Source organism: Lapillicoccus sp., assembly GCF_036559105.1.
Classification (GTDB): domain Bacteria; phylum Actinomycetota; class Actinomycetes; order Actinomycetales; family Dermatophilaceae; genus Lapillicoccus.
In genome coordinates, this window is sequence record NZ_DATBTV010000034.1 from 1 (window position 1) to 57,479 (window position 57,479).

At 71.8% G+C, this 57,479-nt stretch carries 52 protein-coding genes and 1 pseudogene (1 of these 53 running past the window's edge); 21 read left to right on the top strand and 32 right to left on the bottom strand.

Annotation, left to right across the window (positions count from 1 at the left end; all coding sequences use genetic code 11):
• A partial coding sequence (locus tag VIG79_RS04740) for a PhzF family phenazine biosynthesis protein (RefSeq protein ID WP_331882780.1) occupies positions 1-664 on the bottom strand: 664 nt, incomplete at its 3' end.
• A 39-nt stretch (positions 665-703) separates the two neighbouring features.
• Here VIG79_RS04740 and VIG79_RS04745 point away from each other — a divergent pair.
• Positions 704-1,330 (top strand): histidine phosphatase family protein, encoded by a 627-nt coding sequence (locus VIG79_RS04745; RefSeq protein WP_331882782.1) that lies wholly within the window; start codon positions 704-706, stop codon positions 1,328-1,330.
• A gap of 60 nt (positions 1,331-1,390) precedes the next feature.
• Here the strand turns inward: VIG79_RS04745 and VIG79_RS04750 are convergent, their stop codons facing one another.
• The 4 genes from VIG79_RS04750 to VIG79_RS04765 all read right to left on the bottom strand — a co-directional run bounded on the left by VIG79_RS04750 (position 1,391) and on the right by VIG79_RS04765 (position 4,747).
• Positions 1,391-2,017, bottom strand: a complete 627-nt coding sequence (locus VIG79_RS04750; RefSeq protein WP_331882784.1) for an RES family NAD+ phosphorylase — start codon at positions 2,015-2,017, stop codon at positions 1,391-1,393.
• The gene (locus tag VIG79_RS04755; RefSeq protein WP_331882787.1) at positions 2,014-2,577 is read right to left on the bottom strand and encodes a hypothetical protein; all 564 of its coding nucleotides are present in this window, start codon (positions 2,575-2,577) and stop codon (positions 2,014-2,016) included. The genes VIG79_RS04750 and VIG79_RS04755 overlap by 4 nt, the downstream gene beginning before the upstream one ends.
• A 142-nt stretch (positions 2,578-2,719) precedes the next feature.
• Positions 2,720-3,211 (bottom strand): carbonic anhydrase, encoded by a 492-nt coding sequence (locus VIG79_RS04760; RefSeq protein ID WP_331882789.1) that lies wholly within the window; start codon positions 3,209-3,211, stop codon positions 2,720-2,722.
• Between the two features lie 54 nt (positions 3,212-3,265).
• Positions 3,266-4,747 (bottom strand): glutamate--cysteine ligase, encoded by a 1,482-nt coding sequence (locus VIG79_RS04765; protein WP_331882792.1) that lies wholly within the window; start codon positions 4,745-4,747, stop codon positions 3,266-3,268.
• 115 nt (positions 4,748-4,862) lie between these two features.
• On the opposite strand from VIG79_RS04765, the gene VIG79_RS04770 reads away from it, so the two are divergent.
• The 3 genes from VIG79_RS04770 to VIG79_RS04780 all read left to right on the top strand — a co-directional run bounded on the left by VIG79_RS04770 (position 4,863) and on the right by VIG79_RS04780 (position 10,924).
• The gene (locus tag VIG79_RS04770) at positions 4,863-6,584 is read left to right on the top strand and encodes an FAD-dependent oxidoreductase (RefSeq protein WP_331882795.1); all 1,722 of its coding nucleotides are present in this window, start codon (positions 4,863-4,865) and stop codon (positions 6,582-6,584) included.
• A gap of 78 nt (positions 6,585-6,662) precedes the next feature.
• A complete protein-coding gene (locus tag VIG79_RS04775; RefSeq protein WP_331882798.1) occupies positions 6,663-7,868 on the top strand; it encodes an exonuclease SbcCD subunit D in 1,206 nt (401 codons plus the stop codon).
• Entirely contained in the window at positions 7,865-10,924 is a 3,060-nt protein-coding gene (locus VIG79_RS04780; protein ID WP_331882801.1) for an AAA family ATPase, read from the top strand. The genes VIG79_RS04775 and VIG79_RS04780 overlap by 4 nt, the downstream gene beginning before the upstream one ends.
• A 69-nt stretch (positions 10,925-10,993) precedes the next feature.
• Here VIG79_RS04780 and mmuM read toward each other — a convergent pair whose 3' ends face one another.
• The gene (gene mmuM / locus VIG79_RS04785; protein ID WP_331882804.1) at positions 10,994-11,887 is read right to left on the bottom strand and encodes a homocysteine S-methyltransferase; all 894 of its coding nucleotides are present in this window, start codon (positions 11,885-11,887) and stop codon (positions 10,994-10,996) included.
• Positions 11,888-12,058: 171 nt separating this feature from the next.
• On the opposite strand from mmuM, the pseudogene VIG79_RS19725 reads away from it, so the two are divergent.
• Positions 12,059-12,133 (top strand): annotated as a pseudogene (locus tag VIG79_RS19725) (hypothetical protein); the annotation flags it as partial.
• Between the two features lie 27 nt (positions 12,134-12,160).
• Here VIG79_RS19725 and VIG79_RS04790 read toward each other — a convergent pair.
• The 3 genes from VIG79_RS04790 to VIG79_RS04800 all read right to left on the bottom strand — a co-directional run bounded on the left by VIG79_RS04790 (position 12,161) and on the right by VIG79_RS04800 (position 14,102).
• Positions 12,161-12,589, bottom strand: a complete 429-nt coding sequence (locus VIG79_RS04790) for a hypothetical protein (RefSeq protein ID WP_331882807.1) — start codon at positions 12,587-12,589, stop codon at positions 12,161-12,163.
• A 483-nt stretch (positions 12,590-13,072) separates the two neighbouring features.
• Positions 13,073-13,606, bottom strand: a complete 534-nt coding sequence (locus VIG79_RS04795) for a YbhB/YbcL family Raf kinase inhibitor-like protein (protein WP_331882810.1) — start codon at positions 13,604-13,606, stop codon at positions 13,073-13,075.
• A 28-nt stretch (positions 13,607-13,634) separates the two neighbouring features.
• Positions 13,635-14,102 (bottom strand): peroxiredoxin, encoded by a 468-nt coding sequence (locus tag VIG79_RS04800; RefSeq protein WP_331882813.1) that lies wholly within the window; start codon positions 14,100-14,102, stop codon positions 13,635-13,637.
• 100 nt (positions 14,103-14,202) lie between these two features.
• Between VIG79_RS04800 and VIG79_RS04805 the strand changes: the two genes are divergently transcribed.
• The 4 genes from VIG79_RS04805 (at position 14,203) to VIG79_RS04820 (ending at position 18,418) form a co-directional block, all read left to right on the top strand.
• Complete coding sequence (locus VIG79_RS04805; protein WP_331882815.1) at positions 14,203-15,480, top strand: MFS transporter; 1,278 nt, start codon at positions 14,203-14,205, stop codon at positions 15,478-15,480.
• Between the two features lie 11 nt (positions 15,481-15,491).
• Positions 15,492-16,283, top strand: a complete 792-nt coding sequence (locus tag VIG79_RS04810; RefSeq protein WP_331882817.1) for a HipA family kinase — start codon at positions 15,492-15,494, stop codon at positions 16,281-16,283.
• Positions 16,284-16,312: 29 nt separating this feature from the next.
• On the top strand, positions 16,313-16,657 hold the full coding sequence (locus VIG79_RS04815) for a DUF3037 domain-containing protein (RefSeq protein ID WP_414672581.1): 345 nt from the start codon (positions 16,313-16,315) through the stop codon (positions 16,655-16,657).
• 264 nt (positions 16,658-16,921) lie between these two features.
• Positions 16,922-18,418, top strand: a complete 1,497-nt coding sequence (locus tag VIG79_RS04820) for a DHA2 family efflux MFS transporter permease subunit (RefSeq protein ID WP_414672586.1) — start codon at positions 16,922-16,924, stop codon at positions 18,416-18,418.
• Positions 18,419-18,573: 155 nt separating this feature from the next.
• Here the strand turns inward: VIG79_RS04820 and VIG79_RS04825 are convergent, their stop codons facing one another.
• The 5 genes from VIG79_RS04825 to VIG79_RS04845 form a co-directional block, all read right to left on the bottom strand.
• Positions 18,574-19,368, bottom strand: a complete 795-nt coding sequence (locus tag VIG79_RS04825; protein ID WP_331883000.1) for an RNA methyltransferase — start codon at positions 19,366-19,368, stop codon at positions 18,574-18,576.
• A gap of 92 nt (positions 19,369-19,460) precedes the next feature.
• A complete protein-coding gene (locus VIG79_RS04830; protein WP_331882824.1) occupies positions 19,461-20,231 on the bottom strand; it encodes a sulfite exporter TauE/SafE family protein in 771 nt (256 codons plus the stop codon).
• 75 nt (positions 20,232-20,306) lie between these two features.
• Positions 20,307-21,563 (bottom strand): SPFH domain-containing protein, encoded by a 1,257-nt coding sequence (locus VIG79_RS04835; protein WP_331882827.1) that lies wholly within the window; start codon positions 21,561-21,563, stop codon positions 20,307-20,309.
• 104 nt (positions 21,564-21,667) lie between these two features.
• Positions 21,668-22,132 carry an NfeD family protein gene (locus VIG79_RS04840; protein WP_331882829.1) on the bottom strand — a complete coding sequence of 155 codons (465 nt, stop codon included), beginning with the start codon at positions 22,130-22,132 and terminating at the stop codon, positions 21,668-21,670.
• A gap of 141 nt (positions 22,133-22,273) precedes the next feature.
• Positions 22,274-23,116: an ABC transporter ATP-binding protein gene (locus VIG79_RS04845; RefSeq protein ID WP_331882832.1), complete on the bottom strand. Its 843-nt coding sequence runs from the start codon at positions 23,114-23,116 to the stop codon at positions 22,274-22,276.
• A 69-nt stretch (positions 23,117-23,185) separates the two neighbouring features.
• Between VIG79_RS04845 and VIG79_RS04850 the strand changes: the two genes are divergently transcribed.
• Positions 23,186-23,947: a hypothetical protein gene (locus VIG79_RS04850; RefSeq protein WP_331882835.1), complete on the top strand. Its 762-nt coding sequence runs from the start codon at positions 23,186-23,188 to the stop codon at positions 23,945-23,947.
• Positions 23,948-23,960: 13 nt separating this feature from the next.
• On the opposite strand, the gene glgA is transcribed toward VIG79_RS04850, so the two are convergent.
• Positions 23,961-25,154 (bottom strand): glycogen synthase, encoded by a 1,194-nt coding sequence (gene glgA / locus VIG79_RS04855; protein WP_331882838.1) that lies wholly within the window; start codon positions 25,152-25,154, stop codon positions 23,961-23,963.
• A gap of 181 nt (positions 25,155-25,335) precedes the next feature.
• On the opposite strand from glgA, the gene glgC reads away from it, so the two are divergent.
• The 5 genes from glgC to cphA all read left to right on the top strand — a co-directional run bounded on the left by glgC (position 25,336) and on the right by cphA (position 32,878).
• The gene (gene glgC / locus VIG79_RS04860) at positions 25,336-26,589 is read left to right on the top strand and encodes a glucose-1-phosphate adenylyltransferase (protein ID WP_331882841.1); all 1,254 of its coding nucleotides are present in this window, start codon (positions 25,336-25,338) and stop codon (positions 26,587-26,589) included.
• Between the two features lie 43 nt (positions 26,590-26,632).
• Positions 26,633-27,457, top strand: coding sequence for an LLM class F420-dependent oxidoreductase (locus VIG79_RS04865; protein WP_331882844.1), 825 nt, complete (start codon positions 26,633-26,635; stop codon positions 27,455-27,457).
• 224 nt (positions 27,458-27,681) lie between these two features.
• Complete coding sequence (gene serB, locus VIG79_RS04870) at positions 27,682-28,953, top strand: phosphoserine phosphatase SerB (RefSeq protein ID WP_331882846.1); 1,272 nt, start codon at positions 27,682-27,684, stop codon at positions 28,951-28,953.
• Positions 28,954-28,963: 10 nt separating this feature from the next.
• Positions 28,964-29,887 (top strand): cyanophycinase, encoded by a 924-nt coding sequence (locus tag VIG79_RS04875; protein ID WP_331882848.1) that lies wholly within the window; start codon positions 28,964-28,966, stop codon positions 29,885-29,887.
• Between the two features lie 78 nt (positions 29,888-29,965).
• On the top strand, positions 29,966-32,878 hold the full coding sequence (cphA, locus tag VIG79_RS04880; protein WP_331882849.1) for a cyanophycin synthetase: 2,913 nt from the start codon (positions 29,966-29,968) through the stop codon (positions 32,876-32,878).
• A gap of 91 nt (positions 32,879-32,969) precedes the next feature.
• On the opposite strand, the gene VIG79_RS04885 is transcribed toward cphA, so the two are convergent.
• The 6 genes from VIG79_RS04885 to fabG form a co-directional block, all read right to left on the bottom strand.
• Entirely contained in the window at positions 32,970-35,459 is a 2,490-nt protein-coding gene (locus tag VIG79_RS04885; RefSeq protein WP_331882850.1) for an MMPL family transporter, read from the bottom strand.
• 27 nt (positions 35,460-35,486) lie between these two features.
• A complete protein-coding gene (locus tag VIG79_RS04890) occupies positions 35,487-36,128 on the bottom strand; it encodes a TetR/AcrR family transcriptional regulator (RefSeq protein ID WP_331883003.1) in 642 nt (213 codons plus the stop codon).
• Positions 36,129-36,277: 149 nt separating this feature from the next.
• Positions 36,278-36,778 carry a pyridoxamine 5'-phosphate oxidase family protein gene (locus VIG79_RS04895; protein WP_331882852.1) on the bottom strand — a complete coding sequence of 167 codons (501 nt, stop codon included), beginning with the start codon at positions 36,776-36,778 and terminating at the stop codon, positions 36,278-36,280.
• A gap of 11 nt (positions 36,779-36,789) precedes the next feature.
• Positions 36,790-39,009 (bottom strand): tetratricopeptide repeat protein, encoded by a 2,220-nt coding sequence (locus tag VIG79_RS04900; protein ID WP_331882854.1) that lies wholly within the window; start codon positions 39,007-39,009, stop codon positions 36,790-36,792.
• A gap of 36 nt (positions 39,010-39,045) precedes the next feature.
• The gene (gene fabI, locus VIG79_RS04905; RefSeq protein ID WP_331882856.1) at positions 39,046-39,807 is read right to left on the bottom strand and encodes an enoyl-ACP reductase FabI; all 762 of its coding nucleotides are present in this window, start codon (positions 39,805-39,807) and stop codon (positions 39,046-39,048) included.
• Positions 39,808-39,840: 33 nt separating this feature from the next.
• Positions 39,841-40,575: a 3-oxoacyl-ACP reductase FabG gene (fabG, locus tag VIG79_RS04910; RefSeq protein WP_331882858.1), complete on the bottom strand. Its 735-nt coding sequence runs from the start codon at positions 40,573-40,575 to the stop codon at positions 39,841-39,843.
• A gap of 114 nt (positions 40,576-40,689) precedes the next feature.
• On the opposite strand from fabG, the gene VIG79_RS04915 reads away from it, so the two are divergent.
• The 4 genes from VIG79_RS04915 to VIG79_RS04930 all read left to right on the top strand — a co-directional run bounded on the left by VIG79_RS04915 (position 40,690) and on the right by VIG79_RS04930 (position 44,222).
• Positions 40,690-42,792, top strand: coding sequence for an alkaline phosphatase family protein (locus tag VIG79_RS04915; RefSeq protein ID WP_331882860.1), 2,103 nt, complete (start codon positions 40,690-40,692; stop codon positions 42,790-42,792).
• Between the two features lie 11 nt (positions 42,793-42,803).
• Complete coding sequence (locus tag VIG79_RS04920) at positions 42,804-43,568, top strand: MBL fold metallo-hydrolase (RefSeq protein ID WP_331882862.1); 765 nt, start codon at positions 42,804-42,806, stop codon at positions 43,566-43,568.
• 88 nt (positions 43,569-43,656) lie between these two features.
• On the top strand, positions 43,657-43,998 hold the full coding sequence (locus VIG79_RS04925; protein WP_331882864.1) for a DUF3099 domain-containing protein: 342 nt from the start codon (positions 43,657-43,659) through the stop codon (positions 43,996-43,998).
• 11 nt (positions 43,999-44,009) lie between these two features.
• A complete protein-coding gene (locus tag VIG79_RS04930; protein ID WP_331882867.1) occupies positions 44,010-44,222 on the top strand; it encodes a hypothetical protein in 213 nt (70 codons plus the stop codon).
• Between the two features lie 117 nt (positions 44,223-44,339).
• Here VIG79_RS04930 and moaA read toward each other — a convergent pair whose 3' ends face one another.
• Positions 44,340-45,323: a GTP 3',8-cyclase MoaA gene (gene moaA, locus VIG79_RS04935; protein ID WP_331883005.1), complete on the bottom strand. Its 984-nt coding sequence runs from the start codon at positions 45,321-45,323 to the stop codon at positions 44,340-44,342.
• Positions 45,324-45,432: 109 nt separating this feature from the next.
• Between moaA and VIG79_RS04940 the strand changes: the two genes are divergently transcribed.
• A complete protein-coding gene (locus VIG79_RS04940) occupies positions 45,433-46,221 on the top strand; it encodes an SURF1 family protein (protein ID WP_331882869.1) in 789 nt (262 codons plus the stop codon).
• On the opposite strand, the gene VIG79_RS04945 is transcribed toward VIG79_RS04940, so the two are convergent.
• Entirely contained in the window at positions 46,218-46,562 is a 345-nt protein-coding gene (locus VIG79_RS04945; protein WP_331882872.1) for an iron chaperone, read from the bottom strand. The genes VIG79_RS04940 and VIG79_RS04945 overlap by 4 nt on opposite strands.
• 189 nt (positions 46,563-46,751) lie before the next feature.
• Between VIG79_RS04945 and VIG79_RS04950 the strand changes: the two genes are divergently transcribed.
• Positions 46,752-47,765: a glyoxalase superfamily protein gene (locus VIG79_RS04950; protein WP_331882875.1), complete on the top strand. Its 1,014-nt coding sequence runs from the start codon at positions 46,752-46,754 to the stop codon at positions 47,763-47,765.
• Positions 47,766-47,780: 15 nt separating this feature from the next.
• On the opposite strand, the gene VIG79_RS04955 is transcribed toward VIG79_RS04950, so the two are convergent.
• From VIG79_RS04955 to VIG79_RS04995, 9 genes are all read right to left on the bottom strand, one after another.
• Positions 47,781-49,664, bottom strand: a complete 1,884-nt coding sequence (locus tag VIG79_RS04955; protein WP_331883007.1) for an ABC transporter ATP-binding protein — start codon at positions 49,662-49,664, stop codon at positions 47,781-47,783.
• Between the two features lie 63 nt (positions 49,665-49,727).
• Complete coding sequence (locus VIG79_RS04960; protein WP_331882878.1) at positions 49,728-50,114, bottom strand: VOC family protein; 387 nt, start codon at positions 50,112-50,114, stop codon at positions 49,728-49,730.
• A gap of 11 nt (positions 50,115-50,125) precedes the next feature.
• Positions 50,126-50,899 carry an enoyl-CoA hydratase/isomerase family protein gene (locus VIG79_RS04965; protein WP_331882881.1) on the bottom strand — a complete coding sequence of 258 codons (774 nt, stop codon included), beginning with the start codon at positions 50,897-50,899 and terminating at the stop codon, positions 50,126-50,128.
• 9 nt (positions 50,900-50,908) lie between these two features.
• Positions 50,909-52,900, bottom strand: coding sequence for a uroporphyrinogen-III C-methyltransferase (gene cobA / locus VIG79_RS04970; RefSeq protein WP_331882883.1), 1,992 nt, complete (start codon positions 52,898-52,900; stop codon positions 50,909-50,911).
• A gap of 59 nt (positions 52,901-52,959) precedes the next feature.
• Positions 52,960-54,321, bottom strand: coding sequence for a sulfate adenylyltransferase subunit 1 (locus VIG79_RS04975; RefSeq protein WP_331882886.1), 1,362 nt, complete (start codon positions 54,319-54,321; stop codon positions 52,960-52,962).
• The gene (cysD, locus tag VIG79_RS04980; protein ID WP_414672587.1) at positions 54,321-55,286 is read right to left on the bottom strand and encodes a sulfate adenylyltransferase subunit CysD; all 966 of its coding nucleotides are present in this window, start codon (positions 55,284-55,286) and stop codon (positions 54,321-54,323) included. The genes VIG79_RS04975 and cysD overlap by 1 nt, the downstream gene beginning before the upstream one ends.
• Positions 55,286-56,044, bottom strand: coding sequence for a phosphoadenylyl-sulfate reductase (locus VIG79_RS04985; protein ID WP_331882891.1), 759 nt, complete (start codon positions 56,042-56,044; stop codon positions 55,286-55,288). Before VIG79_RS04985 ends, cysD begins: the two co-directional genes overlap by 1 nt.
• Positions 56,041-56,229: a hypothetical protein gene (locus VIG79_RS04990; RefSeq protein WP_331882893.1), complete on the bottom strand. Its 189-nt coding sequence runs from the start codon at positions 56,227-56,229 to the stop codon at positions 56,041-56,043. The genes VIG79_RS04985 and VIG79_RS04990 overlap by 4 nt, the downstream gene beginning before the upstream one ends.
• Positions 56,226-57,479: the 3' portion of a nitrite/sulfite reductase gene (locus VIG79_RS04995; RefSeq protein ID WP_414672582.1), read on the bottom strand. It continues 471 nt past the right edge of the window; 1,254 of the gene's 1,725 nt are visible here — the last part of the coding sequence; the start codon falls outside the window, past its right edge; its stop codon occupies positions 56,226-56,228. Before VIG79_RS04995 ends, VIG79_RS04990 begins: the two co-directional genes overlap by 4 nt.

Sequence of the window (57,479 nt, forward strand, 5' to 3'; positions counted from 1 at the left end):
TCGCCGGGTCCTCGATGGCGCCGGCCCCCTGGGTGAAGAACAGCCGCGCCTCGACGGTCTCGTCCCCGGTCGGTGCCCAAAGGTAGACCAGCGCCTCGCCCCGGTTGGACTCGCCGTGCCGGCGTAACAACCGGGCGTCGACGTGTGCACGGCGAACCGCCTCGACCGAGCGCAGCGGCAGGATCAGCTGTTCGACGCCGGTGTCGACCCAGAGCCGACCCTCCGCCAGGTCGTCGGCGTCCACCCCGATCATCGCCGCAAGATCCGCCGGCGTCGCGTCGACGGCGCGGGTGGTCGGCGCGACCGCAGTGGTCAGCACCCAGCGGGCACCGTTGATAGACACAGGAACCCGGCCGGCCGGCATACCGAGCACGACACTCTCGCGTCCCGACCGCAGGGACGAGACGACGTATGCGGTGCCGAGGGTCGGGTGGCCGGCGAACGGCAGCTCGTACTCCGGCGTGAAGATGCGCACGTCGGCGTCGACACCGTCACCGCCCGGCCCGGTGACGAACGTCGTCTCGGAGAGGTTGAGCTGACGTGCGATCGACTGCATCTGCACGTCGCTGACGTCGGCCGCATCCTCGAAGACGGCCAGCGGGTTGCCCGAGAACGGGTCGTCGCCAACGGTGAAGACGTTGACGATCCGGTAGGCGAGGTCCATGCGCCCACCCTGCCAGAGCGCCACCTCTACAGTGGCGACGTGACCAGCGTGCCGTCTCAGCCGCCCGAGCCCCAGGGCCACCTCGTCCTCCTGCGCCACGGTGAGACGGAGTGGTCGAAGTCCGGCCAGCACACGGGGTTGACCGACCTGCCGCTGCTGCCCGAGGGCGAGGAAGCGGCGCGGCGGGTGGCCCACCTCCTCTCGGGCTGGACCTTCGCGCGGGTCCTGGTGTCCCCGTTGCAGCGGGCCCGGCGCACCGCGGAGCTGGCCGGCGTGACCGAGTACGAGATCGACCCTCGCCTCAAGGAATGGGACTACGGCGGGTATGAAGGCCTGACCACTAAGGAGATTCGCTCGCGGGTCGGCTACATGTGGACGGTCTTCGAGAACGGCGTGGTGCCGGGCGACACCCCCGGCGAGACCGTCGAGTCGGTGGCTGCGCGGGCCGCGTCCGTGCTGTGGGACATCATGCCCACCCTCCAGGACAGCAACGTCGCGCTGGTCGCGCACGGGCACTACCTGCGGATCCTCGCCACGGTGTTCCTCCGCCAGGAGGTCCGGATGGGCGCCAAGCTGCTGCTCGACGCCGGGTCGATCAGCATCCTCGAATGGGAGCGTGAGCAGCCGGCGATCCGCACCTGGAACCAGCCCTCCCCCAAGGGCTGACGCGTCCTTCGGGGTCCCCGCGAAGTATCGGAGCGGAGCGGAGAACTTCGTGGGGTGGGTTCACCTCGTCCGGGTCCGCGGCGGTCGCACTACCGTGAGGTCCCACCGGCGCGGGGGCTCGACACTGACGGGGACGCCAGCAACAGCAGCAGCGGCAACGGGTTCGGGGTCGACGGGCCAGTCGATGGCCCCCGCCGGACCGAAGATCCCGTAGGACACGGCGTCCCCGGTGGTGAAGCGCGGGCCGTAGGCCACTCCCCCGCTACCCGCGGCGTCGAACGCCCGCGCCCAGGCCTGCGGCACCGCATACGGGACCATCGTCTCGAGCTCGCGAGTGACGCCGAACCTCGTGGCGGCCTGCGACTCGACGTCGGCGACGTCGCGCTCGTCGGGCAGGTGCAGCGTGGAGACGACGACGTCGTCGAGCAGCGACGCGGGGACGACCGGCTGCCCGCCGAGCACGGTGCCGAGCCGTTCGCGGACCGCGACGACGGCGGAGCTGGCGAGGTAGCAGGTCCCGCGCGGGTCCGGCAGGTCGAACCGGCCGCCTCCGTCACTGCCGAACCACCAGGGTCCGTATGCGGCGGTGTGGGCTCGCTGCAGCGCGTCACCGGGGGTGAGGTGTCGGGTCGGGAACCCGTCGAGCGGGACTGACGGCGGCAGCTGGGCGACGACCTCGCGGCTCATCGTGACCACCCGGACGCGTCGGCGGCGGCCACCGCGCGTACCCGGTCCACGGCATCCTTGGACGACCGGTGGACGACGAGGTAGTCGACGGCGCTGTCCCCGTCGAAGGCCGCGGTCGGCGTGGTGAGCCAGGTACCGATCGCCCAGCCGTCGGCGCCGGCACGCTTGAGGATGCCTACCGCGTCGACGACACCGGGGCGGACCTGCCCGTTGCGACCGAACTGGAGCACCGGGTACAGAAGGTGGCCGTCGGAGGTGCGGCAGGCCAGCAGCGTGCCGCGGCGCTCGCGGTCGGCCAACGCCTGGCGGGTCACACCGAGCCAGAGCATCAGGCCGGCCGTGTCGTAGAACGGCCCGATCGCGGTGTCCCAGGGGTGGACGCTCGGGAGTGCGGCAACCATCCGGGCGGCGAGGTCGTCGAGGGTGCCGAGCGAGCGGAGGCTGCGACCCTGCCGGGCGAGCTCGTCGGCCCGGTCGGCCAGCTGGAGCTCGACACGGTCCATCAGCTCGCCGATCGTGACGGCGTTCTTCTCGGTGATGGGGGCGACATGCTCGGTCATCGGTCGGACTCTCGGTCGAGGCATCTAACGTCAAGGGCGTCAAGGTGGACAGAGGTCCAGCGTATGCCCCGCTCCCGACACCGGGGCGCCACAGTGGTGCGGCGACGCTCGGAGACCGAGCGACGCCGCACCACTGTCGGGATCAGGCGACCTCGCGCAGGCTGCCGTCCTTGACGTCGTAGACGAACCCGCGGATGGCGTCCTTGGCCGGGATGAAGGGGTCGGCCTTGATCCGGGCGATGTTCTGGAGGACGTCCTCGTCGAGGTCGGTGAACGCCTCGGCGGCCCAGGTGGGCTTGATGCCGGTGTCCGCGTGGATCTGGGCGCGGAACCCGTCGTCGGTGAAGGTGAGCATCCCGCAGTCGGTGTGGTGGATGAGGATGATCCCGGTGGTGCCGAGCAGCCGCTGGCTGATGGCCAGGGACCGGAGCTCGTCGGGCGTCACGACTCCCCCGGCGTTGCGGATCACGTGGGCGTCGCCCTCGTGCAGGCCGAGCAGCCCGTAGACGTTGAGCCGTGCGTCCATGCACGCGACGACCGCGACGCCCTTGGCGGGCGGGAGGGGCAGGTCGCCCAGGGTGAACGTGGCGGCATACGCCTCGGCGTTGGACACGAGCTCGTCGGTGATGGTCATTCCATAACTCTATGTTCGGACCAACCTCACGCCAAGTTATGTATGACTAACGCCTCACGGGAACGGCCACGTGTGGACCGGCGCGTTGGCGTGCATGTTCTCGGCGTACGCCACAAGCATCTGCCGCAGCGCCTCGTGCCGGGTGAGGCCGCGCTCCTCCAGCCGCCGGGTGGTCTCGATCTGCCACGACGCGCCGTTGCGGCCGCTGAGGCAGCGCCCCTCGATGACCGACAGGTAGCGGTCGCGGACCTCCGGCGCCACGCCCCACTGGGTGAGGCCCTCGTGGGCCAGCGGCAGCAGGTGACGCAGGACGAGCTCGGTCACCGGAATCTCCCCGCGGCCGGGCCAGTAGAGCCGGGACTCGATCCCGTCGCGCGCGCCGCTGAAGAAGTTGTCCTCGGCCGCGACGAACGACATCCGGGTCCAGACCGGCCGCTCCTCCTGGGTCAGCATCCGCAGGGCCCCGTAGTAGAAGACCGCGTTGGCCATGACGTCGATGATGCTCGGGCCGGCCGGGAGGACGCGGTTCTCGACCCGCAGGTGCGGGCGGTCTCCGTGCGTGTCGTAGATGGGCCGGTTCCACCGGTAGACGGTCCCGTTGTGCAGCTTCAGCTCGGCGAGGGCCGGCACGCCCCCGGCCTCGAGGACCGCCTGCGGGTCCTCGTCGGACAGCTCCGGCAGCAGGGCCGGGAAGTAGCGGACGTTCTCCTCGAACAGGTCGAAGATCGAGGTCACCCAGCGCTCGCCGAAGAAGACGCGCGGGCGGACGCCCTGGTTCTTCAGCTCGACCGCCCGGGTGTCGGCGGCCTGGCTGAACAGCTCGATCCGGGTCTCGTGCCACAGCTGCTGCCCGAAGAAGTACGGGCTGTTCGCCCCGACGCCCAGCTGCGGACCCGCCAGCACCTGCGCCGCGTTCCAGTAGCTCGCAAAGTTGGACGGGTCGACCTGGAGGTGCAGCTGCATCGAGGTGCAGGCGGACTCGGGGGCGAGCGAGTCCGCATACCGGTCGAGCTTCTCGCCCGACGACCCCTCGATGTCGAGGTAGATGTCCTCGCCGCGGGCAGCAAGGACGGCGTCGTTGAGGGCCTGGTAGCGCGTGTTCGCGCTCATCCAGTCGCCCTCGAAGTGCTCGGGCATGACCGTCGGGAGGATCCCGATCATGAGGATGTGCGCGCCGACCTCGTTGGCCTTGCGCTCGGCCTCGTTGAGGGATGCGCGCAGGTCGTCCTCGAGGGACAGGGCGGTCGTGCCCTCCAACGTCGTGGGGGCGACGTTGAACTCGATGTTGTAGCGCGCCAGCTCGGTCTGGTAGTCGGCGTTCTCGATCGCCTCGAGGACTGTCGCGTTGTCGAGCTTGGGCTCGTACTCCTTGTCGACGAGGTTGAGCTCGATCTCCATACCGGTCATCTCACGGTCGGCGTCGAACTTGGCGTGTTGCAGCATCCGTTCGAACACGTCGAGGCTCAGGCGGACCTTCTCGCGGTACTTCTGGCGTTGTTCGCGGGAGAAGCTCGCGGCGCTGACCTCGGTTCCCATGCAGCGCAATGTATGCCCGCGGCCCGCCGCTCCGCGACGTCCGTCCACGACGTATCGCTCGGATCGGGAGGAAAGCCCTTAGGCCTCGCTTGACCGACGAACTAGGTTGGTAAGCATGGGCGACCACCGATTCGAGGGGATCCCGGCGATCCTCGTCGGGACCTGCAGAGAGCAGCGCGAGACTGTCGACGAGACGTTCCACGCGCGCTACGGGCACGACTACGACATCCACATCTTCGAGACGACCGAGGAGCTGCTGCTCTGTGCGGGCGAGCTGCGGCAGGACAACCACGGAATCGCCCTGGTGGCAACGGAGATGGTGCTGACCGACGGCGACGGCGTCGAGCTGCTGGACCGGGTCCACCAGATCGACGCCACCTCGCGACGGATCGTCCTGCTCTCTCCCGGCGCCTACTCCACCAACCTCCCCGCACTGCGCGGCATGCTGGCCGAGGGCCGACTGGACACCTGGCTGGGCATCCCCAGCGCGCCGCGGGACGAGGAGTTCCATGCGGCGATCGTCGAGATGCTCTCGGACTGGAGCTGGACGACCAACGCCATCGAGGTGGACGGCGTCCAGATCGTCGCGCCGATGAAGATGCCCGAGGTCGCGCGGATCGTCGACTACCTGCAGCGGATGGGCATCCCCCACCGGCGCTACCTCGTCGACTCGCCGCTCGGCCAGGAGGTCGTCGCGGCCGCCGGGCCTGACCCGCAGTTCCCGCTCGTCCGGACGCCGTCGAAGAAGGGCGCCGACTCGGACACCGTCGATCCCGCCGAGATCATGGGCAACCCGTCCCTGGCCGAGATGGCGGCCAAGATGTACGGCTCGGTCACCGACCTCGACCCGGACTTCGTCGCCGACCTCGTCGTCGTCGGCTCCGGACCGGCCGGGCTGGCGGCCGCGGTCTACGGCGCCTCCGAGGGGCTGGCCACGGTCGTCCTCGAGTCCGAGGCGATCGGCGGCCAGGCGGGGACCAGCTCGATGATCCGCAACTACCTGGGCTTCCCGCGCGGCATCTCGGGTATGCGGCTCGCCCAGCGGGCGCGGATGCAGGCGTTGCGGTTCGGGGCCCGCTTCTTCGTCGGTCTGCCGGTCCAGGCGCTGGAGCCCGGCCACGGCGACACTCCCCATACCCTCCGCCTGGAGGGTGGGAACAGCGTGCGCGGACGCACCGTCGTCATCGCGACCGGCGCCTCTTACCGGCGCATCGGGGTCGATGCCATCGAGGAGTTCGTCGGCCGGGGCGTGAACTACGGGGCCGCGACGAGCGTCGCCCGTGACCTGCGCGACCGCGAGGTCTACGTCGTCGGCGGCGGGAACTCGGCCGGCCAGGCGGCGGTCCACCTGGCCCGGTTCGCCAAGTCGGTCACGATGGTGATCCGTCGCGAGTCGCTGCTGTCCACGATGTCCTCCTACCTCGTGCGCGAGGTCGAGGCCAACCCGGTGATCAGCGTCCGGCCCTGCACCGAGGTCGTCGACGGTGGCGGCGAGCGTTGGCTTCAGTGGCTGACCCTGCGCAACCGCGAGGACGGCCACGAGGAGCGAGTCGAGGCGAGCGGGTTGATGCTGCTGCTCGGGGCCGACCCGTGCAGTGAGTGGCTGCCGGACGGGGTGGCGCGGGACGACAAGGACTTCGTCCTCACCGGGCGCGACGTACCGCCGGAGCTCTGGCAGGACGAGCTCCCGCCGGCCGCGCTCGCGACGACGATGCCCGGAGTCTTCGCCGTGGGCGACATCCGGCAGGCGTCGATGAAGCGGGTCGCGGCGGCGTCCGGCGAGGGTTCGGCCGTGGTCCCGCTGGTCCACGCCTACCTGGACCCGACCATCGCCTGACCCGGCGCTGCTGCGCGGGCGCCTGGGAACGCGCGTCGGTTCCGGGCCCTGTCGCCCGGCCGCCCTAGCCTCGGGAACGTGCGGCTGATCCACACCTCCGACTGGCACCTGGGACGCGCGTTCCACGGTGTGGGGATGCTGACCGCCCAGGCCCGCTACGTCGACCACCTCGTCGAGCTGGTCCGCACGGAGCGGGTCGACGCGGTCCTCGTCAGCGGCGACGTCTACGACCGCGCGCTGCCCAGTCCCGGGACCGTCGAGCTGCTCTCCGAGGCGGTGACCCGCATCGTGGACGTGGGGGCCCAGGTGGTGCTCTCGTCGGGCAACCACGACTCGGCCATCCGGCTGGGCTTCGCGGCCCGCCTCCTGGAGCGGGCCGGGTTGCACATCCGGACGTCCCTGGCCTTGGTCGGTTCGCCGGTGGTGGTCGACGGCACCGCGATCTACGCCCTCCCTTACCTCGAGCCGTCGACCTCGGCTGACCCCCTCGGCGCGACCGTCCGGAGCCATGCGGGCGTGCTGCGGGCCGCGATGGAGGGGGTGTCGGCCGACCTTCGGACCCGCCCTGGGCCGTCGGTGGTCATGGCTCACGCCTTCGTCACCGGTGGCGTCTCCTCCGACTCCGAGCGTGACATCTCGGTCGGCGGCGTCAGCGCGGTCCCGCCCAGCGTCTTCGACGGCGCGGACTACGTCGCGCTCGGGCACCTGCACGGGGCGCAGGCGGTCACCGAGCGGGTCCGCTACTCCGGGTCCCCCTACGCGATGTCGTTCGGCGAGCACGCGCATACCAAGGGCTCGTGGCTGGTGGAGCTCGACGAGAGCGGACTGGTCTCGTCCGAGCTCGTGGCGGCGCCGGTCGACCGGCCGTTGCGGGTGCTCCGCGGCGACCTCGACGACCTGCTCGCCGACCCGACGCTGGCCGCCGCAGAGGCCGCGTACTGCCAGGTCACCCTCACGGACTCGGTACGCCCGCTGGGCGCCATGGACCGGCTCCGGCAGCGCTTCCCGCACACCCTGGTGCTCGGGTTCGAACCGCGGGGCGGGGCGGTCTTGATCAGCTCGTACGCGGCGGCGCTCGGACGCCGGTCCGACGACCTCGACGTGTGCTGTGACTTCCTCGCCCACGTGCGGGGCGGGTACCCCGCGTCGACCGAGGAGCGGGCCTTGTTCGCTGAGGCCGTCGAGGCGTCGCGGGTCGAGCGTGCGGCTCGGCTGGACGAGCTCGGGGCGATGCTGCCCGGTCTGGGCGACGAGCTCTTCGCCCCGCGGACGGGGGTCGCGTGAGGCTGCACCGGCTCGACGTGACGGCGTTCGGGCCGTTCGCGGGCACGGTCACGGTCGACTTCGACGCGGTCGGGGCCAACGGGCTGTTCCTCATCCACGGTCCGACCGGGGCCGGCAAGACCAGCCTGCTCGATGCCGTGTGCTTCGCCCTGTATGCGGGGGTGCCCGGTGCGAGGCCGGGCGGCCGTGCGCTGCGCAGCGACCATGCGGGCCGCGACGCGGTCCCGGTGGTGCGGCTGGAGTTCGGCGTCGGGGTGCGGCGGTTCCGGGTGACGCGCTCGCCGGAGTTCCTGCGGCTGAAGAAGCGCGGCGACGGCTACACCAAGGCACCGGCAGCGGTGGTGCTCGAGGAGCACACCGGCGGCCGATGGCGTGGCGTCACGACCCGGGCCGACGAGGTCGGCGACATCGTCACCGAGGTTCTCGGGATGGGGCTGGCGCAGTTCAGCAAAGTGGTGCTGCTGCCGCAGGGCGAGTTCGCGGCCTTTCTGCGCGCCACGGCCGACGAGCGACGGACCCTGCTGGAGAAGTTGTTCGACATCTCGACCTACGCCGGCGTCGAGACCTGGCTGGTCGACCGGCGCCGCGAGCTGGCCGCCGCACTGACCGAGGAGGAGCAACGGCTGGCGACCGACCTCGCGCGGGCCGAGGACGTCCTGGGCGGCGTTCCCGGCGAGGTGCTGGGCGACGGTGTCGACTGGGGCTCGGTCTCGCCGGAGTCGCTATCCGCGCTGGTCGACGACGTCCAGGACCGGCTGGGCCGCCACGCCGTGACGTGCCTGGCCGCCTCCGGTGACGCCGAGAGCCAGGCGGCGGCGGCCCAGGCCGGCGCGGTACGCGCGACAGGAGTGGCCGACCGACAGCGACGCGGGCGGCTCGCGCGACAGACGATGGCGGCCTTCGAGGCGGACCCCGAGCGGTGGTCGACGCTGAACGCCACGGTGGATGGGGCGACGCGGGCCGCGGCGGTGTCAGGGGACCTGCGGGCGCTGGTCCGGGCCCGCTCCCGGGTGGACGGGGCGGCGGCTCGGGTCGTCGCGGCTCAGGAGCCGCTCGCTCGGTTCGGGGCAGCGGGCTGGACCCCGGCGACGGCGGCCGGCTGGTTGACGACCCTCGGCGAGCACGGTGTCGCCCTCGAGGAGGCGGCGGCGATCGAGCGACGGCTGGTGACCGACCGGGTCAGGCTGGGCGAGCTCGGCCGGTCGACGACGGCCGCTCGCACCGCCCTCGGTCAGCAGCGCGAGGCGCTGGCCCGGGCCACCACGACGGTCGAGCAGGCCGAGGCCGACGTTCGTGCCGGACAGGCGGCGACCGCTGCTCGCACGGCCGCGTCGGCTGACGCCGAGGCGTGGGCCGAGGTCCACCGCCTCGCCACCGACGTCGTCGCGGCGCGGGCCAGGTGCGCGACACTGCGGGAGCGCGCCCTGACGGTGCGCGAGGCCGAGCAGGACGCCCGGGAGGGCTTCCTCGCGGCCCAGCAGGCTCGGGTCGACGGGATGGCCGCCGAGCTCGCCGGACGGCTGACCGACGGCGAGCCGTGCGCGGTGTGCGGCTCCCGGGAGCACCCGGAGCCGACCGTTCCCGGAGCCGTGGAGACGACGGGCGCTGTGGTCGACGGCGCTGAAAGGCAGTGGCAGGCTGCGCGCTCGGTGACGACGGCAGTCCACGCGGAGCTGGCGGCGGCGGAGCAGCTCGTCACGACCCGGACCGCGGACCTGGAGAGCGCGATGGCGCGCCATCCGCAGGTGGTCCACACCGACCTCGACGCGCTGGCCAGGGGTGTGGCCGCCGCTCGGACAAGGTTGGACGAGACCGGGGCCGAGGTCGCCCGGCTCGGCGACGTGGATGCGCGGCTGGCGAGTGCGCATACCCTCCGGCAGTCATGCGTGCTCTCCGTCGACGAGCTGGAGCGGACCGCGGCGACAGCAGCCGGGACCGCGGCCGAGGTGCAGGAACGCGTCGACCAGCAGTCCGTGGCCCGGGCCACGCTGCTCGACGAGCACCAGCGGCTCTGTCCGTGCGCGACCGCGGCGGGCGAGGTGGCGGTCCCGGAGCACGAGCGGGTCCGGGTGGCGGCGATGGAGGTCCGCGACGCCTTGACGGCAGCGGCGGAGGTCCGGACCGACGCGGCTGCCGTCGAGGCCTCGGCGCGAGAAGCGCTGGAGCTCAACGGGTTCGAGTCGGTCGAGGCGGCGACCGCTGCGACGCTGGGCGGCCAGGACCTCGACGAGCTGCGGCGTCGGCTGCGCGACCTGGAGCAGCGGCGGGCGGCGGCGATGGCGACGCTGGCCGATACCGAGGTGGCGGCGTCGCTGGACGCGCCGGACGCCGACGTCGCGGCCGCGACTGCGACGGCCGACGCCGCGCGGGCGGCCTTGCGGCGGGCGCAGCACGCGCAGACCGGCGCGGAGGCCGCGGTGCGGACGTTCGGTCAGGTCCGCGAGTCGGTGCTGGCGCGTGTGGCCACGATCGGGCCGCTCGCGGCGCTGTCCGCCCAGGTGGGCGAGCTCGCCGACACGACGACGGGCATCGGCGGCCAGAACGCGCTGCGGATGAGGCTCACGGCGTTCGTCCTCGCGGCCCGGCTGGAGAAGGTCGCGGCGCTGGCCAACGAACGGCTGCGGGTGATGGGTGACGGTCGTTACCAGCTCGCCCACTCCGACGACCTGGCCGCGGGCGGACGGCGCAGCGGGCTGGGACTGGTCGTGCGCGACCAATGGACCGGTCAGGTGCGCGACACGGCGTCGCTCTCCGGCGGCGAGTCGTTCATGGCGTCGCTGGCGCTGGCCCTCGGGCTCGCCGACGCGGTCCGGGAGGAGGCGGGCGGGTTCGACCTCAACACGCTGTTCATCGATGAGGGGTTCGGCACCCTGGACGACGAGAGCCTGGAGCAGGTCATGGCAGTCCTCGACGGGCTGCGCGACGGTGGCCGGTGCGTGGGCGTGGTCAGCCACGTCAGCGACCTGCGGTCACGGGTGCCCGACCAGGTCCGCGTCGACAAGACCTCGACCGGGTCGAGCGTGACCATGCTCGGGCTCGACAACCCGGCGGCCTAGTCAGCCCACCACGGGCTCCCCTACTCACGGCGCGCAGGTTCTCGTCGCTCCGATGGTGAGGCAGACCGGTCAGGGCGCCCTCGGGTCGAGCGCCGCGACCAGTCGTTCGATGTCGGCCGGACCGACCCGGCAGCAGCCACCGAGGTAGGCCGCCCCCGCGTCGGCCCAGGACCTCGCCAGGTCGGCATCCACGCCGGGCGTACCAACCCACGCCCGCGCCCGGGCGTCCCACTCCCCGCCGCCGTTCGGATAGGCGACCGCCTTCTTCTTGCCGACCTCGACCGCCAGTCGGACGGCATCCAGGACCTGGTCGGCCGGGCAGCAGTTGACCCCGACGGCCACGACCGTCGTCGGCGCCGCGGCCGTGGCGAAGGCGTCGGTCAGCGGCTGGCCGGCGGCGGTACGACCGTCGCGGGCCGAGAACGAGAACCAGGTCGGCAGGTCGATGTCGTACAGCAGGTCGACGAGAACCTCGGCCTCGTCGATGTCCGGGATGGTCTCCACGGCGATCAGGTCCGGACCGGCCGAGGCCAGCAGCTCGAGGCGGGGCCCGTGGAAGTCGCGCAGCCGCGCGGCCGTGACGCCGTAGCGGCCGCGGTACTCCGAACCGTCCGCCAGGACCGCCCCGTAGGGCCCGATGGAGGCGGCGACCCAACGGTCCACCCCGTCGACGGCCAGCTCGTCCCGTACCTCGCGGGCTACCTCGATGCTGCGAATGAGCAGCGCCGACGCTTCGGCGGGAAGCAACCCCTGGTCGATGAACCCCGGGACGCTCGCCTGGTAGCTGGCGGCGGTCGCGACCTGGGCCCCCGCCCGGTAGTACCGCCGATGGACCTCGGCGACGGCCTCTGGAGCGTCCCTCAGCACTCGGGCGGTCCACAACGGGTCCGAGAGGTCGTGGCCCAGCCCCTCGAGGGCGTTGGACATCCCGCCGTCGAGGATCACCGGCTCCGGACCGCTCATCCCTCTAGTCTGCCGATCCGTGGGTTGCTTGACACCTGGTCGACCGCCATCCGGTCGGCTGCGCCAGCCGGCTGCTAGCGTCCCCCGCAATGGAGGGCAGGGACCTGGGACCTGGGTGAGTTCGCGGCTCGGCTGCGCGGCTTCCGGGACGGGGCGCTGACCCAGGAGGAGCTGGCCGAGCGGGCCGGGCTCACCACGAACGCCATCGGCGCGCTGGAGCGAGGGGAACGGCGCAGGCCGTACCCGCATACCTTCCGTGCTCTGGCCGATGCGCTAGACCTCGACGAGCCGCAGCGCGCCGACCTGGCCGCCGCCGACCTGGCCGCCGCCGCCCGGCCCGTACCCGACGGGAGGGACGGGCCGACCGGCGACCCCGGACCGCCGATGTTCGGACGCCGGCGCGAGCTCGGAGACGTCATCGCCCCGCTGACCCCGGGAGGTACTCGGCTGCTCACCCTCACCGGACCTGGTGGCGTCGGCAAGACGCGGCTGGCGATCGAGGCGGGCCGACGGGCGTCGACGGCGTTCGGCGGCGCGGTGACGGTGGTCGAGCTCGCCGCCGTGCGCGACCCGGCGCTGGTGCTGCCCACCGTCGCCCAGGTCCTGGGTGTTACCCAGGGCGGCGGCAGGCGACCCTGGCCGGTCGTCGCCGCCCACCTCGGCGGCCGCCCCCGTCTCCTGGTGCTCGACAACCTGGAACACCTGCTCCCCGCCTCCCCGGATGTCGCTCGGCTGGTGGATGCCTGCCCAGGCGTCGTCGTCCTCGCCACGAGCCGGGCGCCGCTGCGTCTCCGCGCGGAACGGGAGCTGCCGCTGGCGCCGCTCTCGCTGCCGGCGACGTCGGACGTGGCGTCGGACTCCGGCAGCGGTGCCGGCCAGATGCTGCTCGAACGGGCCCGGGCGGTGTCCCCGTCGTTCGCCCTCACCGAACGAACTGCCCCGGCCATCGCCGCCATCTGCCGTCAGCTCGACGGACTGCCGCTCGCCCACCCGGCAGCTACGACCGCGCCCTCCCCCGGGGGCCCTCACCCGGACCAGCACCGTGAACGAAAGGACGGCGCGTTGCGGCTCAGGGAAGGAGAGGCCGATCGCCCACGCGGTCAGCGGGCGCCGAGCCAGCGGCCTACTCGCCGGCGCGCGACGTTGATGTCCAACCAACACCGGCCCGCACGGAAGCGCTGTGCCTCAGCGCTGATACCAGGCGACCAGCCGAGCGCGCCCCAACGTGTGGGAGAAGAGGTTGAACCCCAGCACGGCCGGGCTCGCGTCCGCCACGTCCAGCGTCTCGACGTCGACCGCATGCACCACGACGAAGTAGCGGTGCGGGATGTGGCCCTCCGGCGGGGCCGCACCGACGAACCGGCGCTGCCCGGAGTCGTTGCGCAGCTGCGCGGCTCCGTCGGGCAGACCGGACCCCTCGTCGTCGCCAGCACCGCTCGACAGCGACGTCGTCGTCACGGGGATGTTCGCGACGGCCCAGTGCCAGAAACCCGACGCGGTGGGCGCGTCCGGGTCGTAGACCGTGACCGCGAAGCTCTTCGTCTCCTCGGGGAAGCCGGACCACTCGAGCTGCGGCGAGACATCGTCCCCACCGGCGCCCATGATCCCGCTGACCTGCGCGAGGGCCAGCTGCTCGCCGTCTCTGACGTCCGTCGAGCGGAGAGTGAAGGACGCTACCTGCGGCAGGTGGGCATACGGGTCATAGGTCTCCGAGGGCATGTTCGCACCGTAACCCGACCTCCCACGCTCACGCGAGGCGGGCGAGGCGGGCGAGGACCTCCAGCGCACGGTCCGCGTGGGCCGTCATGCTGGTCTCCGACTGGATAACCTCGGTGACCTGCTGGTGCTCGTCGATGACGAACGTCGCCCGCTTCACCGGGGTGACGAACCGGCGCCGCACCCCGTATGCCTCGGCCACCGAACCGTCGGTGTCGGCGAGGAGCGGGTAGTCCAGCAGCTCGCTCTCGGCGAAGGCCCCCATGGTGACGACGTCGTCCATCGAGATCCCGACCCGGTGCGCCCCCACTTCCGCGAACCGGGTGGCGAGGTCCCGAAAGTGGACCGCCTCCCTGGTGCACCCACCCGAACCGGGGGTAGGGAAGAAGAACAGGACGACGGGACCGCGCAACAGGAGCTGATCGAGCTCCTGGACCTTCCCGTCCTGGTCGGGCAGATGGAAGTCGGGCGCCCTCGTTCCCGCGTTGAGCGTCTTCATGTGAGGCTTTCGCGACACAGCCCCCGGACGGATTGCCCGAACCGTCACGAGGTCCGCAAACGCGCAGGTCCGCGTGACGTCGCTCACCTATTCTGCGCGGGTGACCTTCTTCCGAGATCTGCGCACACTGCTGCGCTACGGCGGGTTCCGCCGGCTGTTCTCGGTAAGACTCCTGTCCCAGTTCTCGGACGGCGTCTTCCAGGTCGCCCTCGTCTCCTCGGTGCTCTTCTCCCCGGAGCGCGCGCCGAACGCCGGCGCCATCGCCGCGGGATTCGCGACGATCCTGCTGCCGTTCTCGGTCCTCGGCCCGTTCGTCGGCGTGTTCCTCGACCGCTGGCCGCGGCGGATGACCCTCGTGGTCAGCAACCTCGTCCGCGCCGCGCTGCTGGTCCTCGTCGCCGTGCTCGTCGCGCACGACAACGTCGGGCTGTTGTTCTTCGTGCTGGTCCTGGCTGCCTTCTCGGTCAACCGGTTCCTGCTGGCCGGCCTGTCCGCGTCCCTGCCGCACGTCGTCGACCGTGACCTGCTCGTGACCGCGAACTCGGTCGTCCCCACCTGCGGCTCGATCGCCTACCTCTGTGGTCTGGGCGCCGGCGGTGCCCTCCATGCCATCACCGACTCGGATTCCATGGTGATCGTCACGGCCTCCGTGCTCTACCTGTTGTCGTCGGGTGTCGCCATGCTGCTGCCGTTCCTCGGACCCGACCTCGAGGAGGTCGGCGACGCCGTCCGCGAGGCTCTCGGCAGCGTCGTCAAGGGGCTCGTCGACGCGGCGCGGCACCTTCCGCGACTGGCCCGGCTGGCCCTTACCATCGTCACCGCGGCCCGGCTCCCCTACGGGTTGATGATCGTCGGCCTGGTCCTCATCTCACGCAACCACCTCGCGCCCGGCAACCCCGTCGGTGGGATGGCCGGAGCCGGCATGGCCGTGGCCGCCTCCGGGGTGGGGTTCGGCGCCGCGGCGGTCCTCACTCCGACCATGACCCACCGGTTCGGGTTGCGCCGCTATCTCGCCGGGCTCGCCCTTCTGGGGACGGTGATGCAGGTCTTCCCGCTGGCGCTGTTCACCTCGTGGGCCATCGCGGTCTCGGCGTTCGGACTCGGCCTGACGACGCAGGGGATCAAGATCTGCGTCGACACCACGCTGCAGCGCATCGTCGGCGACGTGTTCCTCGGCCGCGTCTTCTCGATCTACGACGTCCTGCTCAACGTGGCGCTGGTCGTCGCGACCGTCATCGCCGCGCTGGTCATGCCGACCGACGGCCGGTCGATCGCGGTCCTCGCGGGCGCGGCGCTCTGGTACCTCGCCATCACCGTGGTCGTCATCCGGTTCTGGCCGCGTCCGGCGGACCGGCTGGTTACCGAGCGGGTTCACTAGGGTTTCTCTCCGTGACCGACTCTCGAGGCGTTGCCGCTCTCGAGCACGTCGCGGCCACCCGCTACGTCACGCCGCTGCGGGAGGGCGGCTCGCTGCCGGGGCTCGTCGAGGCGGACGACGACGGGATCTACGTTCTGAAGTTCCGTGGCGCCGGCCAGGGGGTCAAGGTCCTCGTCGCGGAGATCCTCGTGACCGAGATCGCCCGGCTGCTCGGGATCCCGGTCCCGAGGCTCGCCCTCGTGACGTTGGACGCGCAGATCGCGAAGTACGAGGCCGACGAAGAGGTCCAGGACCTGCTCAACGCCAGCATCGGGCTCAACCTCGGTGTCGACTTCCTGCCCGGCTCGTTCGGGTACGACGGGTCGGTTCCCCCGCCGGAGGACGTCGCCGCCCGCATCGTCTGGCTGGACGCACTCACGGCCAACGTCGACCGCACCTGGAACAACCCGAACCTGCTGCTCTGGCACCGTCGGACGTGGGCGATCGACCACGGGGCCGCGCTCTACTTCCACCACGGCTGGCCCAGTCGTCAACCCGACCCGGGCCGGTTCGCCGGCCAGGCCTTCGACGCCTCCACCCACGTGCTGCGAGAGGTGGCGGCCGACCCGGCCGCGCAGCACGCCGAGCTGACCGCGATCCTCACGCCTACGGTACTGGCCTCGGTCGTCGAGCTGGTCCCGGAGCAGTGGCTGGAGACCACGCCGTGGCTCCCCGACGCGACGGCCGTCCGGTCCGCATACCTCGAGATGCTCGTCGCCCGGCTGGCCAACCCGGGCAGCTGGCTCCCGGCGGTGGCGTCGTGATCGGGTACCAGTACGTCACGCTCCGGTGCGTGCCCCGCGTCGAGCGCGGGGAGTTCGTCAACGTCGGGGTCGTCCTGTACGCGCAGGGTGCCGACTTCCTGGAGTCGGCCCACCACGTCGACGAGGCGAGGCTGCGGGTGCTCGCGCCGGACCTCGACCTCGGGACCGTGGAGGACCTGCTCTGCACGGTCCAGGCGGTGTGCCGCGGGGACAGCGGCCGTGGCCTGCCCCACCTGGAGGGTCTGGGCCGGCGGTTCGGCTGGCTCACGGCGCCGCGGTCCACGATCGTCCAGCCGAGCCCTCGGCACGGCGGGCTCTGCGAGGACCCGGCGGTAGAGCTCCAGCGGCTGATGGCCCTGCTCGTCGGACCGTGACGCCCCAGGCGTAGGCGGCCACCTCCGGCGCCTCCGGTACCTCAGCCGTCTGAGCCGGTGACAAACGGCCTGGGCGGCAGGGTGTCGTGGGCTGATGATGAGGTGGGTATCGACACCGTGATCAGGGGGACTTCGCGTATGGCCATCGACGAACAGCAGTCCGTGGGCGTCGCCGAGCGCCCCCGCGGCTACTCGGGCCGCCACGAGCAGGTCCGCGACCGGGGTCCTTGGCCGGCCCTGTGGGCGCTGGTCCTGGGCTTCTTCATGATCCTCGTCGATGCGACCATCGTGTCCGTCGCGACGCCGGCGATCATCCGCGGACTCGACGCCGACGTGAACTCCGTCATCTGGGTCACCAGCGCCTACCTCCTCGCGTATGCCGTCCCGCTGCTCGTCACCGGCCGGCTCGGCGACCGCTTCGGGCCGAAGTACGTCTATCTCGTCGGACTCGCCCTGTTCACCGCCGCCTCCCTGTGGTGCGGGCTGACCGGCTCGATCACCGAGCTCGTGGTCGCGCGGGTCGCCCAGGGGCTCGGCGCATCCCTGATGACCCCGCAGACGATGGCGGTCATCACTCGGACCTTCCCGGCCGGTCAGCGGGGCCAGGCCATGTCGCTCTGGGGTGCTACGGCCGGTGTCGCCACCCTGGTCGGCCCCCTCGTCGGTGGTCTGCTCGTGGACGGCCCCGGCTGGCAGTGGATCTTCTTCATCAACGTGCCGATCGGAGTGGTCGGCCTCGTGCTGGCGTGGCGGCTGGTCCCTCGCCTGGAGACCCACAGCCACTCGTTCGACCTGATCGGCGTGGCGCTGTCCTCGGTCGGGATGTTCTGCCTCGTGTTCGGCATCCAGGAGGGCGGGACCTACGACTGGGGCGCCATCACCGGGTTCCTCTCGGTGCCGCTGCTGATCGGGTTCGGCGTGGTCGTGCTGGGGGTCTTCATCTGGTGGCAGGGCCACATGCGGGGCGAGCCGCTCGTGCCGCTGTCGCTGTTCCGCGACCGCAACTTCTCGCTGTCCAACGCGGCGATCACCACGGTCGGGTTCGCCATCACCGGCATGGCGTTCCCGTTGATGCTCTTCACCCAGGCCGTGCTCGGGTACTCGCCGACGAAGTCCGCGCTCCTGCTCGTCCCCATGGCCGTCCTGTCGGGCGCCCTCGCGCCAGTCGTCGGCCGGTTCGTCGACACGGTGCACCCGCGGTACATCACGACCGCCGGCCTGCTCCTCTGCTCGATCTCCCTGTTCTGGGTGAGCCGGGTCATGACACCGGACGTCGCCGTGTGGCAGCTGTTGCTGCCGATGGCCCTGCTCGGCGTGGCCAACGCCGGCATGTGGTCACCGCTCGCCGCCACGGCGACGCGCAACCTGCCCATGCGGTCGGCCGGTGCCGGCGCCGGGATCTACAACACCACGCGGCAGGTCGGCGCGGTGCTCGGCAGCGCCGCGATCGCCGCGGTCATCGAGGCGCGCCTGGCCGCCAACCTCGGCGCAGCGGCCGGGACCGCCGGCGGATCCGGCGCCGGCGCCGCGGCCGGCGGCACCCGTGGGACGGGTCTGCCGCCGCAGGTCGCTTCGGGGTTCGCGTCCGCGATGTCCGAGGCCATGCTGTTGCCCGCGACGGTCCTGCTCCTCGGCGTGGTGGCGGTGCTCTTCTTCGTCAGGCCGAGCTTCGCCGGCAAGCCGGCCACGGTTGCTGCAGCCGACCCGACGGGGGCGGGTCACGCGCCGGCGGACGCGGCGCCAGCGATCACCCCGGCCTGATGCCTCAGGGACAACCCCCGTTGCCCCCGTAGCCATGCCGGTCCCCGTGGCCGCGATGCGCGACCTTGGTCGGTCCGGTGCCTGCCGGCAGACCTGGGTGTGGGGCGCCGTTTCGGCGTTCCCACGCCCAACACCCTCCCCCGAAGCCCTCGCCGTCAGGTGCGCAACGCCCACATGGCGACGGCAGCGGCGGCCGCGACGTTGAGCGAGTCGACCCCGCCGGCCATCGGGATCCGGACGGCGAGATCCGCGCCGGCGAGGGTCCGCCGGCCCAGCCCGTCCCCCTCGGTACCCAGAACCAGGGCCAGACGCTCCGGCGGCACGGCGGCCAGCTGGTCGAGGGTGACCGCGTCCTCGGCGAGAGCCAGGGCCGCAACGGTGAAGCCCGCGCTCTGCAGCTGCGCGATCCCGCCCGGCCACGGCTCGACCCTCGTCCACGGCACCTGGAACACGGTGCCCATCGAGACCCGGATCGCCCTGCGGTATAAGGGGTCCGCGCACCTCGGCGTCACGAGGATCGCATCGATCCCCAGAGCGGCCCCGCTCCGGAACGCCGCACCCACGTTGGTGTGGTCGACGATGTCCTCGAGGACGAGTACCCGCCGCGCATCAGCGACGACGGAGTGCACGGTCGGCAGCGCCGGTCGGTGCATCGAGGCCAGCGCGCCCCGGTGGAGGTGGAACCCGGTGAGCTCCTCCATCACCTCGTACTCGCCCACGAACACCGGCACCCCGTCGCCTTCCGCCGCGGCCACGACGTCGGCGAGATCGGTGAGCCAGCGCTCCGCCATCATCAGCGACCGCGGCCGGTCGCCCGCCGCGAGAGCCCGGCGGATGACCTTCTCCGACTCCGCGATGTAGAGCCCGCGCTCCGGCTCGGTCCGGCGCCGCAGCGCGACGTCGGTGAGCCCCACGTAGTCCGCCAACAACCCGAGGACTTCGTCCCGCATACCCGCGCCTGACGCGGAGTCGGACGCTGAGCGGGGCGTGGAGTCCCGCGCGCGGGCGGCACGGACGTCGGAGGCGGTGACCCGGACCGGCATCAGGGGAAGGCCACCAGCTTGACGATGGCCACTGTCCCGATGAGGACGATGAGCCCACGCAATGCGGCCGGCGGGATCCGGCGGCCGACGCGGGCGCCCACCACGCCGCCGACGAACGACCCGATGGCGATGAACAGGACGACCCACCAGTCGATGGAGCTGCGCGCGAAGAGGACGAAGGTGACCGCGGCGACCGCGTTGACGATCGAGCTGAGCACGTTCTTGTAGGCGTTCAGCCGCTGCAGCGGCTCCGAGCTGAGGGCGCTGAAGATGCCCATGAGCAGCACGCCCTGCGCCGCGCCGAAGTACCCGCCGTAGGCCCCCGCGACGAAGACGCCGACGCCCAGCGCCCAACGGTGCCAACCCGGCTCGGCCTCGTGCGGCGACCGCGCAGCCGCCCGCCGCTGGAGCCACGGACCCACGAGGACGAGGGCCAGGGCGATCGCGATGAGGACTGGCACGATCGCCTTGAACGCCTCGGGCGGCAGCACGAGGAGCAGGGAGGCGCCGACGACCGAACCGACGAAGGACAGCGGCCCGAGCCGGAAGAGGGTTCGCGAATGGCCCTCGAGCTCGTGGCGGTACCCGTAGCTGCCGCTTACGCCACCCGGCACCAGACCGATGTTGTTGCTGACGTTCGCGGTCAGCGGCGGGTAGCCGAGGATGAGCAGGGTCGGGAACGTGATGAGCGAGCCGGACCCGACGATGGTGTTGATGGTCCCCGCCGCGAACCCCGCCGCGATGATCACGGCTACGTCGAGCACGGACACCCGGTCACCCTAGACCGGGGTGACCGGGTGTCTCACGCAGCGGTACGCAGCGGTACCAAGCGGTACGCGGCGGGGTCAGCGAGGCGGCTGGCCCTCCGGCTGCACCGGGGGGACCGGCGGGACCGGCTGGACCGGCTCGACGGGGGAAACCGGCTCGACCGTGGAAACCGGGGGCACCGGTCCGGCGGACGGGGCCTGCGGTACCTGCGGTGCCGGAGGCTCCCCGGCGCGCGCCGGAGTGGCGTGCGAGGGTGTCGTCCAGACCCGGGGCGCCGGCGCCTGGTACCGACGCGAGCTCGGTGACGCGCCCTCGGTGGCCTCGGCGCTGGCCTGCCCTGCCTGCCCGCGTGCTTCGGCGAGCGCCTGGGCGGGGTCCTGCAGGGAGGTGTCGGCGAACGCGTCGTCCTCGGGACCGGGATCGACCCAGGCGTCGTCCTCGTCGTCGACGCCGGGCTGGTTGCCCCCGAGCGCTCCGCTGATGCCGCGGAGGGCGTCGGTGACCTCGGACGGGATGATCCACATCTTGTTGGAGTCGCCTCGAGCGAGCTGGGGCAGGACCTGGAGGTACTGGTAGGCCAGCAGCCGCTGGGTGGGCTTGCCGCGGTGGATCGCGCCGAAGACCTGCTGGATGGCACGGGCCTGGCCCTGCGCCTCGAGGATGCGGGCCTGAGCAGAACCCTCGGCCCGAAGGATCTGGGACTGCTTCTCGCCCTCGGCGGACAGGATCGCGGACTGCTTGACGCCCTCGGCGTTGAGGATGGCCGCACGGCGGTCACGCTCGGCCCGCATCTGCTTCTCCATGGAGTCCTGGATCGAGTGCGGCGGGTCGATGGCCTTGAGCTCGACGCGGTTGACGCGGATGCCCCAGCGGCCGGTCTCCTGGTCGAGGACGCCGCGCAGCTGGGCGTTGATCTGGTCGCGAGAGGTCAGCGTCTGCTCGAGGTCGAGCGAGCCGATGACGTTACGGAGGGTGGTGACGGTCAGCTGCTCGATGCCCTGGATGAAGTTGGCGATCTCGTAGACGGCGTCCTTCGCCTCGGTGACGGTGTAGTAGATGACTGTGTCGATGCTGACGACGAGGTTGTCGGACGTGATCACCGGCTGCGGCGGGAAGGTGACGACCTGCTCGCGCAGGTCGATGTTGGCGCGCACCTTGTCGACGAACGGGACGAGGAAGTGCATGCCGTCGTCCAGGGTCCGGCTGTAGCTACCCAGTCGCTCGACGATCTGCGCGGTCTGCTGCGGGACGATCCGGACGGTCCGGACGACGACGATCAGCGCGAAGACGATGAGCAGTGCGACGACGACGAGAGTGACGACGCTGCCGTCCATGGGATCTCCCTACTTTCGTTGGCTCCCGGACCGGTCCGGCCCGAGGTGGATGCTGTGGTGTGACGTCTCGGTTCGACGTCGCAGCTGCCGGTTCGGCTCCATGGTCACGGAGCGTCCGACGTTCCTAGGGTGGGCACCCGCGTGACGACCGCGGTCGCGCCGTCGATGCGCACGACGCGTACCTCGTCGCCCGGCTCGTGGGGCTCGGGGTCGCTCGACTTGGCCGACCATGTCTCGCCGCCGACCTTGACCCGCCCGCCGTGCTGGGTGACGGTCTCGGTGACGAAGGCGGAGCGTCCGATGTAGCTCGCCGTCCCCATGGTGATGCCTTCCGGCCTCGCCCCGAACCGGCTCTTGGCCCAGGGCCGCGCCACGCCGAGAAGCACACCTGAGACGACGAGGGCGACGACGACCTGCAGGGGGAACGGCGCACCGAGCGCCGCCGCCACGGAGCCGCCGAGCGCCCCGCCGGCCAGCATCGCGAAGACGAAGTCGACGGTGGCCGCCTCGATGGCCCCCAGAGCGATCGCGACTCCCAGCCACGCCAGCCAGCCGTAGTCCTCGAACACGACCGCCTCCTCCCCAGAGTCCCAGGAGGCGGCCGGTGGACGGCAGACTCCCTTATCGGTACGACGCTCAGCACCTCAGCGTAGTTCCGCGGGTTGGCGAGCGGCGCTCAGCCCAGGACCGGGACCGGTAGAGCAGCCGGGTCAGCCCTGAGTCGTCGGGGGAGCCGTCGGGGGAGCCGTCGGGGGAGCCGTCGGGAGCGGCGTCGCCGCCCGCGCGCTCCAGCGGTCCCCGTGCCGCTCGACGACGAGCGGGAGGCCGAAGGTCGCGGAGAGGTTCTCCGCGGTGAGGGTGCGCTCGAGCGGACCGGCCGCCACGATGCGGCCGTCACGCAGGAGCAGGACGTCGGTGAACCCCGGCGGGATCTCCTCGACGTGGTGGGTGACGAGCACCAGGGCCGGTGCCTCGGTGTCCGCGGCGAGCAGGCCGAGGCGGGCGACGAGGTCCTCGCGGCCGCCCAGGTCGAGACCGGCGGCCGGCTCGTCGAGGAGCATGACCTCCGGGTCGCTCATGAGGGCCCGGGCGATCTGGACCCGCTTGCGCTCTCCTTCGCTGAGCGTCCCGAACCGGCGGTCGGCCAGATGAGCGGCACCCAGCGCCTGGAGCAGCGTCATCGCCCGTCGGTAGTCCTGGTCGTCGTACTCCTCGCGCCAGCGTCCGACGATCGCGTAGGACGCCGTGACGACGACGTTGCCGACGAGCTCGTCGGCGGGAAAACGCTCGGCGATCGCCGCGCTGGACAGCCCGATCCGCGGTCGCAGCTCGAACACGTCGACCGCGCCCATGACCTCGCCGAGGATCCCGGCGACGCCGCGACTCGGATGGATCCGCGCGGCGGCGAGCTGCAGCAGCGTCGTCTTGCCCGCGCCGTTGGGTCCGAGGACCACCCAGCGCTCACCCTCCTCGACCTCCCAGGTGATGTCGTCGAGCAGGGTGTTGCCGCCCCGGACGACGCTCACACCGGCGAAGGCGAGGACGTCGCTCATGGGAGTCGACCCTAGCGACCTCCGGTCGGAGCTCTCCGGGCCGTCCCCGGCCGCTCCTAGACTGACGGGATGCCGGCCCTGCCCCTCTCGGTGCGCTTCGCGCTGTGGGCGACGGTGGCGGTGCGTGGGGAGATGGATCCCGACGACGCGGTCGTCGCGGCCCACCCCGACGTCGACGACATCACCGGCGAGCCGGCCGGTCGCCTCGAGCTGTGGCGCGACTTCGGGGAGTCGGCGGTGCTCGTGGCCCTTCCCCGACCGGGCGACCTCACCGGCATGCCTCGTGCCGAGCTCGCCGGGTCCGGAGCAGCGGCGACGTCCGGCGAGTGCGTCTTCGTCCCCGGCGTCGGCGGCCTCCTCGTCCCCACCCTGACGACGTTCGGGCCCGAGGGCGACGAAGGCACCTCGGTGGACTGGGCCGCCTACGACAGCGAGCCGGTTCCGCGCCACCGGCTCGAGTCGCTCTCCCTGCGCGAGCTGGACCACGAGCTGGCCGAGGCCGTCCGTGACGGGTCGGCCGCGCTCGAGGCGGTCGACGGGCGCCCGTGGTCGGCTCAGCCGCGCGAGCAGACCGAGCGACGGCTCGAGACGCGGACGTGGGGGGTCCCGCGGGCCACGTCGACGCGAGCGCTGCGACTCATGCTCATGTCCGCCCGGGTCGGAGTCATCGTCGACGAGGGTCTCCGGCTGGCGGCGACCCCATCGCTCGACATCCACTCCTCCGGACGTCGCGAGGTCGGGCTGCGGTCCCTTCAGACCGTTGCGGACCGCGCCCTCGCCGGCGCGACGAACCTCGCCGTGATGGAGCTCGCCGACTGGCGACCGGTCTAGTCCCCCCGGCTGGTCAGCGAGTGAGGACCTGCTCGTAGACGGCCATGGTCTGGTCGCCGATCGAACCCCAGGAGAAGTGCTCCACGGCCCGGGCGCGTCCCGCCAGCCCGAAGTGCCGTGCGCGCTCCCGGTCGGCCACGGCCTCGGTGAGCGCGCCGGCCAGGTCGGCGACGAACGCGTCGGGGTCGACCGGCGTCCCGGTGCCGTCGTCGACCTGCTCGATGGGGACCAGCCAGCCGGTCTCGCCGTGGACAACCACCTCGGGGATTCCGCCGGTGGCCGTGGCGACGACCGCGAGCTCGCAGGCCATCGCCTCGAGGTTGACGATCCCGAGGGGCTCGTAGACCGACGGGCAGGCGAACACGGTCGCGGCGGACAGCAACGCGACGACCTCGTTGCGCGGCAGCATCTCGGGAATCCAGACGACGCCGTCGCGGCCGGCCTGGAGCTCGGTCATGAGCCCCTCGACCTCGGCCATGATCTCCTTGGTGTCGGGTGCGCCGGCACACAGGACGAGCTGCACGTCGGGCGGCAGCGAGGCGGCCGCGCGGAGCAGGTAGGGCAGCCCCTTCTGGCGGGTGATCCGTCCGACGAACACCACCGACGGCTTGTCCGGGTCGACGCCGTGCTTGCGCACGACCTCCTCGTCCGTGCGTCGCTGCCACAGCTGCGAGTCGATCCCGTTGTGCACCACCGGAACTCGGTCGGGGTCGAGCGACGGGTAGGCCTTGAGGATGTCGGCGCGCATCCCCGCGCTGACCGCGATGACCGCGGCCGCACCCTCGTACGCCTCACGTTCCGCGAACGAGGAGATGCGGTAGCCGCCGCCGAGCTGCTCGGCCTTCCAGGGGCGCATCGGCTCGAGGCTGTGCGCGGTGACGACGTGAGGCATACCGCCGAGCAGGGAAGCCAGATGCCCGCCGAAGTTGGCGTACCAGGTATGCGAGTGCACGAGGTCCGCACCCACGCAGTCGGCCGCGATGGCCAGGTCGACCCCCAGCGTCTGCAGCGCCGCGTTCGCGGTGGCGAGCTCGGGGAGGTCGGCGTATGCGGTCGTGCCGGCCTCGTCGCGCGATGCGCCGAAGCAGCGGACCTGCACGTCGACGTCACCGCGCTCCCGTAGGGCCCGGACCAGCTCGGCGACGTGCACACCGGCTCCTCCGTAAACCGCGGGCGGGTACTCCTTGCTGAGGATGTCGACGCGCACGCTCGCGACACTACTCGGCTGAGCGACAGGGAGCCGAGGACACGAGCGACGAAGGAGTTGGGGGCACCTCCCGCTTGCGGGGGAGGCCCGGAGGCGACCGCGGAGCTCAGCCAGACAACTCAGTGAGACAGGGCGGCGGGAGGCCTCGCGACCGGGGTCTCACCCCCCTAGGGTTGGGGCCATGGCGCGAAGGTCGCAAAACCCCAAGGTGCTGGCGATCGTCCTGGCTGGTGGCGAGGGGAAGCGGCTGATGCCGCTCACCGCCGACCGCGCCAAACCCGCCGTCCCGTTCGGAGGTCCCTACCGGCTGATCGACTTCGCGCTGTCCAACGTCGTGAACTCGGGCTACCTCAAGGTCGTCGTCCTCACCCAGTACAAGTCGCACAGCCTCGACAAGCACATCACCGCGACCTGGCGGATGTCGACGCTGCTCGGCAACTACGTGGCGCCGGTGCCGGCGCAGCAGCGGGTCGGCAAGGAGTGGTACCTGGGTAGCGCGGATGCGATCTTCCAGAGCCTCAACCTCATTCACGACGAGCACCCCGACATCGTCGTCGTCGTCGGGGCCGACCACGTCTACCGCATGGACTTCTCGCAGATGGTCGAGCAGCACGTCGAGACCGGCGCCGGGGTGACGGTCGCGGCGATCCGGCAGCCGATCTCGCTCGCCGACCAGTTCGGGGTCATCGAGGTCGACGACGCCGACCAGCGCAAGATCGGCCAGTTCCTCGAGAAGCCCACAAACGCGAAGGGCCTTCCGGACGCCCCCGACGAGGTGTTCGCGTCGATGGGCAACTACGTGTTCGACGCCGACGTGCTGGTCGACGCGGTGACGAGCGACCACGACCTCGAGGGCACCAAGCACGACATGGGCGGCGACATCGTGCCGGCCTTCGTGAACAAGGGCGAGGGCTACGTCTACGACTTCAAGAACAACGACGTGCCCGGCGCCACGGAACGCGACCGCGGCTACTGGCGCGACGTCGGCACCATCGACGCCTACTTCGAGGCGAACATGGACCTCATCTCGATCCACCCGGTCTTCAACCTCTACAACTACGAGTGGCCGATCTACACGACCACCGGGTTCCTACCGCCGGCCAAGTTCGTCCACGGCCACGGTGACCGGGTCGGCGAGGCGCTCAACTCGTCGGTCTCGCCGGGTTGCGTCATCTCCGGCGCCCAGGTCCACGGGTCGGTGCTCGCACCGCGGGTCAAGGTGCACAGCTACGCGACCATCGTCGACTGCGTGATCCTCGACGCGGTCGAGATCGGCCGCTACGCCACGATCCGCCGGGCGATCATCGACAAGTACACGGTGATCCACGAGCACGCCAAGATCGGGATCGACCACGACCACGACCGGGCTCGCGGGTTCCACGTGACCGAGAGCGGCATCGTCGTGGTCCCCCGGGACAGCGTCGTCGAAGCCTGACCCGACGGGCGCCGGCTCACCGGCATACGTGAGGATGCTTGGTATGCCTGGAGTTCCCGCGCGGATCGCCGTTCAGATCCAGCCGCAGCACGCCGAGTACGCGGACATCCGCCGGCTGTGCGCGACGCTCGAGGACATCGGCGTCGACGTCCTCCTCAACTGGGACCACTTCTTCCCGCTCAACGGCGACCCGGACGGCCGGCACTTCGAGGCGTGGACAATGCTCGCCGCGTGGGCGGAGGCCACGGAGCGGGTGGAGATCGGCGCGCTGGTGACCTGCTCCGCGTACCGGAACGCGAACCTGCTGGCCGACATGGCCCGGACCGTCGACCACATCTCCGCGCGGGCCGGCGAGGGGCGCCTCATCCTCGGCATCGGGTCGGGGTGGTTCGAGCGGGACTTCGACGAGTACGGGTACGAGTTCGGGACCGCGGGTGGGCGCCTCGACGCGCTGGAGCGCGACCTCGGCGTCATCAAGGCCCGGTGGGCGCGTCTCAACCCTGCTCCCACACGGGAGATCCCGATCCTCATCGGCGGCGGCGGCGAGAAGAAGACGTTGCGGATCGTCGCCGAGCACGCCGCGGTCTGGCACTCGTTCGGTGACGCCGACACCATCGCGCACAAGCACGAGGTCCTCGACCAGTGGTGTGCCCGGGTCGGACGTGACCCCGCCGAGATCGTCCGGTCGGCCGGCGTGGCGCCCACACCGGGCCGGATGGCCGAGCAGGTCGAGAGCTACGCCGGCAACGCGCAGTCGCTGTACGACGTCGGCACGCGACTGTTCACGGTCGGGCTGTCGGGCGAGCGCTACGACGACCTCGCCAAGGTCCGCGAGCTCGTGACCTGGCGCGACACCGTCAACGGCTGAGGCGGCACTCCGCAACAACTGACCCCGTGGTCAGTCGTTGCGGCCATTCGCGCCGGACGCCCGCAACCACCGACAACGACGGCAGTCGTTGCGGAGCTGGCCGAAGTGGCGGTGAGTGGCCAGGACACGGGCAGGCCGGACGGGGCGCGCGATCCTGAGGTAGGCGGTGACCGGATCACGGAACGTGCGACGTCGCATACCGACGCCGTCGGTAGCCTTTCGCCGTGTCCGACCCGCTCTCGCCCGGTCCGGCCGACGACGAGCAGACGCTTTCGGTCACGATCTCCGGGGACGACCGTCCCGGTCTGACCAGCGCCCTGTTCGACGCGATCGCCGAGGTCGGAGCCGAGGTGCGCGACCTGGAACAGGTGGTCGTCCGCGGCCAGCTGACCCTGGCCATGCTCCTCGCCTCCGGGCCCGGGACCGACCGGCTCGAGGAGGTCGTCAAACGGGTCGCCCACTCCCTCGGCCTCAAGGTCAAGACCCGTCGCGGCACCGGCGACAACGCACCGCGACGCAGCGGCCGAGCGGCGGTGGTCGTCATCGGCGCTCCGCTGGTCGCCGGTGCGGTCGCCTCGGTGACCGCCCGGATCGCCGCCCACGGGGCCAACATCGACCGCATCCGGCGGTTGTCCCGCTACCCCGTCACGACCGTCGAGTTCGACATCTCCGGTTCCGACATCCTTCGGCTGCGGCGCGAGCTGTCGCTGGAGGCCGCCGCGCAGGGCGTTGACATCGCGGTGTCGGCCGGTGGCCTGGACCGGCGCGGGCGTCGCCTCGTCGTCATGGACGTCGACTCGACCCTGATCCAGCAGGAGGTCATCGAGCTGTTGGCGGCCAAGTGCGGGCGAGCCGAGGAGGTCGCCGAGGTCACCGAGCGCGCGATGCGTGGGGAGCTGGACTTCGCCGAGTCGCTGCGCGAGCGGGTCCGCGTCCTGGCCGGGCTGCACGAGAGCGTCCTGGAGGAGGTCCGCGACGAGGTGATCCTCACCCCCGGCGCCCGGACCCTGGTCCGCACTCTCAAACGGCTGGGTTACATGGTGGCCGTCGTCTCCGGCGGGTTCATCGAGATCGTCGGCCCGCTCGCCCTGGAGCTCGGCATCGACCGCGCCGAGGCGAACCGGCTGGAGATCGTCGACGGCCGCCTCACGGGGAACGTCGTGGGCAAGATTGTCGACCGCGCCGGCAAGGAACGAGCGCTGCGCCGGTTCGCCGCCGACGCCGGCCTCCCGCTCAGCCGCACCGTGGCCGTCGGGGACGGGGCCAACGACCTCGACATGCTCGCCGCTGCGGGACTCGGCATCGCCTTCAACGCCAAGCCGGTGGTGCGGGAACAGGCCCACACCGCCGTCAACGTGCCCTACCTGGACGCCGTCCTGTACCTCCTCGGCATCAGCCGCGAGGAGGTGGAGGAGGCGGACGCGGCGGACGGCACGCCCACTCCGGCGCCACCGCTTCCCCCGACCCGCACATTTCCCGGCCGTCCCGGCTCCTAGGGTGGGGGCCATGGCGCAGGGGGGGCAGCGGTTGTCCGCGGACGGGTCGCCGCGCCGCACCCTGCTCATCATCGGTGGCGCCGAGGACAAGCTCGGGCGCTCGGTGGTCCTCAAGCGGTTCGTCCGGCTGGCTGGCGGCCGCCAGTCCCGGATCGTCATCATCCCCACGGCCTCCTCGTTCGTCGACGAGGTCGTCGAGACCTACAGCCGCGTCTTCACGCGACTGCGCGCGGGCGCAGACATCCGCGTGGTCCACGCCGCCTCCCGCGCGGCCGCCCACGACCCCGAGCTCGTCGGCCATCTCGAGGACGCGACCGCCGTGTTCATGAGCGGCGGCAGCCAGCTCAAGCTCAGCCAGTTCCTCGTCGGCACCACCGTGGGTGACGCAATCGTCGCGGCATACCGGCGGGGGGTGGTCATCGCGGGCACCAGTGCCGGCGCCTCCGTCATGAGCCGGTTCATGATCTCTCTCGGCGACGAGGGGCTGACCCCCCGCCAGCGGTCCAGCCAGCTCACCGCCGGGCTCGGGTTGCTGGAGGACGTCATCGTCGACCAGCACTTCGACCAGCGCGGCCGCTACGGGCGGCTCATGTCGCTCGTCGCCAACTCCCCGAACCTGCTCGGCATCGGCATCGACGAGAACACCGCTGTGGAGATCCGCGACGACCGCGTCATGACCATCGTCGGCACCGGCGGGGTCTTCGTCATCGACGCGCGCAATGCCGTGACCGACGCCCCCGACGCCCGCCGCGGTGCTCCCCTGCTCGTCTCCGGGGCAGTGGTGCATTCCCTCCCCACGGGCGCTACGTTCGACCTGCGCAGCGTCACGCTGACGCGGTTCGTCGAGCGTCACCCCGACATCGAGGTCGCTGTGGCCAGCGCGAAGGACCGCGCCGCACCCACCCTCGCCCCGGCGCGGCGCGCGGAGACCTGAGCACCGCATACCCGACGCCCAGCCCCTGAGCCCCAAGCCGAGTCCCTTGCCGTGTCGCCCAGCCGAGGAGGACCCCCGTTGGCCGCCGAGCGCCCCACCCCGACCGGCCCCCTCTCACCCGACCTGACGATCGTCGAGTCGCGGGTCTACCGCGGCCCGAACTACTGGTCGTACGAGAAGGCCATCCACCTCGTCGTCGACCTTGGCGTCCTCGAGGGCTACCCGAGCGACACCATCCCCGGGTTCGCCGACCGGCTGGTCGAGCTGCTGCCCGGACTGAGGCGGCACGCCTGCTCCCGCGGCCATGCCGGCGGGTTCGTGGAGCGCCTCCACGAGGGAACCTGGATGGGCCATATCGCCGAGCACATCGCGCTGCAGCTGCAGACCGAGGCGGGGCACTACCAGTCACGGGGCAAGACCCGCAGCGTCAAGGGCAAGGCCGGGCGCTACAACGTCATCTACGGGTACATCGACGAGAGCGTCGGCCTCGCCGCCGGCCGGCTCGCGGTGCGGGTCGTCAACGACCTGGTCCAGCACGAGGAGGGGTTCGACTTCCACGAGGCGCTCGACGAGTTCATCCGGCTCGCGGAGCGCACCGCCTTCGGGCCGTCGACCGCCGCCATCGTCGAGGAGGCGGTCAGCCGCGACATCCCGTGGATCCGGCTCAACGGCGCCTCACTGGTCCAGCTCGGCCAGGGCGTCCACCAGCAGCGGATCCGCGCCACGATGACGTCGAAGACCGGCGCGCTGGCCGTCGACATCGCCGGCGACAAGGACCTCACTGCGACCCTGCTCGGCTCGGCCGGGCTCCCGGTCCCCCGCCAGGCGACCGTGCGCACTGCCGGTGGCGCGATGGACGCCGCCGACCGAATCGGCTACCCCGTGGTGGTCAAGCCGCTCGACGGCAACCACGGACGAGGAGTATGCCTGGACCTCCAGTCGCGGGACGAGGTCGACAAGGCGTTCGACATCGCTCGCGGGGAGTCCAAGCGGGGCACCGTCATCGTCGAGTCGTTCGTGACCGGCCGCGACTACCGCTGCCTCATCGTCGGCGGTCGGATGCAGGCGATCGCCGAGCGCGTCCCCGCCCACGTCGTCGGCGACGGTGAGCACACCGTGCACGAGCTGGTCGAGATCACCAACGCCGACCCTCGGCGTGGGGTCGGTCACGAGAAGGTGCTCACCAAGATCACGGTGGACGCGGCGGCCGAGGAGGTGCTGGCCGACCAGGGTCACTCGCTGGAGTCGGTCCCACCGGCCGGCGAGATGGTCAAGCTCGCGCTGACCGGCAACATGTCGACCGGCGGCATCTCGATCGACCGCACCTTCGAGGCCCACCCGGACAACATCGAGATCGCCGAGGAGGCGGCCCGGATGGTCGGGCTCGACGTCGCGGGCATCGACTTCATCTGCCCCGACATCGCCTCACCGGTCCGTGAGACCGGCGGCGCCATCGTCGAGGTCAACGCGGCCCCGGGGTTCCGGATGCACACCCACCCCACGGTCGGCGTGCCCCAGTTCATCGCCAAGCCGGTCGTGGACCTGCTCTTCCCGCCCGGCGCCCCGTCGCGGGTACCGATCGTGGCAGTCACGGGTACCAACGGCAAGACGACCACGTCCCGGATGATCGCCCACATCTTCAAGGGTCTCGGCCGCAAGGTCGGGATGACGTCGACCGACGGGGTCGTCATCGACGAGCGCCTGGTCATCAAGGCCGACGCCTCTGGTCCGAAGTCGGCCCGCATGGTCCTCCAGAACCCCCGCGTCGACTTCGCGGTCATGGAGGTCGCCCGCGGGGGGATCCTCCGGGAGGGCCTCGGGTACGACCGGAACGACGTCGCGGTGGTCACCAACGTCGCCCCGGACCACCTGGGACTGGGCGGGATCGACACCCTGCAGCAGCTGGCCAACGTCAAGGCGGTCATCGTCGAGGCGGTCCCCCGTGACGGGTTCGCGGTGCTCAACTGCGACGACCCGCTGGTCCGTCAGATGCGGCGCCGGTGCAGTGGCGACGTGATCTGGTTCTCCCTCGAGTACCCCGGCAGCGACAGTCGCGAGTTCATCGAGCGGCACTGCCGTCGCGGTGGCCGGGCCGTCGTGCTCGAGCAGACCGAGCGTGGCGACATGATCGTCATCAAGCACGGTCGCCGCACCATGCAGCTCGCGTGGACGCACCTGTTGCCGGCGACCTTCGGCGGCGCAGCCCGGTTCAACGTCGCCAACGCGCTCGCCGCGACGGGCGCGGCGTTCGCTGCGGGCGCCCCGCTGCACGACATCCGCCAGGGGCTGCGGACCTTCACGACGAGCTACTACCTCTCCCCCGGCCGGATGAACCTCGTCAACGTCGGCAACGTCGAGGTGTTCATCGACTACTGCCACAACGCGGCCGGTATGCGAGCCATCGGCGACTTCGTCGAGAACTACACGGCGCAGAACGCCGGCCGTCAGGACCTCGCCAAGTCCTCGCGGATCGGCATGATCGGAGCGGCCGGTGACCGGCGCGACGACGACATGCGCGAGCTGGGTTCGGTTGCGGCGCAACACTTCGACGTCATCGTCATCCGCGAGGACGACCGGCTGAGGGGTCGTAAGCGCGGCGTGACGGCCGAGCTGGTCGCCGAGGGCGTCCGGTCGGCGATGGCCGAAGGAGCGCGCTGTCGACAGGTCGAGGTCGTCCTCGACGAGATCGACGCGGTCAACCACGTCATGGCTCGCAGCAATCCGGGCGACCTCGTCGTGATGTGCGTCGACAAGCACGCCCAGGTCGTCTCCGAGCTGGAGAACCGGACGCACAGCGCGCAGGCCGGTTCGCACAGCAGCGAGCTGGTCGGGGACCCCGATCTCGACCCGGCCGAGCTGGCCCGCGACGCCGAGGCGCAGGGCCAGGAGGCGGAGATCGAGGCGCTGGCGGCCGACCACGAGGCCGCCGAGGAAGCCGAGGAGGCTGAGGAGACCGGGGCCGAGGCCGAGGCCGAACCCGCCCACCCCTGACCCGCTTTCAAGCCCGCCGAGAGGCCAACTTCGGCTGCTTAGCGGCCTCGGATAGCGACCGAAGTCGGCCTCTCGACGAGGTGGGCAGGTGTCAGCGAGTGACGAGCGCGGGTTCCGGCTCGGGTTCCGGATCGGCGCTCACGGAAGCGGTATGCGGGTGGGTGCGCTCCAGCTCGGCGCCCTCGACGTCGACGTTCGGCAGCAGGCGGTCGAGCCAGCGGGGCAGCCACCAGGCCGCGTCGCCGGCCAGATGCATGACGGCCGGGATCAGCAGCATCCGGACGATGAACGCGTCGACGAGGACCCCGAACGCCAGCCCGAACCCGAGCGGGCGGATGGTCGCGGAGTTCGAGAACACGAACCCGGAGAACACCGAGATCATGATGATCGCCGCCGCGGTCACGACGACGCGCCCCGCGTTGAGCCCCTGCCGGACCGCTACCCGTGCGGGCGCGCCGTGGACGTAGGCCTCGCGCATACCGGAGACCAGGAAGAGCTGGTAGTCCATCGCCAGCCCGAAGAGGATCCCGACGAGCAGGGTCGGTAGGAAACTGAGGATCGGACCCGGCTGGGCGTGGAACACCCCGTTCAGCCAGCCCCACTGGAAGATCGCCACCACCCCGCCGAGCGCGGCGAAGAGCGACATGACGAAGCCGAGCGTCGCGGTCAGCGGGACGAGCAGCGACCGGAAGACGAGCACCATGATGACGAAGGACAACCCGACGACGACGGCGAGGTAGAGCGGGAGCGCCTGGGCGAGCTTCTCCGAGATGTCGATGTTGCCGCTGGCACTGCCCGCGACGCCCAACGTGGTGCCGTCGGGGAGCGGCGACATGGTGCGCAGGTCTCGGACCAGCTCCTCGGTCGACTCGCTGTTGGGACCGTCCTTGGGCACGACCTGGAAGGCCAGGGTCCGGCCGTCGGCGGACTGGCCGATCGGTGCCACCGCGGCGACGTCGCCGTTGCTGTGAACCGCGGTCCCCACGCGCACCTGCTCCACGAGCACGGCGTCGCCGGTTGCGCCGGTGGGCAGGGTCGCGACGACGAGGAGCGGGCCGTTGACACCGGGGCCGAACTTCTCAGCAGTGAGGACGTAGGCACGGTTCTGGGTCGAGCCGGCCGGTTCGGTGGCCCCGTCGGGCAGGCCCAGCCGCATCGAGAGGGCGGGCAGGGCCAACGCGACCAGGACCGCGACACCGCCCACGAGGGTGACGACGGCCCGGGTCGTCGACATCGGCTGGGTGCTCGGCCGGTGCCGGCCGGACACTCCCGCCGCACGCTGGCGCTTGGGCAGCAGCCGGTGCCCGATCAGCGCGAGGAGGGCCGGGGTGAAGGTGACGGCGACGACGACGGCAGTGGCGATGCAGACCGCGGCGGTGATGCCCATCATTCCGAGGAACGGGATCCCGGTGACGTTGAGGGCGAGGAGAGCGACCATCACGGTGGCGCCGGCGAAGACCACCGCGTTGCCGGACGTGCCGTTGGCCAGGCCGATCGACTCGTGCAGGTCGACACCGGCCCGTAGCTGGCGACGGTGGCGGTTGAGGATGAACAGCGAGTAGTCGATCCCCACGGCGAGGCCGAGCATCAGCCCCAGCACCGGTGTGACCGACAGCATCTCAACCCTGCCGGACAGGGCCAGGGTCGACATCAGGCCGAACCCCACACCGACGAGCGCGCTGAGGAGCGGTAGACCGGCGCCGACCAGCGTGCCGAGCATGATCAACAGGGTGATCCCGGCCACGATGAGCCCGGCCACCTCGCCCGGACCGACGACCTCCGGCAGGCCCTGGGTCAGGCTGGTGGAGAAGTCCACCTGCGCCCCGGCGAGGTCGGCGCCCTTGAGGTGCGCGACCGCCGCGTCCTTGACCTCCGGTGGCACCTCCATCTGGCCGCCATCGAAGGCGATGACGCCGATGGCGGCGCTGTTGTCGGTGGACACCGTCCGGATGCCGCGGGAGAGGTCGAGAAGGGACGCGCCGGCCTCGAGCTTGGTGCCCTGGGCTTGCGCCTCGGTCTTCTTCTGGTCCAGAGCCTGTTGCTGGGCGTTGAGCTGCGCGAGACCGTCGACGACCTGCTGGGGCACCGGTGCTCCCGCCTGCTGCGCCTGAGCCTTGGCGCCGTCTAGCTGCTGACGCGCCTGGTCGAGCTGCGCCTGCCCGGCCTGGAGCTGCGCCGTACCCGCTGTGAGCTGGGCCCGTCCGGTGTCCACCTGCTGCTGCTGGGCCGCGAGCTGGGCCGAGGTCTGGAACGGATCGGTCACGGCGCGGACGCCCTCGACCGAGCCGACGCCGGCGAGCGCGCTGCTGATCGCCGCGCGCTGGGCGTCGGTGAACGCGGAGCCGTCGGTGGTGTGGAACACCACCGTGCCCGATCCCCCGCTGGCCGCCGGCAACGCCGCTCGCAGCTGGTCGGTCACCTGGGCCGTGGCGGTGCCGGGAATCGAGACCGCGGACGAGAGGGTGCCGTGACCCAGCGCATACGCACCGCCGGCGAGCGCCAGCAGAGCGACCCAGATCACGACGACGAGGCGCGCGCGACGGGCGCAGAAGCGACCCAGACGGTAGAGGAAGGTGGCCACGGATGATGCTTTCGACGAAGGAGACGGTCAGCGGTCGGCGCTGAAGCCGGTACGTAGGCGAGAGATGAGACGGTCCAGGAGGTGGTCCCACGACCGTCGGGCGGCCGGACCCGTCGAACCGCCGAACTCGTCGACCCAGTTCCGTGCGATCACCGCGACCCCGTGCAGCAGGGACGAGATGAGCAGCTCGGCGTCGAGCGGGTCGACCGCGGGGTTGTGGCGCAGAACCTCCAGGGTGAGGTCGTCGGCGACGCGCGACAGGGCGACCTGCATGAACCGCTGCTGTCGGGCGGCCGGCGCCTCGACGCCCCCGAGGGCACTCCAGAGGTATGCGGTCAGCTGCGGCAGGTCGGTGCTGCGCACGGCGTCGACGATCTCCTCGAAGACCGTGGCCACACCGCCGACGTCGTGGACGGACGCCGACGCGGCCTCCCGGAAGGAGGCGACGACGGCGTCGAGGATCTCGGCGCACGCCGCGAGGATCACGTCGTCCAGCGAGTCGAAGTGGTTGAACACCGTCCGGCGTGAGACGTCCGCCTCGGCCGCGAGCTCGTCGACACTGAACCGCGGGCCCTGGCGGGCGTCGATCAGCCGACGGGCCGCGTCGACGATGGCCTGCCGGTGGCGCGCCTTGAGGGCGCTCCGCCGGTCGACCGCCAGTTCGGTCATCACGAGCCGACACTAAGTGCAACGTTGCACTAAGTGCAAATCCGTTCCGCCCTCCCGGGGGGGAGCGGACCTCCGGGCCAGACGAGTCATACCGCTGCGGCGGTACCGCGCACGGGCGTTCCGTCGGGACGGGACCTAGGTCCCGTCCCTCAGACCCGCCGCGGATCGGCGCTCTGGCGGGAGTCGTAGTCTCGCCCGTGAGTGGGGTGCCGACCGCGGACATGCACCTCGTACGACGTCGCGTGGGCGACGAACAACCGCAGCGTGGCGTCACTGCTCAGGTCCTCCGCGGTGAACCGCACGGCTCCGCCGGCGGTGCGGAACGCCTCGTCGACGACGCGTGGGAGCTCCTCCTCGGGAACCATCCGAGCGGACGCCGAGACGTAGACCGCCTCGGACGCGCCCGGCGGGGAGCTGGAGTCGAAGACGACGATCCGGACCTCCGGTCGCTCGGCGACGTTGCCCGAGTGGTGGCTCTCGGGGAGCGACACCCAGTAGAAGTCCTCGTACCGCGCCACCGTGAAGTAGACCGGCGAGAGCCGCGGCTGTCCGTCCGGGTCGAGCGTCCCGAGGACCATGTAGAGGTTCTGGTCGATGACGCGGCGGGCCATCTCGTCGAGGACGGCCTGACCCGAAGACACGGCGCTCACGGCACCCGACGCTACTCGGAGACCGCGGTCACCCCGCCGCGCAGCCGCGCCGCATACATGTGCAGGGAACGCCGGTATGCGGCGGCGTCCTCGTCAGCAGCGTGGTCCACCAGGGAGTCGACGAGGTCCGCGACGGCCTCGCCGGGGCGACCGGCGTCGACGAGGACCAAGGCCCGGAACGCCGCCACCGCAACGTTCCCCGGATGAGTGAGGTCGACCTCGTCGAGCAGGCTCAGGGCGCGCTCGTGGTCGCCCAGGATGCGCAGCGTCGACGCCGCCTGGATCTGGGCCCGGTGCCGGAAAGGCTCGCGCAGGCCACTGGCCAGGGCACCCTCGTAGAGCCCGATCGCGCGGGCCGAGTCGCCGGCGGCGTCGTAGGCCCCCGCCAGCTCGAACACCAGCCGGGCATCGTCCGGGTGCTGGGACGCGAGCCGGTCGGCCGCCACGATGCGGGCCGCGTCGTCGGTCATCGACCACAGCTCAGCGATCTCCGGCTCCAGCTCGTGCTCTCCGCGGGCGGCGACGACCTTGCGACGGATGGTCCGCGGGTCGTCGACCGTCGCGCCGCGGTCGGCGAGCCAGCCCTGGACGGCCGGCTGGGAGTCGTGGCACATGAACGCGAGGACATCGCCGTCGGCCAGCGTCGGGACCATGGCGACGAGGCCCTCGAGCTCGGTGTCGTAGGAGTCGACCTCGCCGATCCCGACCCGCGCCAGACCGATCCGCAGGTGCTCGTCGATGTCCTCGATGGAGCGGCCCCGGCGGTACTTGGGCTTGTGGGCGAGGACCACATGGTCCGCACCCTTGCCCGCGATCTCGCCGAGAGCCTGGATCGCGTCGTCGGGACGGTCACCGGTGCCGCCGAGACCGAGATGTACCCGAGCGCCTGGGGTGATGAGACCGCGGGCAACCTCGAGCAGCGCCTCCAGGCCGGCCTCGTTGTGGGCCATGTCGAGGATGACCGTCGACCGCCCCCCGGGGTCGAGCGGCAGCGTGTAGGTGTTGAGCCGACCCTCGTTGAGGACGGGGTCGGGGGTGAACGACCTCAGCCCGTCGACGACGGCGGTGCGCGGCAGGCCCAGCCCCAAGGCGGCAGCGGCTGCGGCCAGGGCGTTCGCCGTGTTGTAACGCGACAGCCCCGACAGGGTGACCGGTACGTCGACGATCTTCACCAGCCGGTCGGGGTCGCTGCGCGGTGTCAGGACGACGATCTCGCCGTCGAGGACCGTGATGCCACGCCCGCCCATGGTGATCGACTCGCGCAGGGCGGGGGCGTCCGGGTCGACGCTGAACGCCCACGGCTTGGCCTGGATGGTGTGACGCATCGCCCAGACCCGCGGGTCCTCGCCGTTGAGCACCACCCAGCCGTCGGCCTTGGTCACCGTCGTGACGATGGCCTTGACCTCGGCCAGCTGGTCGAGGGTGTCAATCCCCTGCAGACCCAGGTGGTCGGCCGTGACGTTGGTGACGACGCTGACGTCGTTGGTCGCGACCCCCATGCCGCGCAGCAGCATCCCGCCCCGAGCCGTCTCGAGGACGGCGACCTCGAGGCCGGGGGTCGCGAGGACCTCCGCCGCACCGGCCGGGCCAGAGAAGTCACCCTCGTCGACCGTCTCGCCCATGACGACGACCCCGGAGGTCGAGCTCCAGGCGGTCTTCCGTCCCGCGGTCATGGCGAGGTGGGCCACCAGGCGAGTGGTCGTCGTCTTGCCGTTGGTCCCGGTGATGGAGACCACCGGCACCGAGGGCGAACGGACCGGCGAGGGCCCTCCTGGTTCCTCGGTGCGGATCCGCTGCGCCGCCTCGGCGACGACCGCGTCGACCGACTCGGCGGACCCGCCCTCCTCGCCGAGCAGGGCCGCCAGCACGGGACCGAGCGCCTCGCCCGCCAGGCGTCCCCAGTTGCGGTGGCGCCACGGGATAGCGACGACGATCTCGTCGACCGTGCCGCCCGGACGGGTCCGAACGGTGATCCGTTTGGGGCCGACTCCCCCCACGACGCGCCGCGTCACGTGAGCCGCGAACCGCATGACGAAGCGTTGGCGTTGCGAAGTATTCGGCTTACCCGGTCGGGGGGACCGGAGGCCGCAGCGCTCGGCGAGCTCCACCGCATACCGGCGCTCGAGGGCCAGATAGCCCGGCAGCGCGAGCGAGATCTTGACCGCCGGCCGCGCGAAGTAGAGGTTGGGACCGTCGAGGACGCGGACCTCACGGACCTCGACGGGTTCCATGGCGTCGAGCCTAGTAGCGCGGCGAGAGGGTCGCCCTCACTGCCCCATGATGTGCACGCCACCGTCGACGTGGATGATCTCTCCCGTCGTCGCGGGGAACCAGTCGGAGAGCAGGACGGCACACGCCTTGGCCGCCGGGACGGGGTCGCTGATGTCCCAGCCCAGCGGCGCCCGCTCGCCCCAGACCTGCTCGAACCGCTCGAAGCCGGGGATGGACTTGGCGGCGGTGGTCCGCAGCGGGCCGGCCGAGACGAGGTTGGCGCGGACGTTCTTCGGACCGAGGTCGCGGGCCAGGTAGCGGTTCGTCGACTCGAACGCTGCCTTGGCCACGCCCATCCAGTCGTAGACCGGCCAGGCGAACTTCGCGTCGAAGGTGAGCCCGACGATGCTGCCGCCGTTCTCCATCAATGGAAGGGCGGCCACGGCGAGCGCCTTGAGCGAGTACGCCGACGCCCGCATCGCCACCGCGACGTCGTCCCACGTCCCGGTCATGAACTCGAAGGCGCCCTGGGGGGCGAACCCGATCGAGTGGAGGACCCCGTCGAGCCCGTCGACGTGCTCCTTGAGGCGCTCGGCCAGGGTGTCGAGGTGCTCCTCGTCCGTCACGTCGAGCTCGACGACGGTTGGCGCCGTGGGCAGCCGCCGGGAGATCGTCTGGGTGATCTTCATCGTCCGCCCGAACGAGGTGAGGACCACCTCGGCGCCCTCCTCCTGCGCGACCTTCGCGACGTGGAAGGCGATCGAGGAGTCCATGAGGACGCCGGTGATGAGGAGCTTCTTACCCTCGAGGATGCCCACGTTGTGCGCCTTTCGGTTGCTGGAGAACGAGACTCAGTGACCCATGCCGACGCCGCCGTCGACGGGGATCACGGCGCCGGTGATGTATGCGGCTTCGGGACTCGCGATGAACCGCACCACGCTCGCGACCTCCTCCGGCTCGGCGAACCGACCGGCCGGGATGGCGGCGAGGTAGGACTCGCGGACCTTCTCGGGCAGGGCCTGGGTCATCTCGGTGTCGATGAACCCCGGGCTGACGACGTTGGCCGTGATGCCCCGGCCGCCGATCTCACGGGTGATCGAGCGGGCCATGCCGACCAGCCCGGACTTGCTGGCGGCGTAGTTCGCCTGCCCCGGCGCCCCGTAGAGGCCGACGACACTGGAGATGAAGATGATCCGTCCGCGGCGCAACCGGATCATGCCCTTGCTCGCGCGCCGCGCACACTTGAAGGCGCCCGCGAGGTTGGTGGCGATGACGTCGTCGAACTCCTCGTCGCTCATTCGCATGAGCAGGGTGTCGCGGGTGATGCCGGCGTTGGCGACGAGCACGTCAACGGGTCCGCCGAGCAGCTGCTCGGCCTCGTCGAAGGCCGCATTGACCGACTCGGTGTCGGTGACCTCGCACTTCACGGCCTGCAGGCCCTCCGGCGCGTCACCCTTCCGGTTGGTGATGACGACGTTGTCGCCGCCCTCGACGAAGGCTCGGGCGATGGCCAGACCGATCCCCCGGTTGCCGCCCGTGACGAGGACGTTCCGGGGTGCGGGGGCGCTGGCGTCGGGCTGCGTCATCGAGGCTCCGTCGGGGGTTCGCAGGCGGGCAGGCTGTCCCCCGAACGCTAGCGAACTACCTGCCGGTACGCCGCGTCCCCATCTCCGGGCGCCGACGTTGGTATGAATGGCGCCATGTCGGACCCCGCGACGGACCTGCCCGAATCGGGCTGGGCCGCCGGCGACCCTGAGGCCGGCGAGCGAGTCGCCCGGCGGTCGTTCCTCGCCGAGACCCGTCGGGCGCTGTGGTCCCTGCTCATGGCCGCCGTCGGGGTGACGCTCGGTCTCCTGATCGTCGGTGGGGTCACCTTCCGCGGCGGACTGCTCGTGGCCTTCGTGCTCGTCGTCCTGCTCTTCGTCCTCGAGGCCCTGCTGAACCCGCTGCTGCGTCGGCTCGCGGCCCGCGGCAGTGTCGTCCTGGCCCTGGTGCTGGGCATCGTCGCCCAGGTGGCCGTCATCGCCGTGGTCGTCGTGGTGTCCGGCGTCGCGGACGCGAGCTGGCTGAACGTGCTGGTCGTCCTCGTGGTGGCCTCGGTGGTCATCAGCCTTGGCCAGTGGCTGACCACGACGACGGACACCGCGTACATCATCGGCTCAGCGGTGACCAGTCGCCGGCGACGGGACACGGACGGGCCGGCTCCGGCCGTCCGGCCGCGCGGCCTGCTGGTCGTCCAGCTGGACGGCGTCTCCCGGGAGGTGATCGACCGGGCCCTGGTGGCCGGGCAGGCGCCGAACCTCGACCGCTGGCTCGGATCCAGTCATCGCCTGCACACGTGGTGGTCGACCGTCCCGTCGACGACGCCGGCGAGCATGGCCGGCTTCCTCCACGGCGACGACGAGCAGGTGGCGGCGTTCCGGTGGTGGGACCGAGGCGAGGGCCGCCTGCTCGCGACGAGCAAGCCGGCCGACTCGCGGCTCATCGAGGAGCGGTTCGCGGCCGGCCAGGGGCTGCTGCGCGACGGCGGGGCGGCGGTGAGCACGACCTACACCGGCGGCGCCGTCGAGTCCTACCTCACGATGAGCCAGGCGGTGAGCACCCGCCGGCTGGGGTCCGGATCCGACTACGTGACCTTCTTCGCCCGGCCGTTCCTCTTCCTCAGCAGCCTGCTGCTGACCATCGGTGAGATGGTCAAGGAGCTGTACCAGGGCCGGCGTCAGCGGGTCCGTGGGGTCGAGCCGAGGATCTCCCGCACCGGCGCATACGTGCTCCTGCGCGGGGTGACCAACGTGCTGCTGCGGCGCCTGAACCTGTCCGTCGTCGCCGAGCAGATGAGCCGAGGCCGTCCCGTGGTCTACGTGGACTTCGTCGACTACGACGAGATCGCCCACCACGCCGGGCCCGAGCGACCCGAGTCGATGGACGCGATCGAGGGGCTCGACACGGTGCTCGGTCATCTCCAGCACGTCGCCGCCTCGGTGGAGACCGCCTACGAGCTGGTCGTCGTCTCCGACCACGGGCAGAGCCTCGGTCAGACCTTCGAGCAGCTGGTCGGCTACTCCCTCGCCGACCGGCTGGCCGAGCTGATGCGCGCCGGCGACGTCGAGCGGGTCGAGAGCACCGCCGGCGAGGAGTGGGGGCCGGTCAACGCCCTCGTCTCGTCGGTGCTGTCCCCGCGGCGCGGCCGCACGGACGCCCCCGTGCTCGGCCCGGACCGCCGCAAGGCGTCGCTCGACGGGCTGCCGGAGCTCGCGGTGACCGGCGGCGGCAACCTCGGCATGGTCTGGTTCCCGCGGCTGCCGTCCCGGCCCGACGTCGACGCGGTCACCGACGCCTGGCCGAACCTGCTGCCCGGGCTGCTGTCGACGACGGGAGTCGGCCTCGTCATGGTGCTCGGCTCGGGCGGGTCGCTGCTGGTGTTCGGACCGCAGGGGGTGCGCGACCTCGCCGGCGGCGTCCTCGAGGGCGAGGACCCGCTCATCGGCTACCCGAGCCGCACCGCCGCGGACCTGGCCCGGCTGGGCCGGCTCCCCCACTGCGGCGACCTGGTGCTCTTCTCCACGGTGGACCCGTCGGGCCGGATCCACGCGTTCGAGGACCAGGTCGGGTCGCACGGCGGGATCGGCGGCCCCCAGAACCACGCCATCCTCATCCACCCGCGTTCGTGGGACCTGGACGACGACCTGCTCGAGGACGTGGACGGCGTCCGTATGCCGGTGGGTCCGGTCACGGTGCACCGCCAGCTGCTCCGGTGGCGCCGGCGGCTCGGTGCCGGACCCGGCGACTCCCTCGACGTCTGATCGGCGCTCACGTGATCGGCATCCGCTGGCTGGGGCACGCGACGGTGGTCATCGACCTCGGCGGGGTCCGGCTGGTGACCGACCCGCTGCTCCGTCGCCACGTGGGCGCGCTCCGCCGCGTCGGCCCGACCCCCGATCCCGCGTGGTGGGAGGACGCCGACGCGTCGGTCGTCTCGCACCTTCACCTCGACCACGCCGACCTTCCGTCGCTGCGCGGGCTCGGCGACGTACCGGTCCTCGCCGGTCCGGAGTCCGCGGCCTGGTGTGCTCGCCGCGGGCTGGCGTCCGTCGCGCTGTCCGACGACTGGTCGGCGGTCCCGGGTCGCCACGGCGACGTCGAGGTGCGCCTGGTCCGGGCCGACCACACGTCCCGGCCGCTGCCCGGCCGGCCGCTGGAGGCGTACGGGTTCCTGATGAGGCACGGGCATGACGTCGTGTGGTTCGCCGGGGACACGTCGCTCTACCCGGAGATGAGCCGGCTGCCCGAGCTGGCGGGAGGCCCGATCTCTTTGGCACTGCTGCCGATCCACGGCTGGGGTCCGCGACTGTCCGCTGGGCACATGGACGCCGAGCGGGCCGCCGAGGCGGCGGAGCTGAGCCAGGCTCGGCGCGTCGTGCCCGTCCACTGGGGGACGTTCCACCCGCTGGCCATGAACCTCGGGTCGCTGGAGTGGATGACCCGGCCGCTGGCGCTCTTCGAGGCGGCCATGGACCGCCGGGACCTGGCTGACCGGACGCTGGTGCTCGGTCTGGGCCAGTCCGCCGAGGTGGGCTAGACGCCTGGAGGCCGCCCGGCATACCCACCTGAGACCGGTGTGACAAGGGTGTGAGGCGGGGCTGGGAGCCGCGACGTAGAGTGAGGCGGTGAGGCACAGTGACGACCGGGAGCACGTCGTCCAGTCCGTCACGAGCGCGCCGACCTCCGGGTCCGACGACCAAGGACATCGGGTCAAGCGCTACCTGCTGACCATGGGTATCCGCGTGCTCTGTGGCGCACTTGCGCTGTTCACCGACGGCTGGGTGCGCTGGACGTTCGTGGCCCTGGCCGTCATCCTCCCCTACGTCGCGGTGGTCATGGCCAACGCGGTCGGCCCCCGGTTCGGTGACGACGTGGCGCCGGTCGACCACGTCCCGCCGGCGGCGCTGCCCGAAGCGCGGGCCGAGGACGAGGACCGGACGATCCACGGTCGCATCATCGACGGCTGACGGCGGACTCCGTGGCCGGCGAGCTGGTCTGCAGCGCCAAGGGGTGCCGCCGCGAGGCCACTCGCGCACTGCTCTGGAACAACCCGACCCTCCACGACGAGGTGCGTCGGAAGGTGTGGCTGGCGTGCGCGGAGCACGAGGTGACCCTCGGCGAGTTCCTCCGGATCCGTGGGTTCCTCCGCGACACCATTGACGTCGGCGACCTGACCGACGCCCACGGCTGAACCCGGAGGCCACGCGGGGGGCTTACCAGCCCGCAGTGGGGAGACTTCTCGGGGCCAGCCCCCAGATTTTGCTCCCCACAGGCTCCATTCGGGAGCGTCGGCGAGCCAGTCGGCCGGTCAGCCGCCGATCGAGGACATCGGGCGGTCGGGCTGGCGGAAGCCGGGGTCACCGATGCCGTGGCCGCGCTTCTTGCGCCACATCTCGCCCTGGATCAGCCCAGCCAGCTCCTCGTCGGAGGCGCCCTCGCGCAACGGACCGCGCAGGTCGGTCTCGACCTCGGAGAACAGACAGTTGCGGACCTGGCCGTCCGCGGTCAGCCGGGTCCGGTCGCACGCGGCGCAGAACGGCTCGGAGACACTCGCGATGATCCCCACGGTGGCCGGTCCTCCGTCGACGAGGAACCGCTCGGCCGGCGCACTCCCCCGCTCGCCCGACGACAGCGGCGTCAGCGTGTAGCGCTCGGACAGGCGCTCCCGGACCTCCTCCGCCGACACCATCGACTCGCGGTCCCAGGCGTGCTGTGCGTCCAGTGGCATCTGTTCGATGAACCGCAGCTCGTACCCCCGGTCGAGGCACCACGCGAGGACGTCGGCGACCGCCTCGTCGTTCACCCCGCGCATGGCGACGGCGTTGACCTTGACCGGCGTCAGGCCCGCCTCGGCGGCTGCCGCCATCCCCTTCTCGACGTCGGTGAGCCGGTCACGCCGGGTCAGCTGGGTGAACGTCTCCGCGTCGATGGTGTCCAGGCTGACGTTGACCCGGTCGAGCCCCGCGTCGGCCAGCCGCCCGGCGACCCGCTCCAGGCCGACCCCGTTGGTCGTCATCGCGATCTGCGGACGCGGCTCCAGGGCAGCGATCCCCGCGACCACGTCGACGATCGAGCGCCGCAGCAGCGGTTCCCCACCGGTGAGTCGAACCTGTCGCACCCCCAGTCCGACGAACACCCCGACGATCCGCAGCAGCTCCTCGTCGGTGAGCATCTCGGGCTTCGCCAGCCAGGGCAGCCCCTCCGCCGGCATGCAGTACGTGCACCGCAGGTTGCAACGGTCGGTCACCGACACGCGCAGGTCACGGGCCACCCGCCCGAACTGGTCCGGCATCCCGACCAGCCCCGGAGCGCCGACCGGGCGCAGCGTCGGAGTGGGTAGGGCGGTCACCGCCCCACTGTATGTCGCGTTGGCCCGCAGCCACGCCGGGTAGCGTGAGGCGGTGCTCACGGCGCTCGCCTCGAGGCGCATGCTCGGCGGTCTCGCGCTCGCGCTGGCGTTCGCGGTCGTCTGCATCCTCCTGGGCCGGTGGCAGTGGGGTCGCTACGAGGATCGCTCCGTGCAGGCCCAGGCGGTGACCACCCACTACGCGGCGGCTCCGGTACCCCTCGGCTCGGTGACCGAACGCATACCCCCGTCCGAGGAGGACCAGTGGCTGCGGGTCTCCGCCACCGGCCGGTATGCGACGGGGCAGCAGCTCCTCGTCCGCAACCGGTCGCTCGACGGTCAGCCGGGCCTCGAGGTGCTCGTCCCGTTCGACCTGAGTGGGCCGCTGACGGGGACGCGGGTGTTCGTGGACCGGGGCTGGGTGGCCAACGCGGACTCCGCGGCCGACCTCCCCCAGGTGCCGCCGACGCCCACCGGTGAGGTGACCGTCGAGGGGTGGCTGCGCAGCGGCGAGCCCGACCTCGGCAAGGAGCTGCCTGCGGGCCAGCTGGCCAGCATCGACCTGGGGGCGGCGGCGCAGCAGACCGGTGGGGGCACGGTGCTCGACGCCTACCTCGTGCTCGGCTCGGAACAGCCCGGCGGCGCACGGCCCGCGCCGCTCGAGGAGCCGGACACCGACCTGGGGCCGCACCAGGCCTACGCGTTCCAGTGGTGGCTCACGTCCGTGTTCGGGCTCGTCCTGCTCGGGTACCGCCTGCGCGTCGACGCCGAGGCCCGCCGCGAGGCCACCACGACAGTCCCGAAACTCAAGAAGGTCCGGATCTGGGACGAGGAGGACTACTAGGCCTCGAGCTGTTCGAGCCGGAACCTCACCATGTCGCGCACCACCTCGTCGGGCGGCATCGCGTCCGGGGTGAACGCCACGAGGCCCTTGGTCACGCGGAACCCGGGCAGGCGGTCGCGGACCCGGTCGTTGACCTCCGGGGCGAACACGAACAGGCTCAGGTGCGCCTTCGCCGCCGCGAACCCCAGCAGCGGCCGACCGCGCCACCGGAAGGCCGGGGCGCCGTAGCTCGTCCCCTGCTCCGCGTCCGGCGCGACCTCGAGCACGAGGTCGGCGATGTGCTGCAGTGCGGCCCGCGCGTCGGCCGGCTGGTCGGTGAGGTATGCGTCGACGTCGCCCATCGGTCCACGCTAGCGGCGTTAGCATGACCAGTGGCCAGGGCAGCCGGCCGCCTGCACCCCGACGGGGATGGTGAATGCCCAGACAGTGCAACCGTTCGACGCGTCAGCGATGCGCCCTCCACGACCTGGGCGGACCCGCTCTCAGCAACGCAGGCACCTGGTCCACCGTCCGCCGGGAAGAACCGCATCATGACGACCACCCCACATCCGGACCAGGACCCCAAGGCGATGGCACGCCACCTGCGGGCGGCGCTCTCCGACCGCGGGGTCGCGATCAGCCACGGCGAGGCGCTCGAGCTCGTCGCCCGACAGTTCGGCGCGCGGGACTGGAACACGCTCGCCGCCGCGACGTCCGCAGCCCCGGCGCACAACGGCCACGTGGTGCCGATCCTGCGCGTCTTCGACGAGGCGGCGGCCCTGGCGTTCTACGTCGACTACCTCGACTTTCGGGTCGACTGGCGCAACGAGACCGGCGGCCACGAGCCCCTCTACGCCCAGCTCTCCCGGAGCGACGCCCGGCTGCACCTCAGCGGCCACCACGGCGACGCGAGCCCCGGCAGCGGCGTCCTGGTCCCGGTGTCCGACGCGCTCGACCTGCAGCTCTCGCTCAAGGCCAAGGAGTATGCGTACGCGAACCCCGGCATCGAGGACCGACCCTGGGGACGCGTCGTCACGGTGATCGACCCGTTCAGCAACCGGATCGTCTTCGTCGAGTCGAACCGGGAGGCCCCGACGCAGCCGCCGGAGGCCGAGCCACGGCCCGCTGAGGCCGCTGCCCCGATCGTCCTGTACCTCTGGGTCGCCTGCTCGCCGGACCAAGCCTTCGAGGTCTTCACCGCCCGGTTCGGGGAGTGGTGGCCCCACGACGCATACTCCCCCGGGCCGGTCCGCGGCATCCGGGTCGAACCCCGGGTGGGGGGCGACGTGGCGATGCTGCTGGAGGCCGGAGACGCCTACCCGCTCGGCGAGGTCCTCGTCTGGGAGCCGGGTCACCACTATGCGCAGTCGTTCACCCTCGCTCAGGACCCGGCGTACCCCAGCCGGCTCGACGTGACGTTCGAGGTAGGAAAGCACCTCGGCGGGACGCGGGTGCGGTTCGCACACGGCGGCTGGACGCCGGCCAACGTCGCCGGGCGGGCGCGGTTCAGCGAGTGGGACCTGCTGCTCGGCCAGTACGCGGCGCTGGCCAACACCGTCGCCTGAGGGCGAAGGCGTGGGCTAGGGCGTGGGCGCCGAGGCGGCCAGCTCCGCCTCGGTGGCGAACTGGGTCTCGTAGAGGTCGGCATAGAGGCCCCGCTGGGCCAGCAGCTCGGAGTGACGACCGCGCTCGACGATGCGGCCGTCGTCGACGACGAGGATCTGGTCGGCGCCGCGCACCGTCGACAGCCGGTGGGCGATCACGAGGGAGGTACGACCGGTGAGCGCGGCGTCGAGGGCGCGCTGGACGGCCACCTCCGACTCGGAGTCGAGGTGAGCGGTCGCCTCGTCGAGGACGATCACCCGGGGGCCCTTGAGGAGCAGCCGTGCGATGGCCAGGCGCTGCTTCTCGCCTCCGGAGAGGCGGTGTCCCCGGTCACCCACCACCGTGTCCAGGCCCTCGGGCAGGCTGTCGACCAGCCGAAGCACCTGCGCGGCGGCGAGCGCGGCCCGCATCCGCTCCTCGGTGGCGTCGGGTCGGGCGTAGGCCAGGTTGGACCGGATCGTGTCGTGGAAGAGGTGGGCGTCCTGGGTGACGACGCCGACGGAGTCGTGCAGCGACTCCATCGTGACGTCCCGGAGGTCGACGTCGCCGACCCGCACGACGCCGGAACCTGGGTCGTAGAGCCGTGACACGAGCGCCGTGATCGTCGTCTTCCCGGCTCCGGACGGTCCGACGAGGGCGACCAGCTGCCCGGGCGCCACCGAGAACGTCACGTCGTGGAGCACGTCGTCCCCCGCGCCCCGGTCGCCGGAGGAGGTCGACTCCAACGAGGCGAGGGACACCTCGTCGGCGGAGGGGTACCGGAACGACAGGTGCTCGACGTCGATCCCGAGGGGCCCGTCGGGCAGCGGGCCGGCGTCGTCCTTCTCGGTCACCAGGGGCTGGAGGTCGAGCACCTCGAAGACGCGCTCGAACGACACCAGGGCGGTCATGATGTCGACCCGGACGTTGGAGATCGCGGTGAGCGGCGCATACAGGCGGGAGAGCAGCGCGGCCAGGGCCAGCAGGGTGCCGACGGTGAGCGCGCCGTTGACGGCCATCACGCCACCGAACCCGTAGACCATCGCGGTCGCCAGCGAGGCCACCAGGCCGAGCGCCACCATGAACACGGTGCGGTTCAGGGCGATGCTCACGCCGGCGTCGCGGACCTTGGCCGCCCGCTCGGCGTACTCGCGGTCCTCGCGGGCCGGGTTGCCGAAGATCTTGACCAGCAGCGCTCCCGCGACGTTGAACCGCTCGGTCATGCGACTGCCCATGTCGGCGTTGAGGTTCATCTGGAGCGTCGACAGCCCGGCCAGCCGCTTGCCCATGATCCGCGCCGGAATGATGAAGAACGGCACCAGAACGAGGGCGCCGAGCGTCAGCTGCCACGACAGGGTGAACATCGCCGCGACGATGAGGACGAGCGACACCGCGTTGCTGACCACGCTGGAGAGCACCGACGTGAAGGCCGCCTGGGCGCCGATGACGTCGGAGTTGAGCCGGCTCACCAGGGACCCGGTCTGGGCGCGGGTGAAGAAGGCGATCGGCTGGCGGAGCACGTGCGAGAAGACCTCGGTGCGCAGGTCGTAGATGAGACCCTCACCGATCCTCGAGGAGTACCACCGCTGCAGCATGGTCAGGCCCGCGTCGAACACGGCCAGGACCGCCACGACGATCGAGAGCCGGATGACGACGCTGGAGTCCTTCGGCGTCACGCCGTTGTCGACCAGATCCTTGAGCAGCAGCGGGACCGCCACCATGACGAACGCGTCCACGACCACGAGGACGAGGAAGACGATGATCGGACGGAGGAACGGCCGGGCGTAGCCGACGACGCGGCGGGTCGTGCCCGGGGTCAGCTTGCGGTCGACGACGTCGGAGTCGCGGGTCATGGATCGCATGACCATCCAGCCCGACATGCTCACGCGCTCCACCCTCCTTCGACCTCAGCCCTAACACTGCGCTCTCGGCACGCTATTCCGTCAGGGTGACAGCGGCTGCACGATCTGGACCGGGTTACCGTCCGGGTCGGCCAGCCAGGCGATGAGCAGCCGGCCCAGCCACTCGTGCGGATCCTGAAGGCCGGGGGCGCCGGCTGCGACCAGCTCGGCGTAGGCCGACCGCACGTCGTCGGTCCAGAGGACGACCGCGGCGCGCTGGCCGGTCGCGACGGGTTCGAGCCCGTGGTCGTCGCGAGTGGAGTCCACCGAGGCGATCCCGATCCGGTATGCGTCCAGCGCCAGGTCGACGTGGATGGGCTCCCCGGTCGCCGGGGTCCGGAAGACCTCCTCGAAGCCGAGCGACGCGTAGAAGGCCGTGGCCCGCGAGACGTCGGGACTGAACAGGACGACCTGGGGCTCGCGGAACACGGCCACCGGGGTCAGCCCCGGGCGCGCTCGGCCAGGGCGCGCAGCAAGCCGGCCTGAGCCGCCCGTTCGGCTGCGAGCTGGTCGTCCGCCCCGGCGTGGATCGCGTTGGCCAGCAACGGTTTCAGCGCCCTGAGCGAACCCGCCGGGGTCGCCAGCAACGCCGCCACCAGGTCTGCCGTCGCCGAGTCGAGGTCGTCGCGCGGCACCACCGCCGTGGCCAACCCGAGGTCGGACGCCTCCCGCGCGCCCACGAACCGGCCGGTCGCACAGATCTCGAGCGCCCGCGCATACCCGACGAGATGGACGAGCGGTCCGGTCCCCCCGAGGTCCGGGACGAGCCCGAGCTGGGCCTCCCGCATACAGAGCTGGGCGTCGTCGGCGAGCAGGCGCAGGTCGGCCGCCAGAGCCAGCTGGAACCCGGCCCCGACCGCGTGCCCCTGGACCGCGGCGACGACGACCGCCGGCACCGAGCGCCAGATCGCGAAGCCGCGCTGGAAGCCCGCGATGGTCTCGTCGAGCCCCTCCGCGGTGGCGAGCTGGAGGATGTCGGGCTCACCTGGCATACCGCCCGGCGAGAGCAGCTGCCGGTTGAGACCGGCGGAGAACGAGGCCCCTTCGGCGCGGATCACCACCACCCTGACGTCCCGAGGCAGCGACTCCCCCACCCGGGCCAGCGCCAGCCATAGCGACGGGGTCTGGGCGTTGCGCGACGGGGGGTTCGCCAGAGTCAGGGTGAGGACCGGGCCGTCATGATGGACCCGGATCCCGGGGTGGACGTCAGACACGGGCGCAGGCTACCGGGCCGCGCTCAGCGCCTCTCGTGCGCGGTGGACGAGAAGGTCCGCGAGGGCGTCGGTCTCGCCCAGCGTGCCCGGTACGACCTCCGCTCCGGCCTTCTCGGCATGAGTCACCATCCGGTCGCGCAGCACGCCCTCGGCGACCATGTAGGTCACGACCAGCACCCGCTGGGCTTCCTCGGCCCGCAGCCGGTCCGCGACCGCCTCCACGTCGTCGCCACCCGCCAGTGCCGCCACGGCCCAGGGGCCCCAGCCGGCGAGGATCTGCCCGGCGACCGCATCGCCGATCGCGCTGATGGCCTCACGGTCCGACGATCCTCCTGCGAAGAGCACCACGCCGGTATGCGGGTCGGGCCGGAAGCCCGCGCGAGCCAGCAGCTCGTCGGCCGCGGTGAACAGCAAGGGGTCCGGACCGAGCGCACGGGCCACCGCGTAGCGGCCCCGGCCGAGCGCGTCCATCGCCGCCGCGGCCTCGGGGACGTCGGTCTTGACGTGGTAGGCGGTGGTCAGCAGCAGCGGGACGAGGACACCACCGTCGAGCCGTTTCGCCACCTCGGTCGCGGACGGGGGGTGGTGGTCGAGGTACGCGGCGTGCACGTGTCCCGGCCAGCGCCGGCGGACCTGCTCGGCGACCTTCTCCACGCCGGCGGCGTGGCGAGGGTCGGGCGAGCCGTGGGCGAGCAGGACCAGGCTCGGGGCCGCATCGGCCCGGAGGGACGGCGGAACCAGGTCGCCCACCTGCTCGCGGATCCGGACGACCTCGCCCACGACGACAACCGCGGGCGAGCGGACCCCTTCCCGCTGCGCGACCTCGGCCGCGTCGGCCAGCGTCGTCACCGTCGTCCGTTGGGCGGGGGTCCAGCCGGACTCGATCAGCGCGACGGGTGTCGTCGGCGGCCGACCGGACTCGACCAGCCGGCGCGCGGTGTCGGCCAGCGCGGTCACACCCATGAGCAGGACGACCGTCGAGGTCACCGGCGCGTCCCGCAGGGCGTCGAGCGCCGCGGTCGCACCGTCGTGCGCCGATGCCACGACGAACGACGCCGTGATCCCTCGGTGCGTCACCGGGATCCCGGCGGCGGCTGGTACCGACACGGCGGACGTCACGCCCGGGACCACCTCAACGGGAATCCCGTTGGCGGCGCAGTGGATCGCCTCCTCGCCACCCCGGCCGAGGACGAAGGGGTCACCCCCCTTGAGCCGCACGACGTCGCGGCCGAGCCGGGCATGCTCGACGAGGATCTCGTTGATTCGGGACTGCGGGATCGGGTGGTGACCAGGCGTCTTGCCCACGTCGACGACCTCGACGTCCGGGCTCAGGCCGTCGAGCAGAGCGCGCGGGCCGAGCCGGTCGGTGACGACGACGTCGGCCGCGGCGAGCAGCTGGCGGCCGCGGACGGTGACAAGTCCCGGGTCTCCTGGGCCGCCGCCGACGAGGGCAACCCGTCCCACCAGGGGGGATCCGTCAGGTCCCGACGGGGGGCGCTGGCGGCGGACCGGCAGCAGCCCGCTGTCGAGACCAGCGAGGACCGCGTCGCGGACCGCGGCCGCCCGCCTCGGGTCACCGCCGCCGGTCACAGCCACGGTGACCCCCTCGGCCACGGTCCCGACCGCACCGCGGGCCACGGCCGGCGTCCACACGCTCGACGCGTCGGCGTCGTCCGCCCGGACGCACCAGACGCGGTGCTCGTCGCAGGCCGTCGCGACCGCCGCGTTGACGGCCGGCGAGTCGGCCGCGGCCTGCACCAGCCAGGCCGGCTCCGGCTCGAGGACGTCGCGTGGGTGGAACCGCCGCTGCCGCCACCGCAGCCGTCCGGCACCTGCGGCCTCGCGGATGTCGGCGCTCGCGTCGGGCGCGATGACGTCGACCACGGCTCCGGCGTCCAGCAGGGCCGGTATGCGCCGGGTCGCCACGGTGCCGCCACCCACGACGAGGACCCGCCGACCCGCCAGCCGAAGCGTGGCGGGGTAACCGGGAGTGTCGGCCACCAGGACCTCCTTCAGCGTGGGCTGGTCGGCGCATGGCGACCGATGGGCACTGCGGACGGTCAGAGCTCCGGCTCGCCCGCCATCGCGCTCGGGAGGGGAGCCAGCTCCGCCATGCCCGCCGCCAGGGTGGTGCCGTCCGCCTCGTCGACGAGCAGGAAGGCACCCGTCCGTCGCAGGTCAGCGTAGTCATCGAGCGGTACCGGCTCGGCCAGCCGGACGCGGACCCGCCCGATCGCGTTGAGCGGCAACGACGCCGGGGCGGGCCCACGCTGGAGGGTCGCGATGTCGAGCTCGTCGACCAGGTCGGCCACGAGGCCCCGGACGTTGCGGGTGCCCACGCGGACGAGAACGCGGTCGCGCGCGCGCAACGGGCGATCGGACAGAACCGCGAGCGTCCCGACGATCTCCGGCACGACCTGCGGCTGGTGCTCGACCGACGCGATGAGGTCGCCGCGCGAGATGTCGAGCTGGTCGGCCAGTCGCAGCACCACCGACTGGGGCGCGAAGGCGACGTCGTGCTCGTCGGGGCGACCCGGCTCGCCCGGCGTCGCCGAGCGGTCGATGCCGACCACGCGAGTGCGTGAGCCGGCGGGCAGGACGACCACCTCGTCGCCTACGTGGACGACTCCCGAGGCCAGCCGACCGGCATACCCCCGGTAGTCGCGGTGCTCGGCGCTCTGCGGCCGGATGACGTACTGCACCGGCATCCGCAGCGGCTGCTCGGCCGGGTCGGTGCCCACTGGGACGGACTCGAGGTACTCGAGGAGGGTCGGCCCCGCATACCAGGAGGCGCGGGTGGACCGGTCGACGACGTTGTCGCCGAACAACGCGGAGAGCGGAACCGCCTGGACGTCGACGATGCCGAAACCGCTTGCCAAAGAGACGAACCCGGCCACGTGCCGGTCGAACACCGCCTGGTCCCAGTCGACGAGGTCCATCTTGTTGACCGCGAGCGCCACATGCCGGACCCCAAGCAGCCCGGTGACAGCGAGGTGCCGGCGGGTCTGCTCGACGACGCCGTGGCGAGCGTCGATGAGGATCAGGGCGAGCTCGGCGGTCGAGGCGCCGGTGACCATGTTGCGGGTGTACTGGACGTGCCCCGGGGTGTCGGCGAGGACGTACGAGCGGGTGGCGGTCGAGAAGTACCGATAGGCGACGTCGATGGTGATGCCCTGCTCGCGCTCGGCGCGCAGGCCGTCGGTGAGCAGGGCCAGGTCGGTCGTGTCGAGGCCCCGGTCGCGGCTGACGCGCTCGACGGCCGCCAGCTGGTCCGCGAGAACCGACTTGGTGTCGTGCAGCAGCCGGCCCACGAGCGTGGACTTCCCGTCGTCGACGCTGCCCGCCGTCGCCAGCCGGAGCAGGTCGTGCCGAGGAGCGCCGGGCTCGAGGTCCGAGTCCGGCGCCGAGTGAGCGAGCGACATCAGAAGTAGCCCTGCTTCTTCCTGTCCTCCATCGCGGCCTCCGACATCCGGTCGTCGGCCCGCGTGGCGCCGCGCTCGGTCAGCCGGGAGGCGGCCAGCTCGACGATGACGTCGGCAATGTTGTAGGCGGTCGACTCGACCGCCCCGGTGCAGCTCATGTCGCCGACGGTGCGGTATCGGACCGTCCTCGTCTCGACGGTCTCGTCGGGCTTCGGGCCGCCCCACTCCCCCGCCGTCAGCCACATTCCGTCGCGGTTGAAGACCTCGCGCTCATGCGCGTAGTAGAGGTCGGGCAGCACGATCCGCTCACGCTGGATGTAGCGCCAGACGTCGAGCTCGGTCCAGTTGGACAGCGGGAACACGCGGACGTGCTCACCGGGCGCGTGGCGGCCGTTGTAGAGGTCCCAGAGCTCGGGGCGCTGGCGACGCGGGTCCCAGGCGCCGAACGCGTCGCGCAGGCTGAAGACGCGCTCCTTGGCGCGGGCCTTCTCCTCGTCGCGCCGGCCGCCGCCGAACACGGCGTCGAACTTGTCGGCCTCGATGGCGTCGAGCAGCGGGACGGTCTGGAGCGGGTTGCGGGTGCCGTCCGGGCGCTCACGCAGGCGGCCGTCGTCGATGTAGTCCTGCACGTTCGCCACGACGAGGCGCAGGCCGAGGCGGCCGACGGTCTCGTCGCGGTAGTCGAGCACCTCGGGGAAGTTGTGGCCGGTGTCGACGTGCAGCAGCGCGAACGGCGGCGGGGCTGGGGCGAAGGCCTTGACCGCGAGGTGGAGCATGACGACGGAGTCCTTGCCGCCGCTGAACAGGACCACGGGCCGCTCGAACTCGCCGGCGACCTCGCGGAAGATGTGGATCGCCTCCGCCTCGAGATGGTCGAGGTGGTCGAGCGACAGCGGGATGCGGGACGCGACCGGGCGGTCGACGAGAGCGGTAGCCGCGACGCTGTTTGTGTGCGGAGCAAACATCATGTGTGCAGCCCGCATTCAGTCTTGGCACGGCCCGACCAGCGGCCCGCGCGAGGGTCTTCGCCGTCGGCGACGGCGCGAGTGCACGGCGCGCACCCGATGGAGGCGAATCCGACCTGCCGCAGCGGGTTCTCGAAGACCCCGTTCTCCTGCGTATAGCGCTCGACGTCCTCCGCGGTCCAGGCGGCGATGGCGTTGACCTTGACCATCCCGCGGCGCTCGTCGACCCCGACGACCGCGATGTCGGTCCGCGTGGGGGCGTCCTCGCGTCGCATACCGGTGACCCACGCGCGGTGCGTCGAGAGCGCACGCTCCAGCGGCTCGACCTTGCGCAGCGCGCAGCACTGGTCGGGGTTGCGGTCGTGCAGCTTCGGGCCGTACTCCGCGTCCTGCTGGGCAACCGTCTGCAGCGGCAGCACCGTCCGCATCCGGATCGGGAGCATCGCGGCGTACGCGTCGCGGGTGCCGAGGGTCTCGGCGAAGTGGTAGCCGGTGTCGAGGAAGAACACGTCGGTGCCGGGGACGGTCGTACCGACCAGGTGCACGAGGACCTCGTCGCCCATCGAGCTGGCGACGGTGAGGTCCTCCCCGAAGGTCTCGGCCGCCCAGCGGACGGCCCTGCGGGCGGTCTCGACCCGCTGCTCGTATGCCTCGGGTCCGGCTCCGGAGCCTTCCTCGCCGACCAGGGCGGCGCCCTCGGCGGCGAGCCGACGGATCTTGTCGAGGTCGCGCTCGACGCGTGACGCGGTGGTGGTCATACCCGGCCTCCTGTCGGCTCCGGTCGGCGGTTCGCCGGGATGCTGGCGTGGTCGACCCTCACCAGGGACACGCTGAACACGTGCGCGCAGGACCGGCAGGACCAGGCGGTGTCGTCGTCCTCGACGGGACGCAGGTCCTCGTCGCCGCAGAACGGGCAGTAGAGCGGGGTCGCAGCGCGGCTCATCGCAGCGCCTCCTCGTCGGCCCGGCGGGCCCACGCGGCGAAGCTCTCGTCGGCGCCGGTGCGCTGCTCGAGGTAGCGGTGGCCGAGGCGCTCGACGTAGTCGGGCACGTCGTCGGCGGTCACGCGCAGCTGGCGGGTCTTACGGGCCAGCTGGGGGTCGTCGCCCAGACTGCCGCCGAGGTGGACCTGGAACCCCTCGACCGTCTCGCCCGCGTCGTCGGTCATGACGAGGCCCTTGAGGCCGACGTCGGCGACCTGGAACCTCGCGCACGAGTTCGGGCACCCGTTGACGTGGATGGACAGCGGGCTGTCCCACTCGGGCAGGCGGCGCTCCAGCTCCTCGACGACCGTCCGGGCCCGGGCCTTGGTCTCGACGAGGGCGAGCTTGCAGAACTCGATGCCGGTGCAGGCGAGCACGCCGCGGCGGAACTCGGTGGGCCGGCTGGACATGCCGACCTCGGCCAGCCCCGCCTCGAGGGCGGCGACTTCCTCGTCCGGCACGTCGAGGACGAGCAGCTTCTGGTGGGTGGTGAGGCGGACCCGGCCGGAGCCGTGGGTGGCGGCCAGCTCCGCGACTCGCATGAGGACGTCGCCGCTGACCCGGCCGGCGACCGGCGAGACGCCGACCCAGTTGCGGCCGTCGACCTGGGGGTGGACGCCGATGTGGTCGCGGCGGTGGTCCGGTGGGAGCGCCGGCGCAGGCCCGTCGAGCAGGGCCCGGCCGAGGTACTCCTTCTCCAGAACCTCACGGAACTTCTCGGCGCCCCAATCGGCGACGAGGAACTTGAGGCGGGCCCGGTTGCGCAGCCGGCGGTAGCCGTGGTCGCGGAAGATCGAGACGACGCCGACCCAGACCTCGGGGATCTCCTCGAGGCTGACCCAGGCACCGAGGCGCTGGGCGAACATCGGGTTGGTCGAGAGGCCGCCGCCGACCCAGACGTCGAACCCGGGTCCGAACTCAGGGTGGACGACACCGACGAACGACACGTCGTTCGCTTCGTGGGCGACGTCGAGGCTGGGCGAGCCCGAGATCGCGGTCTTGAACTTCCGCGGCAGGTTGGAGAACTCGGGGGCGCCGATGTAGCGGTCCCGGATCTCCTCCAGGGCCGGCGTGCCGTCGATGATCTCGTCGGCGGCGATGCCCGCCACGGGCGAGCCGAGGATGACGCGCGGCGTGTCGCCGCAGGCCTCGGTCGTCATGAGACCGACAGCCTCGAGGCGCTCCCAGATCGCGGGAACATCCTCGATGCG

Excerpts from the sequence above, each read along its gene's own strand:
- VIG79_RS04750 (WP_331882784.1), bottom strand. The coding sequence starts at position 2,017 with ATGAGCCGCGAGGTCGTCGCCCAGCTGCCGCCGTCAGTCCCGCTCGAC.
- VIG79_RS04755 (WP_331882787.1), bottom strand. The coding sequence starts at position 2,577 with ATGACCGAGCATGTCGCCCCCATCACCGAGAAGAACGCCGTCACGATC.
- VIG79_RS04760 (WP_331882789.1), bottom strand. The coding sequence starts at position 3,211 with ATGACCATCACCGACGAGCTCGTGTCCAACGCCGAGGCGTATGCCGCC.
- VIG79_RS04765 (WP_331882792.1), bottom strand. The coding sequence starts at position 4,747 with ATGGGAACCGAGGTCAGCGCCGCGAGCTTCTCCCGCGAACAACGCCAG.
- VIG79_RS04770 (WP_331882795.1), top strand. The coding sequence starts at position 4,863 with ATGGGCGACCACCGATTCGAGGGGATCCCGGCGATCCTCGTCGGGACC.
- mmuM (WP_331882804.1), bottom strand. The coding sequence starts at position 11,887 with ATGAGCGGTCCGGAGCCGGTGATCCTCGACGGCGGGATGTCCAACGCC.
- VIG79_RS04795 (WP_331882810.1), bottom strand. The coding sequence starts at position 13,606 with ATGCCCTCGGAGACCTATGACCCGTATGCCCACCTGCCGCAGGTAGCG.
- VIG79_RS04800 (WP_331882813.1), bottom strand. The coding sequence starts at position 14,102 with ATGAAGACGCTCAACGCGGGAACGAGGGCGCCCGACTTCCATCTGCCC.
- VIG79_RS04820 (WP_414672586.1), top strand. The coding sequence starts at position 16,922 with ATGATCCTCGTCGATGCGACCATCGTGTCCGTCGCGACGCCGGCGATC.
- VIG79_RS04825 (WP_331883000.1), bottom strand. The coding sequence starts at position 19,368 with ATGCGGGACGAAGTCCTCGGGTTGTTGGCGGACTACGTGGGGCTCACC.
- VIG79_RS04835 (WP_331882827.1), bottom strand. The coding sequence starts at position 21,563 with ATGGACGGCAGCGTCGTCACTCTCGTCGTCGTCGCACTGCTCATCGTC.
- VIG79_RS04845 (WP_331882832.1), bottom strand. The coding sequence starts at position 23,116 with ATGAGCGACGTCCTCGCCTTCGCCGGTGTGAGCGTCGTCCGGGGCGGC.
- VIG79_RS04850 (WP_331882835.1), top strand. The coding sequence starts at position 23,186 with ATGCCGGCCCTGCCCCTCTCGGTGCGCTTCGCGCTGTGGGCGACGGTG.
- glgC (WP_331882841.1), top strand. The coding sequence starts at position 25,336 with ATGGCGCGAAGGTCGCAAAACCCCAAGGTGCTGGCGATCGTCCTGGCT.
- VIG79_RS04865 (WP_331882844.1), top strand. The coding sequence starts at position 26,633 with ATGCCTGGAGTTCCCGCGCGGATCGCCGTTCAGATCCAGCCGCAGCAC.
- VIG79_RS04875 (WP_331882848.1), top strand. The coding sequence starts at position 28,964 with ATGGCGCAGGGGGGGCAGCGGTTGTCCGCGGACGGGTCGCCGCGCCGC.
- VIG79_RS04890 (WP_331883003.1), bottom strand. The coding sequence starts at position 36,128 with ATGACCGAACTGGCGGTCGACCGGCGGAGCGCCCTCAAGGCGCGCCAC.
- VIG79_RS04900 (WP_331882854.1), bottom strand. The coding sequence starts at position 39,009 with ATGGAACCCGTCGAGGTCCGTGAGGTCCGCGTCCTCGACGGTCCCAAC.
- fabG (WP_331882858.1), bottom strand. The coding sequence starts at position 40,575 with ATGACGCAGCCCGACGCCAGCGCCCCCGCACCCCGGAACGTCCTCGTC.
- VIG79_RS04915 (WP_331882860.1), top strand. The coding sequence starts at position 40,690 with ATGTCGGACCCCGCGACGGACCTGCCCGAATCGGGCTGGGCCGCCGGC.
- moaA (WP_331883005.1), bottom strand. The coding sequence starts at position 45,323 with ATGCCGGACCAGTTCGGGCGGGTGGCCCGTGACCTGCGCGTGTCGGTG.
- VIG79_RS04945 (WP_331882872.1), bottom strand. The coding sequence starts at position 46,562 with ATGGGCGACGTCGACGCATACCTCACCGACCAGCCGGCCGACGCGCGG.
- VIG79_RS04950 (WP_331882875.1), top strand. The coding sequence starts at position 46,752 with ATGACGACCACCCCACATCCGGACCAGGACCCCAAGGCGATGGCACGC.
- VIG79_RS04955 (WP_331883007.1), bottom strand. The coding sequence starts at position 49,664 with ATGTCGGGCTGGATGGTCATGCGATCCATGACCCGCGACTCCGACGTC.
- VIG79_RS04975 (WP_331882886.1), bottom strand. The coding sequence starts at position 54,321 with ATGTCGCTCGCTCACTCGGCGCCGGACTCGGACCTCGAGCCCGGCGCT.
- cysD (WP_414672587.1), bottom strand. The coding sequence starts at position 55,286 with ATGTTTGCTCCGCACACAAACAGCGTCGCGGCTACCGCTCTCGTCGAC.
- VIG79_RS04985 (WP_331882891.1), bottom strand. The coding sequence starts at position 56,044 with ATGACCACCACCGCGTCACGCGTCGAGCGCGACCTCGACAAGATCCGT.
- VIG79_RS04990 (WP_331882893.1), bottom strand. The coding sequence starts at position 56,229 with ATGAGCCGCGCTGCGACCCCGCTCTACTGCCCGTTCTGCGGCGACGAG.